Source organism: Chryseobacterium sp. Leaf405, assembly GCF_001425355.1.
Lineage (GTDB): Bacteria > Bacteroidota > Bacteroidia > Flavobacteriales > Weeksellaceae > Chryseobacterium.
On sequence record NZ_LMQN01000012.1, the window covers coordinates 115,343 to 173,013 of the forward strand.

51 protein-coding genes and 4 tRNA genes (1 of these 55 cut by a window edge) are annotated in these 57,671 nt (G+C 35.0%); 36 read left to right on the top strand and 19 right to left on the bottom strand.

All coding sequences use genetic code 11. From position 1 onward, the window contains the following. The 8 genes from ASG22_RS06675 to ASG22_RS06710 all read right to left on the bottom strand — a co-directional run. Window positions 1-115: the 5' portion of a glycoside hydrolase family 28 protein gene (locus tag ASG22_RS06675; protein WP_055983450.1), read on the bottom strand. Its footprint begins 1,553 nt before the window's first position; the window shows 115 of its 1,668 coding nt (coding positions 1-115); the start codon lies at window positions 113-115; the stop codon falls past the left edge of the window. Window positions 116-137: 22 nt separating this feature from the next. After that, window positions 138-1,793 (bottom strand): glycoside hydrolase 43 family protein, encoded by a 1,656-nt coding sequence (locus tag ASG22_RS06680; RefSeq protein ID WP_055982382.1) that lies wholly within the window; start codon window positions 1,791-1,793, stop codon window positions 138-140. 36 nt (window positions 1,794-1,829) lie between these two features. Further along, window positions 1,830-3,089 carry a glycoside hydrolase family 105 protein gene (locus ASG22_RS06685; RefSeq protein WP_082504963.1) on the bottom strand — a complete coding sequence of 420 codons (1,260 nt, stop codon included), beginning with the start codon at window positions 3,087-3,089 and terminating at the stop codon, window positions 1,830-1,832. Between the two features lie 11 nt (window positions 3,090-3,100). After that, window positions 3,101-4,099 carry a DUF4861 family protein gene (locus tag ASG22_RS06690; protein WP_055982385.1) on the bottom strand — a complete coding sequence of 333 codons (999 nt, stop codon included), beginning with the start codon at window positions 4,097-4,099 and terminating at the stop codon, window positions 3,101-3,103. 58 nt (window positions 4,100-4,157) lie between these two features. Further along, the gene (locus tag ASG22_RS06695) at window positions 4,158-5,570 is read right to left on the bottom strand and encodes a polysaccharide lyase family 1 protein (RefSeq protein WP_055982387.1); all 1,413 of its coding nucleotides are present in this window, start codon (window positions 5,568-5,570) and stop codon (window positions 4,158-4,160) included. 40 nt (window positions 5,571-5,610) lie between these two features. Further along, entirely contained in the window at window positions 5,611-6,633 is a 1,023-nt protein-coding gene (locus tag ASG22_RS06700) for a pectinesterase family protein (RefSeq protein ID WP_055982389.1), read from the bottom strand. Window positions 6,634-6,718: 85 nt separating this feature from the next. Beyond that, entirely contained in the window at window positions 6,719-8,542 is a 1,824-nt protein-coding gene (locus ASG22_RS06705) for a RagB/SusD family nutrient uptake outer membrane protein (RefSeq protein WP_055982391.1), read from the bottom strand. Window positions 8,543-8,556: 14 nt separating this feature from the next. Beyond that, window positions 8,557-11,571, bottom strand: coding sequence for a SusC/RagA family TonB-linked outer membrane protein (locus ASG22_RS06710; protein ID WP_055982393.1), 3,015 nt, complete (start codon window positions 11,569-11,571; stop codon window positions 8,557-8,559). A gap of 865 nt (window positions 11,572-12,436) precedes the next feature. Between ASG22_RS06710 and kduI the strand changes: the two genes are divergently transcribed. From kduI to ASG22_RS06755, 9 genes are all read left to right on the top strand, one after another. Next, window positions 12,437-13,273, top strand: coding sequence for a 5-dehydro-4-deoxy-D-glucuronate isomerase (gene kduI, locus ASG22_RS06715; RefSeq protein WP_055982394.1), 837 nt, complete (start codon window positions 12,437-12,439; stop codon window positions 13,271-13,273). 8 nt (window positions 13,274-13,281) lie between these two features. Next, complete coding sequence (locus ASG22_RS06720; protein WP_055982396.1) at window positions 13,282-14,064, top strand: gluconate 5-dehydrogenase; 783 nt, start codon at window positions 13,282-13,284, stop codon at window positions 14,062-14,064. A 17-nt stretch (window positions 14,065-14,081) separates the two neighbouring features. Then, on the top strand, window positions 14,082-15,479 hold the full coding sequence (gene uxaC, locus ASG22_RS06725) for a glucuronate isomerase (RefSeq protein WP_055982399.1): 1,398 nt from the start codon (window positions 14,082-14,084) through the stop codon (window positions 15,477-15,479). Window positions 15,480-15,682: 203 nt separating this feature from the next. Continuing rightward, window positions 15,683-16,690, top strand: a complete 1,008-nt coding sequence (locus ASG22_RS06730; protein ID WP_055982401.1) for a sugar kinase — start codon at window positions 15,683-15,685, stop codon at window positions 16,688-16,690. A 165-nt stretch (window positions 16,691-16,855) separates the two neighbouring features. Continuing rightward, entirely contained in the window at window positions 16,856-17,515 is a 660-nt protein-coding gene (locus ASG22_RS06735; protein ID WP_055982403.1) for a ketohydroxyglutarate aldolase, read from the top strand. 22 nt (window positions 17,516-17,537) lie between these two features. After that, window positions 17,538-19,067 (top strand): MFS transporter, encoded by a 1,530-nt coding sequence (locus tag ASG22_RS06740; RefSeq protein ID WP_055982405.1) that lies wholly within the window; start codon window positions 17,538-17,540, stop codon window positions 19,065-19,067. 155 nt (window positions 19,068-19,222) lie between these two features. Then, complete coding sequence (locus ASG22_RS06745; RefSeq protein WP_055982407.1) at window positions 19,223-20,686, top strand: tagaturonate reductase; 1,464 nt, start codon at window positions 19,223-19,225, stop codon at window positions 20,684-20,686. A gap of 6 nt (window positions 20,687-20,692) precedes the next feature. Beyond that, on the top strand, window positions 20,693-22,312 hold the full coding sequence (locus tag ASG22_RS06750) for a UxaA family hydrolase (protein WP_055982409.1): 1,620 nt from the start codon (window positions 20,693-20,695) through the stop codon (window positions 22,310-22,312). A 273-nt stretch (window positions 22,313-22,585) separates the two neighbouring features. After that, a complete protein-coding gene (locus tag ASG22_RS06755) occupies window positions 22,586-23,635 on the top strand; it encodes a ParA family protein (protein ID WP_055982411.1) in 1,050 nt (349 codons plus the stop codon). Between the two features lie 683 nt (window positions 23,636-24,318). On the opposite strand, the gene ASG22_RS06765 is transcribed toward ASG22_RS06755, so the two are convergent. From ASG22_RS06765 to ASG22_RS06775, 3 genes are all read right to left on the bottom strand, one after another. Beyond that, on the bottom strand, window positions 24,319-24,804 hold the full coding sequence (locus tag ASG22_RS06765) for a hypothetical protein (RefSeq protein ID WP_055982415.1): 486 nt from the start codon (window positions 24,802-24,804) through the stop codon (window positions 24,319-24,321). A gap of 212 nt (window positions 24,805-25,016) precedes the next feature. Further along, window positions 25,017-25,334 (bottom strand): nuclear transport factor 2 family protein, encoded by a 318-nt coding sequence (locus ASG22_RS06770; protein ID WP_055982417.1) that lies wholly within the window; start codon window positions 25,332-25,334, stop codon window positions 25,017-25,019. A 24-nt stretch (window positions 25,335-25,358) separates the two neighbouring features. Next, window positions 25,359-26,150 (bottom strand): SDR family oxidoreductase, encoded by a 792-nt coding sequence (locus ASG22_RS06775; RefSeq protein ID WP_055982419.1) that lies wholly within the window; start codon window positions 26,148-26,150, stop codon window positions 25,359-25,361. Between the two features lie 127 nt (window positions 26,151-26,277). On the opposite strand from ASG22_RS06775, the gene ASG22_RS06780 reads away from it, so the two are divergent. Beyond that, window positions 26,278-26,652, top strand: a complete 375-nt coding sequence (locus ASG22_RS06780) for a winged helix-turn-helix transcriptional regulator (protein ID WP_055982421.1) — start codon at window positions 26,278-26,280, stop codon at window positions 26,650-26,652. A 12-nt stretch (window positions 26,653-26,664) separates the two neighbouring features. Here ASG22_RS06780 and ASG22_RS20905 read toward each other — a convergent pair whose 3' ends face one another. The 4 genes from ASG22_RS20905 to xylA all read right to left on the bottom strand — a co-directional run bounded on the left by ASG22_RS20905 (window position 26,665) and on the right by xylA (window position 31,277). After that, on the bottom strand, window positions 26,665-26,892 hold the full coding sequence (locus ASG22_RS20905; protein WP_131726163.1) for a hypothetical protein: 228 nt from the start codon (window positions 26,890-26,892) through the stop codon (window positions 26,665-26,667). Window positions 26,893-27,085: 193 nt separating this feature from the next. Continuing rightward, window positions 27,086-28,114, bottom strand: coding sequence for a LacI family DNA-binding transcriptional regulator (locus ASG22_RS06790; RefSeq protein ID WP_055982425.1), 1,029 nt, complete (start codon window positions 28,112-28,114; stop codon window positions 27,086-27,088). Window positions 28,115-28,459: 345 nt separating this feature from the next. After that, window positions 28,460-29,881, bottom strand: a complete 1,422-nt coding sequence (xylE, locus tag ASG22_RS06795) for a D-xylose transporter XylE (protein ID WP_082504964.1) — start codon at window positions 29,879-29,881, stop codon at window positions 28,460-28,462. A gap of 64 nt (window positions 29,882-29,945) precedes the next feature. Next, window positions 29,946-31,277, bottom strand: coding sequence for a xylose isomerase (gene xylA, locus ASG22_RS06800; protein WP_055983457.1), 1,332 nt, complete (start codon window positions 31,275-31,277; stop codon window positions 29,946-29,948). 463 nt (window positions 31,278-31,740) lie between these two features. Between xylA and ASG22_RS06805 the strand changes: the two genes are divergently transcribed. The 4 genes from ASG22_RS06805 to ASG22_RS06820 all read left to right on the top strand — a co-directional run bounded on the left by ASG22_RS06805 (window position 31,741) and on the right by ASG22_RS06820 (window position 34,310). Further along, on the top strand, window positions 31,741-32,454 hold the full coding sequence (locus tag ASG22_RS06805) for a DUF434 domain-containing protein (RefSeq protein WP_055982426.1): 714 nt from the start codon (window positions 31,741-31,743) through the stop codon (window positions 32,452-32,454). Continuing rightward, the gene (locus ASG22_RS06810; RefSeq protein WP_055982428.1) at window positions 32,454-33,104 is read left to right on the top strand and encodes a hypothetical protein; all 651 of its coding nucleotides are present in this window, start codon (window positions 32,454-32,456) and stop codon (window positions 33,102-33,104) included. Before ASG22_RS06805 ends, ASG22_RS06810 begins: the two co-directional genes overlap by 1 nt. 104 nt (window positions 33,105-33,208) lie before the next feature. Continuing rightward, window positions 33,209-33,541: a hypothetical protein gene (locus ASG22_RS06815; RefSeq protein ID WP_055982430.1), complete on the top strand. Its 333-nt coding sequence runs from the start codon at window positions 33,209-33,211 to the stop codon at window positions 33,539-33,541. Then, a complete protein-coding gene (locus ASG22_RS06820; protein WP_055982432.1) occupies window positions 33,525-34,310 on the top strand; it encodes a TatD family hydrolase in 786 nt (261 codons plus the stop codon). The genes ASG22_RS06815 and ASG22_RS06820 overlap by 17 nt, the downstream gene beginning before the upstream one ends. Before the next feature lie 51 nt (window positions 34,311-34,361). On the opposite strand, the gene deoD is transcribed toward ASG22_RS06820, so the two are convergent. Further along, entirely contained in the window at window positions 34,362-35,072 is a 711-nt protein-coding gene (gene deoD / locus ASG22_RS06825) for a purine-nucleoside phosphorylase (protein ID WP_055982434.1), read from the bottom strand. Between the two features lie 148 nt (window positions 35,073-35,220). On the opposite strand from deoD, the gene ASG22_RS06830 reads away from it, so the two are divergent. The 19 genes from ASG22_RS06830 to ASG22_RS06910 all read left to right on the top strand — a co-directional run bounded on the left by ASG22_RS06830 (window position 35,221) and on the right by ASG22_RS06910 (window position 50,604). Then, window positions 35,221-35,856, top strand: a complete 636-nt coding sequence (locus tag ASG22_RS06830) for a hypothetical protein (protein WP_238586868.1) — start codon at window positions 35,221-35,223, stop codon at window positions 35,854-35,856. Window positions 35,857-35,866: 10 nt separating this feature from the next. Then, window positions 35,867-37,000, top strand: coding sequence for an AAA family ATPase (locus ASG22_RS06835; protein ID WP_055982435.1), 1,134 nt, complete (start codon window positions 35,867-35,869; stop codon window positions 36,998-37,000). Next, window positions 36,973-37,716: a hypothetical protein gene (locus ASG22_RS06840; protein ID WP_055982437.1), complete on the top strand. Its 744-nt coding sequence runs from the start codon at window positions 36,973-36,975 to the stop codon at window positions 37,714-37,716. The genes ASG22_RS06835 and ASG22_RS06840 overlap by 28 nt, the downstream gene beginning before the upstream one ends. Further along, window positions 37,707-40,100, top strand: a complete 2,394-nt coding sequence (locus tag ASG22_RS06845) for a hypothetical protein (protein WP_055982439.1) — start codon at window positions 37,707-37,709, stop codon at window positions 40,098-40,100. The genes ASG22_RS06840 and ASG22_RS06845 overlap by 10 nt, the downstream gene beginning before the upstream one ends. After that, entirely contained in the window at window positions 40,084-41,727 is a 1,644-nt protein-coding gene (locus tag ASG22_RS06850) for a tripartite tricarboxylate transporter TctB family protein (RefSeq protein ID WP_055982441.1), read from the top strand. The genes ASG22_RS06845 and ASG22_RS06850 overlap by 17 nt, the downstream gene beginning before the upstream one ends. Then, complete coding sequence (locus tag ASG22_RS06855; RefSeq protein WP_055982443.1) at window positions 41,720-42,736, top strand: hypothetical protein; 1,017 nt, start codon at window positions 41,720-41,722, stop codon at window positions 42,734-42,736. Before ASG22_RS06850 ends, ASG22_RS06855 begins: the two co-directional genes overlap by 8 nt. A gap of 848 nt (window positions 42,737-43,584) precedes the next feature. Then, window positions 43,585-43,657, top strand: a tRNA-His gene (locus tag ASG22_RS06860). A gap of 95 nt (window positions 43,658-43,752) precedes the next feature. Beyond that, window positions 43,753-43,825: transfer RNA gene (locus ASG22_RS06865), tRNA-Ile, on the top strand. Between the two features lie 6 nt (window positions 43,826-43,831). Next, window positions 43,832-43,903: transfer RNA gene (locus tag ASG22_RS20960), tRNA-Asp, on the top strand. Between the two features lie 843 nt (window positions 43,904-44,746). Next, window positions 44,747-44,830, top strand: a tRNA-Tyr gene (locus ASG22_RS20965). Between the two features lie 119 nt (window positions 44,831-44,949). Next, the gene (locus ASG22_RS06870) at window positions 44,950-45,258 is read left to right on the top strand and encodes a hypothetical protein (RefSeq protein ID WP_055982445.1); all 309 of its coding nucleotides are present in this window, start codon (window positions 44,950-44,952) and stop codon (window positions 45,256-45,258) included. A gap of 23 nt (window positions 45,259-45,281) precedes the next feature. After that, entirely contained in the window at window positions 45,282-45,767 is a 486-nt protein-coding gene (locus ASG22_RS06875) for a ribonuclease H-like YkuK family protein (RefSeq protein WP_055982447.1), read from the top strand. Window positions 45,768-45,855: 88 nt separating this feature from the next. Then, window positions 45,856-46,632: an ATP-grasp domain-containing protein gene (locus ASG22_RS06880; RefSeq protein ID WP_055982449.1), complete on the top strand. Its 777-nt coding sequence runs from the start codon at window positions 45,856-45,858 to the stop codon at window positions 46,630-46,632. A 12-nt stretch (window positions 46,633-46,644) separates the two neighbouring features. Continuing rightward, a complete protein-coding gene (locus tag ASG22_RS06885) occupies window positions 46,645-47,016 on the top strand; it encodes a cyclic-phosphate processing receiver domain-containing protein (protein ID WP_055982450.1) in 372 nt (123 codons plus the stop codon). A 3-nt stretch (window positions 47,017-47,019) separates the two neighbouring features. Next, window positions 47,020-47,610: a DUF5565 family protein gene (locus ASG22_RS06890; RefSeq protein ID WP_055982452.1), complete on the top strand. Its 591-nt coding sequence runs from the start codon at window positions 47,020-47,022 to the stop codon at window positions 47,608-47,610. A gap of 139 nt (window positions 47,611-47,749) precedes the next feature. After that, on the top strand, window positions 47,750-48,694 hold the full coding sequence (locus tag ASG22_RS06895; RefSeq protein ID WP_055983461.1) for a peptidase: 945 nt from the start codon (window positions 47,750-47,752) through the stop codon (window positions 48,692-48,694). A gap of 176 nt (window positions 48,695-48,870) precedes the next feature. Continuing rightward, the gene (locus tag ASG22_RS06900; RefSeq protein ID WP_055982455.1) at window positions 48,871-49,434 is read left to right on the top strand and encodes a metallophosphoesterase; all 564 of its coding nucleotides are present in this window, start codon (window positions 48,871-48,873) and stop codon (window positions 49,432-49,434) included. 48 nt (window positions 49,435-49,482) lie between these two features. Next, window positions 49,483-50,028 carry a 3'-5' exonuclease gene (locus ASG22_RS06905; RefSeq protein ID WP_055982456.1) on the top strand — a complete coding sequence of 182 codons (546 nt, stop codon included), beginning with the start codon at window positions 49,483-49,485 and terminating at the stop codon, window positions 50,026-50,028. Between the two features lie 27 nt (window positions 50,029-50,055). Further along, window positions 50,056-50,604 (top strand): 3'-5' exonuclease, encoded by a 549-nt coding sequence (locus tag ASG22_RS06910; RefSeq protein ID WP_055982458.1) that lies wholly within the window; start codon window positions 50,056-50,058, stop codon window positions 50,602-50,604. A gap of 41 nt (window positions 50,605-50,645) precedes the next feature. On the opposite strand, the gene ASG22_RS06915 is transcribed toward ASG22_RS06910, so the two are convergent. Then, the gene (locus ASG22_RS06915; protein ID WP_055982460.1) at window positions 50,646-51,107 is read right to left on the bottom strand and encodes a VOC family protein; all 462 of its coding nucleotides are present in this window, start codon (window positions 51,105-51,107) and stop codon (window positions 50,646-50,648) included. A 528-nt stretch (window positions 51,108-51,635) separates the two neighbouring features. On the opposite strand from ASG22_RS06915, the gene ASG22_RS06920 reads away from it, so the two are divergent. Beyond that, a complete protein-coding gene (locus tag ASG22_RS06920) occupies window positions 51,636-53,153 on the top strand; it encodes a TROVE domain-containing protein (RefSeq protein WP_055982461.1) in 1,518 nt (505 codons plus the stop codon). 151 nt (window positions 53,154-53,304) lie between these two features. Continuing rightward, a complete protein-coding gene (locus tag ASG22_RS06925) occupies window positions 53,305-53,757 on the top strand; it encodes a hypothetical protein (protein WP_055982463.1) in 453 nt (150 codons plus the stop codon). A 1,087-nt stretch (window positions 53,758-54,844) separates the two neighbouring features. Here the strand turns inward: ASG22_RS06925 and ASG22_RS06930 are convergent. Together ASG22_RS06930 and ASG22_RS06935 are read right to left on the bottom strand one after the other, a co-directional pair. Beyond that, window positions 54,845-55,186, bottom strand: coding sequence for a hypothetical protein (locus ASG22_RS06930; RefSeq protein ID WP_055982465.1), 342 nt, complete (start codon window positions 55,184-55,186; stop codon window positions 54,845-54,847). 7 nt (window positions 55,187-55,193) lie between these two features. Next, a complete protein-coding gene (locus tag ASG22_RS06935; RefSeq protein WP_055982467.1) occupies window positions 55,194-55,619 on the bottom strand; it encodes a hypothetical protein in 426 nt (141 codons plus the stop codon). 462 nt (window positions 55,620-56,081) lie between these two features. On the opposite strand from ASG22_RS06935, the gene ASG22_RS06940 reads away from it, so the two are divergent. Further along, the gene (locus ASG22_RS06940; protein ID WP_055982469.1) at window positions 56,082-57,620 is read left to right on the top strand and encodes a SulP family inorganic anion transporter; all 1,539 of its coding nucleotides are present in this window, start codon (window positions 56,082-56,084) and stop codon (window positions 57,618-57,620) included. The last annotated feature ends 51 nt before the right edge of the window (window positions 57,621-57,671 follow it).

Consider the following 57,671-nt stretch of genomic DNA (forward strand, 5'->3'; position numbering starts at 1 on the left):
CAACCTGAGGCATTTTAAACTCAATATTTTTATAAATATCTACATTCTGAGCATAGATCTGCCCTGAAAACATCATTGCTGCTACTAATCCTATAACTTTAAGAGACTTCTTCATTTTATTTTTTTGAGTTTTAAATTTAATTTTTTGTAATTCTGAACCAATCAAAATCGGCATAGCCACCACGGTTTGCTTTTTGTGTGCTTACAGAATATAATCCCACTTTAGCGCCGATCCATTTTCCTGGTTTTGCCTGAAAAATGTCACCCGCTTTTATGAAATTTTTTCCGTTTTCGCTGTAGCTGAACTGGCACAGACCGTTCGGTTCGTTTACATTCACTTTTAAATAGGCTTCGTTTCCTTTTAATTTTGTTTCAAACAAAACCTTTTCCTCACCACCTTTATCTGCTTTTTCGGCTCTTCTTAACTGGATATAAAATCCATCCGGTTTATTGGTAATTACAATCGATTCATGATCTAATCCCATTACTAAAAGTCCCGCAGTTTTTCCTTCTTTAGCATCTTCAGGCGTTAATTTAACTTTTGTTGATGCTGCAAAATTCGGTGCCGGAAATTTCTGCGTTAATAAATTGGGAACATTCCAGAGATTTTTTTCACCTTCAGGAACTTTCATAGAAAATAATCTTAAAAATTTCTGTCCGGGAAGCTTGGATGACCAAACGATATTCTCGTTCGCACTCCATTGCCATTGAATTCCTAATTTTTCACCATCAAATTCATCCGTTTCGGGAGGTGTAACGACAGGATAGGATTTTCCTACGTTTGGTTTTTTATAGGTTAAAACCGGTTCACCGATTCCGTTTTTATTGTTATCGATTCCGATTACTGGCCAGTCTTTTTCCCATTTCATTGGTTGTAAGTGAACAACTCTTCCGCCTGCATCAATATCCTGAAAATGATAGAACCAATCTTCACCCGAAGGCGTATCTACCCAAGCTCCCTGATGTGGTCCGTTGATTTTTGTTGAACCTTGCTCCAACACCACTTTTTCCTCATAAGGACCGTAAATATTTTTTGATCTCAATACCAACTGCCAACCTGTAGCCACGCCACCTGCCGGAGCGAAAATATAGTAATAGCCGTTTCTTTTATACATTTTCGGACCTTCAACGGTTGGATGTGCATCGTGACCGTCGAAAACATGAACGCCTTTATCCAGAACTTTTGTTCCTTCAGGATTCATCTTATTCAGAGATAAAATACTTTTTACTCCTGCTCGGCTTCCTGCCCAACCATGAACTAAATAAGCATTTCCGTCTTCATCCCAGAACGGACAAGAATCAATTAATCCTTTTCCTTCCATGACCAAAACAGGTTTTTCCCAAGTGCCAAGAGGATCTTTGGTTTTCACCATATAAATTCCAAAATCAGGATCTCCCCAATAAATATAGAATTCCCCTTTATGAAATCTGATACTGGGAGCCCAAACTCCGTCTCCTCTTTTTGGTGTAGAGAAATGTTCATTCGGAAGAACATCCGGAAGTGCATAATTCACCAATTTCCAGTTTACCATGTCTTTTGAATGAAGAATGGGTAATCCGGGAGCTTCATTGAAACTTGAAGCTGTCATATAATAATCGTCACCGACACGAATCGCATCCGGATCGGAATAATCTGCGTATAAGATAGGGTTTTTGTAATTTTTTCCCTGATCGGCAGTCCAGACTTCGGAAACGTAATTTTTTTCCTGTGCGTTAAGATATGTTGAAGCAACTGAAAATAATGTAATTGCTGCGATATTTAAAATTTTTGTCCTTATAAAATCCAGATTCATTGTTTAGGTAATAGGAGTTATATTGCAGTGCTTAGTTTATTTTTCAAACTCTAAACTTGCCAAGATGAAAGGTCCTGTTCCTTTTCCGTCATTTGAACGGATCTCTTCGTTTACGTAATATTCATAAGAACCGTCTCTGTAAGGTTTTCCTCCTAATCCGGCAACTGCACAACATTTATTTAGATTAACGACTCCATTTTCATCAACAGTAATTAAGTTTTTGATAATTCCGTCGTAGCCTTTTTTTGCTGCTGTTTTGTATGATTTTGGAAGATAGCCCTCATTAACCGATTTGATAATGGTATAAACGAACATTGATGATGCTGTTGCTTCTTCATAATTACCGTTTGCCAATGGCTTATCCAGTACCTGATACCAAAGACCGGAGTTTTTATCCTGAACTTTAATAACCGCATCAGCATAAGATTTTATATAAGAAATTAATCTAGCTCTTCCCGGATGGTCTTTCGGTAAATAATCCAATACATCTACCATTGCCATTCCGTACCAGCCCATTGCTCTTCCCCAGAAATTTTGAGAAAGTCCTGTTTCTTTGTTTGCCCAGGCTTCTTTTTTACTTTCATCCCAAGCGTGATATAGCAATCCTGTTTTTTTGTCTAAAAGGTTTTTCTGAACAGAATCAAACTGGAAAACAATATCATCATACGCTTTTTGAGCATCAGCTCCTTTAGTAAAATCTTTCGTATAGTGCGTGTAGAAAGGCATTCCCATATACAAACCATCTAACCAAACCTGATTAGGATAGATTTTTTTATGCCAGAAAGATCCTTCATTGGTTCTCGGCTGTCCGTCGATTTGTAAGCGAAGCGTTTGTAGTGCTTTCAGGTATTTCTCTTTTTTCTCTTTTTCATAAAGATATAGAAGAACATTTCCGCTGTTAAGCATATCAATATTATACTTGTCAAGATCGTAGGTGAGAATGGTACCGTCGTCTTTAATCAAGTCTTTACCGAAATTACTGATATAGTTGTAATATTCTTTTTTGCCTGTTTTGGCATATACTTTTTCTGCACCGTCTAAAACAATCGCAGAAGGGTAAGTCCATTTCGGACTTTTACTGAAATCAAGCATCCAGGCTTCCGGGAAACGGTGCATTTCGGAAAGCAGCATTCTTTCAGACCATTTCAGGTTGACAGGAACTACTTTTCCTGATTTTGAAGTTTCAGTTGTTGGTTTTGCCGCAGTTGCGCTTTTGGTCTGCGCACATGCCAGGAACATTCCTGAGCCTAGAATGGCAACAGCGTATAGTTTTATTTTGTGATTGATGAAATTCATTATATATAGTTTTAAAGTTGATTATTCTGATCTAAAGTTTCCAGTTTTTTATCTAAATCCTTGTAAAATTCTTCTTCAGTTTTTAAACCGTTCGACTCCTGTGACCAAGCTCCTAAAAAGTAGTAAGATACATTTTTTGTTTTCTTAAAAACTACTGTATGAGTAGACTTTGTCTTTACATATTTATCAAAACTTTCGAGAGGGTAGAAGACTGCCATTCCCAGATTATCTTCTTTTTTGGCTAAAGTCTGCTTTCCGTAAGTCGCAATATAACCCCATTTTTTATTTTTACTGATTCCCTGTTTCGTCGGGATATCTTTGAAAGCAACAATTCCAGTGCATAAACCTGAAATGGTATTACTTAATTTCAAATCTACTTTTACAAAACGGTCTTTGTTAAAGATAGTCAATTTAGAAGTTAAATCGATTGCATCGCCCCAGGTTTTCCATCCTATGTAATCGATTGCAGCATACGATTGATCTTTTTCATTTACTACTTTTACAGCAGTATTTTTTACGATTTTAAAAGTTTCAACAAAATCATTCTGTTCGTCATACCTTCCGTAAGAACCGACACCAATGGTACGACCGGATTTCAAAATATCCTGTCCCCAAGCTGCATCGTGATGATACGATTCAAAACCGTCCTGTCCGACTTCGGGCAAAACCAATGTGTTGACTTTTTTACCGAAAATATCTGTCGCATTTCTCCAATCTAAATATAACCTGTATCCGATCTGATTGTTTTCCAGACCAATACCTTCATATTTGATGTATGTGGAATGATCAGTGTGAGATTCCGGAATCGCTAATTGCTGAATATTTTTGAAATTTCCGCCAATGTATTTATCACCTTCCCATTTTCCGCCTTCTTTTACAGCAAGTTCTGCATAAGAAAAAGGTGCCTTAGGATTTTTCTTAATTTTTTCGATGACAGAAGTCTGAGCCAACGTAAATGCTGAACTCAAAAATGCTCCTGCACATGCTATTTTAAGTAAACTGAATTTCATAATATTTTTTTATTAGATAACCGATTTAATTAAAAGTTTTCATGGTTACTCAAATTTTTTATTGTTGATCGGTTATTTTTTTAACAATATCATTGAAATATACTTCAATATTGTCGTAGTTTTTATCTAAATCTCTTCCATTGGCATTAGCAATTTTTGGATTTAATTGATGCTTAATTTCCCACTCATCGGGCATTCCGTCGTTGTCTGAATCGATGATAGGTTTTCCCTGTTTCAAATCCGGAAATCCACCGACATCATTTTGAGAATCGATGATTCCGTTTGTGCTTCCTTTAGAACCTTTATAAGTGAAGCTTCCGTTTTTTACATCTTTCAACACATGTAAATCTACTGCATCCCTTACCAAACTTGCTCCTCCAATCTGCAAAATTTTCTCGTAAGCTGCCTTCGGAGAATCTGTTTTTACATTATTCTGAATATCGTGAGGTTTGCTGATTTTGATTTCGTTTTTATCTTTATCCGTAAGATTGTAGGAGGGTTTCATCTGACTGAAAACGCCTTCCGTCCAATTGTCTTTTGTCACTTCCTGATTTCCTTCAACTACATTTCCGTTGATGTAATATTTCCCCCAAATATTGTAGACTTCAGTTCCCTGTTTTTCATTTTTATCGATGGCAACAATTCGTTGCTTGATCATTGTTGCAGGTCCGGGTTTGTAGTAATTATTAACAATATTTACATTCATTCCTTCACCACCATATACATTGTTGTGCCCCCAATTATAAATGACATTATTTCTGAAATCGGTAAGATCGGTCAACGCAAATTTACTTCCTGCATATTCTCCCAATCTCGGGTTTCTGCTGTCGTGATGGGCGTAAATATTATGATGAAAAGAGGCAAATTTTCCTCCTGCAATTCCGCCATATCCGTGAGCCCCTTTTTGGTGGGCAGAATTTCTTAAACTTTCTGCAATTACACACCATTGAAGTGTTGTATTTTCGTTAACGTAAATGGAAACCGTTTCATCTGTAGACCAGCTCATCGAGCAATGGTCCACAATCAAATTTTTGATGAATCTTGCGCCCAATGCATCGCCTTCAAACTTTTTCTGATCACCCATTCTGAAACGCATGTAACGTATAACCACATTATCTGCACCAACAAAAGTTTCGTAGTTGGCAACTGTAATTCCGTCTCCTGGAGCAGTCTGCCCGGCAATGGTGACATCGCCTTCTTTTATTTTTAAAGGTGATTCTAAATAAATGGTTCCGGCAGTTTTAAAAACAATATATCTCGGACCTTTTTGGTCTAAGGCATATCTCAATGTTCCTTCTGATCCGTCATCAGCCAATTTATTAACAGTATAAACTTTTCCGCCACGTCCTCCGGTTGTATATCTTCCAAACCCTTCTGCACCGGGAAAAATTAACACGTTCTGAGCATTTGCTAATGTGGAAATACCGCAAACAATTCCTACCGTTAATAGTTTTGTGAAGTGTTTTTTCATAATTGAAAATTCTTTGGTGTCTTGATGATTTGGGTTTAAATTATTTTAAACTTTTTTTCGGATTCCAGTTATCTTTTCCTTTAAGAATGTTATTTGTTGAGTATTTTTTTCTTTCTTCTTTGGCTAATTGATGTGACCATGAAACTCTTTTTGTTGCATTTGCCCCAACCCCTTGCGAATTAAATTCTCCGTAAAAAGTTGTCTTTTCTGCATCAGGCTTGCTCCAGTTGTGCCATCCTTCAGGTTTTATGGTTGAGTTCATTTCGCAATCGATGTAAACTGTCTTTGCAAATGGTCTCCACGGTCTTCCTAAATAAACTGAGTTTTCTTTGGCATTTCCGATAATTTTTGAATTGATGAAAACAAATCCGAATTCATTTTCTTGTGGAGTGGAAGCGGCTGTCACATAGTTTGCCGTTTCTTTAGAATAAATAGTACAGTTTTCAAAAACGGCTGTTCCGGCTCCGAAAATGTAATCGGTTGTACCTTCGATATAGCAGTTTTTAAAATAATTTCTTGAAGGTTTTGTTTTATCAGGTGAATCCTGAACACCTTTTAAATAAAGAGTATCCTGATTTCCTAAGAATCTGCAGTTTTCGAAAGCAATTCTGTCACCAGAAGTCAAAACGGCAACCGCTTGTCCGACTCTGCCTGAACTGTTGTCAAATGAAATATTTTTAGCTGTAAAGTCATTTGAATAAATAAAAATCGTAGAGGAATTTGTTGTTCCTATATCTTTTCCTTCCGAATTCTTTTTTGAAGCGAAATCATCATAGGTAATGATGGTGTTTTCAGGATTTTCTCCTTCTAATAAAATCGCTCCTTTGGTTTCCGGAATGATAATTTTCTCTTTGTAAATTCCGGATTTAATTAAAATTTTCGTTCTTGTAGATGAACTGTTTTCAACGGCATCGATAGCTTGTTGTACTGTAGTAAAGTTGCCTTTTCCGTCTTTCGAAACCACGATTATTTTATCATTAGTTTTGAAAGAAAGAAGACTGATTAATATGATCGATAATACTGAAAAAACTTTAAAATTTTTAAGAAAAGTGGAAGCTTTCATTGAAAGATTTTTTAGTTAAAATACAGACTTATCCTTTTAAAAAGGAAAAGCCTGTATTTTCTTAAATATGAATGTGAAATTTTATCTAATAACCGTAATCCTGTGTAAGATTATAGTTAGAATTAACAACGTCTAATGCTAATGGAAGCAATTCTTTTCTGTTAGGCTGGAAATAATATGCATAACTCTTAACCGGATCACCACTGATGTACGGCTGAGTCATTGCTAATCTCCAGTTTACTTTCGTATATCCTGAAGGTGTTGCCACACTTTGGTTTGGGCTATAGAAAATATCTGCCTTCGCAACCCCTGTAGTTGTATAAAAATCGATATCTGAAACGTTTTGCTGAGCCGTTTTTGTTGGAGTATAAGCTACTTTTTTATAGAAAATATATTCCGGAACATTGGCGTAAGCTCCTGTACCGTTCATGAACTGGGTAAGCTTAGCTTTTGTTTCGTTAATTTTAGTTTCCAATAAATTCCAACGGATAAGATCGTACTTTCTAAGTCCTTCTCCACCGAATTCCAATTGTCTTTCTTTAACAATATAATTGAAGAATCCTGTTTTATCTGTAGGAATAGTTCCCACTTGACCTAAATTACCTGCATATGCTCTTTCTCTTACTGATGTAACAGCGTTTATTGCTAAAGTTGAAGGTCCGTCATTTAATTCATTGTCTGCTTCAGCAAACATCAATAGAACATCAGAGTATCTTAACAATGGCCAGTCGATTCCAAGGTTCTGAGAAGTTCCTGTAATAGTTGTCCAAGATTTTCTGAATTTACCATCGTTCCAGTTGATGGATGTTTGAAGTTCTTCCTGTTTTGAAGTGTTAACTCGGAAAATAGCAATGTTTACGTCTCTTCTTACATCATATTTTGTAAACTCATAGAAATATACAGGAATAGCATTTATTCCTCCGGAAGATTTCCAGTCTGTATCATCGTGTCTCAATCCATTATAATAACCGATTTTACTGTCTGTTCTTGAATTTCCTCCGAATGCTCCGATTGCATAGATAACTTCATTCGTTGCATCCTGAGTATTAGTATGCAATGACCTGAATAATCCTTCATAACTTGGATTCAGTTGGTGTTGTCCCGAGTTGATGATGTCTTTACACTCATCATACGCAATCTGATAATATTTTTGAGGATTTGAGCCCTGTAGCATCTGTTGGGGAGCTCTTCTTAGTGAATAACCCGCTCTTGCCAATGCGATTCTTGCTCTTAATCCTTTAACGGCTCCTTTTGAAATTCTTTGAGCAGTAGTAGCACCTTCAGATCTCCAAGGAACAAGACTTTCCGCTTTTAATAAATCATCAAGAATTTTGTCATAGATAATATCCCTGTCTGTTTTTGGAAGATACAAATCAGTAAGATCAGAAGATGGTACATCTTGAAAAGGTACATCTCCCCAGTTTTTGATAAGATCGTAATAAAACTGAGCTCTTAATGTTAAAGCTTCACCCAAATATCTGTTCATTAAAACCTTATCTGCTGCTGAACCAGTTTGCATAACCGGTGAAAGCGGGATATTTTTAATAATAAGGTTTGCTCTCTCGATTCCTGCATAGGTATCTAAGAAAGGTTTTATAAGTTCTGTATTTGTTGGAATAGCTCCAAAACAGCTGATTCCTCTTCTATCATTAGCATTAAAATCACCAGAAGTTCTTAAATCATCACCAGATTGAGTAAGGATAAGATTCATTCTTTGCCCATAGGTATTGTCACCCATAGTAGCGTTATAGACTCCAACTAATGCAGAGAATGTATCTGAAGCTGAGTCGAATTGTTGCTTTTCTGCAGTATTGGATAAACTTTCCACATCCAGATATTGTTCACATGAATTTAATGAAATCAATCCTGCAATGGAAAAAATTATAGCTAAAAATTTATTTTTCTTCATAATATTAGGTAGGTTTAAAAAGTGATGTCAACTCCTGATAAGATAAATCTGCTACGTGGGTAAGCTGCATAATCTACACCAGGTGTTAAAGGGTTTCTTCTTGTATTAGCTTCCGGATCATATCCAGAGTATCCTGTGATTGTAAATACATTGTTCATGGTAAAGTACAATCTGAAATTGGAAAGACCTAACTGTTTAGTAAACTCTTTACCAAGTGAATATCCTAAAGTTACGTTGTTTAATCTTAAGAAAGAGCCATCTTCAATAGCGTAAGAATGTAAGAAGTATGCACCTGCGGGAGGAGTCCAGCCTGTCGTATTGGCATTTAATGCTGCCAATGCAGTTGGATCATTTACTTTTACCCCTGCATCATCAAACCATCTCCATCTGTCAGCTACTTCAGCCAACATATTATTGTCTCTGTATTGATATTGTGTGGTATACTCAAGTTTATTGGCATTATAAACTTTACTTCCAACTGAAAAGTTAAATAGTAAGCTCATATCCCAGTTCTTATAGCGGAACGTTTGGTTAAATCCACCATAGAATTTTGGTTGAGCGCTTCCTAAATCTGTCATATCTTTGTTGTCGATAATGCCGTCACCATTTAGGTCTGCAAGCTTAAGATCTCCCGGTTGAATTGCTTTTGCACCGTTTGCGGCAGCAGAGGCGTTTGGAACGCCAGCTTTCAATGTATACACCTGCGTTGTAGAATTGTAATCAAAATCACTGATTTCATATCTTCCTGCTGTTACATATCCATAATAAGTACCTACGGGCTTATCAACCTGTACTAAGAAATCATTCAAACTATTTTGCCATCCTGAAGGGTAAGTATATGAAAAAGCGCTTGGAGACGCATTATTTCCTAAGCTTTTAATAGTATTTTTATTAGCTGAGATATTGGCATCAGCTTTCCATGTAAAATTATTTTTGTTGATAATCGTAGTTCCTATTGAGAATTCAATCCCTTTATTGGTAGTACTACCAGAGTTTTGATATTGATACTCATATCCTCTGTCTTTAGGAATTTGTGCTAAAAGTAGCAAGTCTTTTGTGTCGGTCTGGTATACATCTAAACTACCATATACTTTTCCTTTAAATAAACCAAAATCTAAACCGATATTCTTAGAAGTAGCCGTTTCCCATTTTACATTTTTATTTGCAAGGATATTTCCCGTAGTAGCACCAGGTGTTACGTTGGTACCGAATGCATATCCATAGTCCGATGATGTTGTAAAGAAGGTATCATATAAGAAAGCTCCGATTCTGTTGTTTCCGGAAAGACCATATCCTAAACGTAATTTCAAATCACTAATGGTTTTGCTGTCTTTTAAGAAATTTTCTTCAGCAATTTTCCATGCAAAAGATCCCGATGGGAAATATCCCCATCTGTTGCCAGGTCCAAAAACACTGGAACCATCGGCTCTTATAGATGCAGTGAAAATATACTTGTTGTTATAAATATAGTTGGCTCTACCAAAGAAAGATGCCAATCGATCTGGATTTCTTCCTGATCTTGGTGCATCCTGTACCAATCCTGCAGGGGGAGAAGCTGATTGAATGTTAGCAAATGCCTCTTCAGCACCAATAGATTTTGGGAACCATTTGATAGTCATTGCTAATGTTTCACCATCTGTCTTCACCATCTCTTGGCCTGCCAACAAATCTAATTTATGGTTTCCAAATGTTTTTTTGAAGTTTAATGTATTGGTATTGGTAATTCTTCTTGTTTGTGATTTACTTAGAAATACTACAGGCTGATCGTTATTTTGTCTTGCTACACTAGTGATTGTACCTGAAAACTGATTGATAAATTCATCTCTCTGTACATACCCGATCACACTTCTGAACGTAAAGTCTTTATTGATTCTATATTCCAACGTTCCATTAAGCATTAAATCATTCCTGCCATTTTCTTTAATTTCATTATTAGCTAAAAGAACAGGATTTACAAGGTTGGTTTCATTGGCAAATAAAGGATCGAAATCGTCTACATTTACAGTAGATCCTCCTTCGAATGGCTGATATCTTACAGCATTTCTTAATCTGTTTGTACCCTGAGATCCTGTAGAAGATGTTCCTGCTCCGTATATTGTTTGTCTGCTGTATCTGGCATTCAAAGTCATGCTTACTTTCTTAGAAAGATCGTAATCATATTTGAAATTAGCCATGTTTCTTTTGAAACCGGAACCAATCATAATACCATCTTCTTTTACATTGTTTAATGATAATGAGAAAGATGAGTTTTCAGAACCACCTGTAACGGAAAGATTGTGAGTAAAGTTGAAAGCTTCTCTTCCGAAAACTTCATCCTGCCAGTCTCTTTTCTTTACAGTTTTGTATTTTTCAAGGTCGGCATAGGTTCCGTATCTGTTTTTAAAAGTTTCGATATCAGTAAGAACACCTCCTTTGTTGTATAACTCATACTGATAAAGAACGTATTGATACGGATCTAATACATCAATCGTATTCTGAATTTTTCTTACTCCTAAGAATCCATTATAATTAATCGTTGTTTTAGCTCTTTTACGACCTCCTTTTGTTGTAATTAAAACAACTCCGTTAGCCCCTCTTGCTCCATAAATGTTAGTAGAAGAAGCATCTTTCAAAACCTCTATAGATTCAATCTCTTTTGGTGATAAGATAGATAGTGCATTATCCATCTGAACTCCATCTACGATGTAAAGTGGGGCATTGCTCCCTGTAATAGAAGTTCCGCCTCTGATGACGATATCTACATCAGCACCGGGAGAACCTTCACTTAATGACACCTGTACGCCGGCCATTCTTCCCTGAATAGCTTCCGCGGCGTTTGTGGATGGCATATCTTTGATTGCTTCTGCTTTCACAGAAGAAACGGCATTGGTAACATCTTTTTTAGATACCTTGGTATAGCCTACCAAAACCACTTCGTCAATCTGGGTTTCTTTTTCTTTTTTTGTTCCTTTTTCTTGAGCCATTGCAAGGACAGGAAGTAGAAAAACAGTTAGATATAACCACTTTATTGAGTGTACTTTTTTATCCATTTTGTATCCTTATAGTTTTAATTTTGGTTGAAGTCTTTTTTCAATCTTTTTTTGGTGGATAAGTATTCTATTAATTTTGTTAGTGGTAAATATTTTTAAAATTTCACGCAATTAGAAGTGCAATCGATTGCGTAATTTTTTTTGATAAAATATCTTGGCTCCTAAACTAATATTATTTTTTAATACGCAAAGAAAAAAATGTTATTTTTTTATTAATTTGATTGTTTAAAACTGTGTTTTTGATATAACATACGTTAGTTAGTTTTATTTAGTTTTTTGACAATCAGTATTTTATATAATGTTGAGTTATTTAATTATAATGTTAATAAGTTTTTAATTTTCAAGCTGTTTGAACAATTAAAACTTAAAATTTCCTTAAAAATATTAGTTCTTTTTCGTAAAAAAAATCCCCAAAATAATGGTCTAGAATAAAATTTTAATTACTTTCCTGATTTTTATCATCTTTTTGAAAAGTATTTTCAATCAATTTTTTTGATTAATAACAAATAATCTTATTATATATAGTATATAGAAAGATTTTAAGATATTGGTAGAAGATTGATAGTAGAGTTTTGTGAGTATTATTTGGCACGATTTTATATCTTATTATGAGTTAAGTATTAATTTTGGTTAATTTGTTATCATAATATTTTCTTAATTTTTTTTCTTTTTTTGCCTGAATTTATTTTTATTTTATTGTTTATCAGTGTTTTGAAAATTTAAATTAATTTTTTGTTAACTAATTGAAGAATAATTATATATTTATCGCACAAGTATTCTATCATTTTTTAGTGTAATTTTATGCAATCGATTACGCAATGTTTAACAGGTTTTGATAAAACCGCAAAGAAAAAGTAAAAGAAGTATGTCACAATCAGAATTTCGTTACGCCCATCATCCTGAAGATGTAAAAAAATATACAACTGAAGACCTGAGAAGGGAGTTTCTAATAAATGATTTATTCAATGAAGATAAGATAAAATTAGTCTATTCTATGTACGACAGGCTTATTGTAGGAGGTATTATGCCTTCAGCACAAGCTTTAAAACTTGAACCTACAGACGATTTGAAAGCCGAACATTTTCTTGACAGAAGAGAATTGGGAATTATCAACGTCGGTGGTGCAGGAAAAGTAACGGTAGATGGCGAAGTGTATGAACTTGGAAACAAGGAAGCATTATACATCGGTAAAGGTGCTAAAGATGTAATTTTTGAAAAATCGGGTGATGAACAACCTTATTTTTACATCAACTCAGCTCCGGCGCATCACACGTATCCGAATAAGAAGATCACGAAAAAAGAAGCCGAAATTGTAGAATTAGGTGAAGAGAAATATGCCAACAAGCGTACGATCAACAAACTGATTGTTAATTCTGTGTTGGAAACTTGTCAACTTCAAATGGGTATGACAGAGCTTCAACCGGGAAGTGTTTGGAATACAATGCCAGCACATACTCACACAAGAAGAATGGAAGCTTATTTCTATTTCGATTTGGAAGAAGGGCAGACGGTAAGTCACTTCATGGGACAAACTCACGAAACGCGTCATATCTTTATGACCAACAGACAGGCTGTTTTATCTCCGGAATGGTCTATTCACTCAGGGGTTGGAACTTCTAATTATACTTTTATCTGGGGTATGGCCGGTGAAAACATGGATTACGGCGATATGGACGGTATCAAAACTAACGAACTAAAGTAATTTTTCTAATGAATTTATTTGATTTATCCGGCAAAGTAGCGGTCGTTACGGGCGGTACTCACGGATTGGGAATGGCAATGGCTGAAGGTCTTGCCTCTGCAGGTGCTGAACTGGCAATTACAAGTACAACTCCTTCAAAATTAGAAGAAGCCTTAGAATATTATCACAGTAAAGGATATAATGCTACAGGTTACCTTTTTGATGTGACAGACGAACTGGAAGCCGCTCAGAAAGTAGCATTAATGCTTGCTACACATGGAAAAATAGACATCCTTGTCAATAATGCAGGAATCATCAAACGTGTTCCGGCTTTAGAGATGGATGTTGCAGACTTTAGAAAAGTAATCGATGTAGATCTTACCGGTCCTTTCATCATGTCTCAGCTTGTTGGGAAGCACATGATTAAAAGAAAATCTGGTAAAATCATTAATATCTGCTCAATGATGAGTGAGCTGGGTCGTGATAATGTAGTGGCGTATGCTTCTGCAAAAGGCGGTCTTAAAATGCTTACCAAAAATCTGGCTACAGAATGGGCAAAACACAATATTCAGGTGAACGGTATCGGTCCGGGATATTTTGCGACTTCTCAGACAGAACCGATCAGAGTAGATGGGCATCCTTTCAACGATTTTATCATCAGCAGAACTCCGGAAGGAAGATGGGGCAATCCTGAAGATCTTGCAGGAACGGCTATTTTCTTAGCGTCAGACGCAAGCAGATTTATCAACGGACAGATTATTTACGTTGATGGAGGAATTTTGGCAACCATCGGGAAGCCTGCTAATGAATAACAATAGAATACACTAGAATGAAACCTTTTATTACAGATAATTTTTTATTACAAAATAAATACGCTGAAGAATTATACTTCAAATACGCAGAAAAACAACCAATTATTGATTATCATAATCATTTGATCCCTAAAGATATTGCCGAAAACACTGTTTTCGAAAATATCTCTAAGGTTTGGATTGCTGGTGATCATTACAAATGGAGAGCAATGCGTACCCTTGGAGTAAATGAAAAATTCATCACAGGTGATTCTTCAGATAAAGAAAAGTTCGAAGCTTGGGCAAAAACAGTTCCTTATACATTAAGAAATCCTTTGTATCACTGGACGCATTTAGAGTTAAAAAGATATTTCGGAATTGATGAATTGTTGAATGAAAACAACGCTTCAGAAATTTACGACAATATCAGCGCTCAGCTTCAGACTCCTGAAAAATCGACAAGAGGTTTATTGGAGATGATGAACGTAGAATCTTTGTGTACAACAGAAGATCCTACAGATATTCTGAATTACCATCAGGATTTGGCAAAAAGTGACTGGAAAGTAAAAGTAAGTACCGCTTTCCGTCCTGATAAAGCGATTTTAATTGAAAATCACAATTTTGCAGATTATATTGCTAAATTAGGCGAGTCAGCAGGAGTTGAGATCAATTCTTACCGGACTTTATGTGATGCTTTAATCAAGAGAATTGAATATTTCCACGAAAACGGATGCAGATTGTGCGATCACGGATTGAACAATATTTCTTTCGAGGAAGCTACAGAAGCGGAAATAAGTGCCATTTTCAATGATAAAATTTCAGGAAAAGTTATTGCTGAAAAGCAGGTTAACCAATTCAAAACTGCGATTTTATTGTTCTTAGGCGAAACGTATCATAAGTTCGGTTGGGTTCAGCAATTCCATTTAGGAGCTTTGAGAAATAACAACGAAAGAATGCACAGAATCTTAGGTCCGGATACGGGTTGGGATTCTATCGGTGACTTCGTGCAGGCTGAAACTTTGTCTAAATTATTGAACACTTTAGACGGAAAAGATAAATTAACAAAAACAATTCTTTATAACTTAAATCCTGCAGATAACGAAATTTTCGCAACAATGATCGGGAATTTCAATGACGGAAGCATTAAAGGAAAAGTACAGTTCGGTTCGGGCTGGTGGTTTTTAGACCAGAAAGACGGAATGATCAAGCAGATGAATGCCCTTTCAAACATGGGATTGATCAGCTGTTTCGTGGGAATGTTAACGGATTCAAGAAGTTTCTTATCTTTCCCAAGACATGAATATTTCAGAAGAGTTCTTTGTAATCTTTTCGGTGAGGAAATGAAAAAAGGCGAATTGCCAGATGATATGGAGCTAATTGGTAAAACAATTTCGGACATTTGCTATCATAACGCTAAAAATTATTTCGATTTTTAATTTCGAATAAATAAAATTTTAAACCATTAAGAGGATTGAAGGTTAAACTTATACTTTTTAATGGTTTAAAAATCTTCAAATAATTAAGATTAATAAAAGTTTCTGCTTATTTGATCTTTTATTTTCAAAATATTAACTTAAAATAGCTTAAATCTCAAAAAAAATCATGTTTTTTGTGATTGAATAAAGAGTTAAGTAAAAATATGGGCAACAAAATTCTTACTTTCGGTGAAGTAATCATGAGACTTTCGCCTCCCGGAAACAAAACAATGAAGCAAAGCCACGAAATGGAATTCTTTTTTGGCGGAACTGAGCTGAATGTAGCTTCATCATTGGCAACAATGGGTTGCGACGTGACGCATATCAGTAATGTTTCTGATGATTTTGTGGGAGAATCGGCACTTTCTTTCATCAAAAGTTTTGGTATTAATACAAGCTTTATCAATAAAAACGAACATCCTTTAGGATTGTATTTCCTGGAAGTTGGTTCATCAGTTCGCGCAAGCAGAATTGCTTATAACAGACTGAACGGTTCATTTGCCAATATCAAACCTGAACAAATTGACTGGAAAAAAGCGTTGGAAGGTTGCCAGTATTTCCACTGGACAGGCATTAGCCCTGGAATTTCGGAAGGTGCTTACGAATCTTTGAAAGAAGGTTTATTAACTGCCCGTGAAATGGGAATCGAGGTTACAACTGATCCAGCTTACCGTTCAAACCTTTGGAAATATGGTAAAAACGGAAATGAGGTTTTAAAAGAACTCGTTTCTCTATCAACAATTTTCATCGGTGGTGTTAATGAAATTAATGAGATTTTAGGAACTCAGTTTCCATCAAATAAAGAAGGTTTCCTGGAAGCTTGTGAAGAGTTGAAAAAGCAATGCCCTTCTATTCATAAAATTTTCGACAAAATAAGAATCGGGGTTACGGCGAGTTCTCAACAAACGAAAGGACGAGCTTTGGTGAACGGAAATTATTTTGAAACGGAATTTTTAGAAATAGATCAGGTCGTTGACAGAATCGGGACAGGTGATGCTTTTGCAGCAGGTTTAATTTATGGTTTATTGAATTTCGATGACGAAAAAGCCTTGAATTTCGCCAACGCGGCTTGTGCCATCAAACATACAATTTTAGGTGACATCAACTATTGCAGCGCAGAAGATATTCTCGAAGTAATGGCGGGAAATTCAGGAGGGCGTATTAAAAGGTAATTGGCTTTGTCTTTTACAAGCGAAGCGACTTCGTGAACCTTAAAGCAGTTAGTAGTAAAAAAATCTTCGTGCACTCTGTGTTCAGAAAAAGATTAAAACAGCACACTAAAGGATGGATTTAATCCTATCAAAGATTATTTTTCTAACAGAATAATTTAAACAAAAATGACAAAAATTCAAACAGTTACAAATGCCATTATCAATCAGGGGATTTTACCTTTGTATTATAATGCTGATGAAACGGTAACTTTAGATATACTAAGATCGCTTTACAAAGCAGGAATCCGGGCAGTAGAATATACCAGCCGTGGGGAAGCTGCGTTGAGTAATTTTACTAAAATGGTAGAAATCCGTAATGCGGAGATGCCGGAAATGCTTTTAGGAATCGGAACTATTAAGAATGTGAAGCAAGCTGAAGAATACTACAAAGTTGGCGCAGATTTCTTTATCAGTCCTGGTTTTGTGGCGGAAGTTGCCGCATTTTTAATTCCAAAAGATGTATTATACAGTCCGGGTTGTATGACACCGACTGAAATTATTGAAGCTGAAAGTTCAGGAGTAACTTTCATCAAATTATTCCCTGGAAATGCTTTAGGTGCAGGATTTATGAGCGCAATCAAAGACGTGTTCCCAAATCTGAAATTCATGCCGACAGGAGGAGTAGATACTACTAAAGAAAGCATCGAGAGCTGGTTTAAAGCCGGAGTTTCTGCGGTAGGAATGGGTAGCAAATTGGTTAGCAAAGAATTAATGCTTGCTAAAGATTATTCAACGATTGAAAATGAAACTAAAAAAGTACTGGATATTATTCAGACTTTAAAATAATAACTAAATTCTTACAACTAACATGAGTTCAGTTAAATCTCTAAAACCGAGTCAGTACAGGTGGACGATCTGTTTGCTTTTATTTCTTGCCACAACGATTAATTATTTAGATCGTCAGGTTTTATCACTAACATGGAAAGATTTTATTGCTCCGGAATTTCACTGGAATAACAATGATTACGGAAACATCACTGCTTTATTCTCAATTTTCTATGCAGTAGGAATGCTTTTCGCAGGAAAATTTGTGGATTGGATGGATACCAAAAAGGGTTTCCTTTGGGCAATCGGAGTTTGGTCTATCGGTGCCGTTTTACACGCATTTTGCGGAGTTGCCACCTCAGGAATCCTTACAGGAAACTGGCTGGCAGGTTTTCACGGATCTAAAGAATTAATTGGTACAGTTTCAAATACTTCAGCAATTATCAGTACAAGTGTAACATTGTTTGTCTTTGCACGTTTTGTATTGGCAATTGGTGAAGCAGGAAATTTCCCGGCAGCGATTAAAACTACAGCAGAATATTTCCCTAAAAAAGACAGAGCATTTTCTACAAGTATCTGGAATGCAGGAGCAACCGTTGGGGCTTTGGCAGCACCGCTTACTATTCCTTTCATTGCAAAATCAATGGGTTGGGAATGGGCATTTATCATCATCGGTGCTTTAGGATTTGTATGGATGGGACTGTGGGTTTTCGTATACAAAAAACCACATTTGCATAAGAGAGTCAATGAGCATGAATTAAAATATATCAATCAGGATCAGGACGATCTTCCTAACGAAGACACTTCGGTTCCGGAGAAAGTATTTACGTTCAGAGAATGTTTCAGCTACAGACAAACCTGGGCTTTTGCCTTTGGAAAGTTCATGACAGACGGTGTTTGGTGGTTCTTTTTATTCTGGACGCCGGCGTATTTAAGTTCAGTTTACGGAATGGATTCTACTCAAAGCGCATTGCCGTTATTTGTACTATATATGATTACATTACTTTCGATTATCGGAGGTTGGCTTCCAAAATATTTTGTGGAGAAGAAAGGAATGAACGCTTATTCAGGAAGAATGAAAGCGATGTTGATTTTCGCATTTTTCCCATTATTGGCATTATTAGCACAGCCTCTTGGCTCAGCAACTTACTGGATTCCGGTTTTAATTATCGGTATTGCAGGAGCAGCACACCAGGCTTGGTCGGCGAACATCTTCTCAACCGTTGGCGATATGTTCCCTAAAAAAGCGATTGCAACGATCACCGGAATTGGTGGAATGGCTGGAGGAATCGGTTCATTTATTATTAATAAATCTTCAGGGGTTCTATTTGATTATGCTCATAAAGCTTGGTCGACCGTAGATGGAGTTCCTTTGTTGGAAAAATATCCTCAATACATCAACGAAAGGTTACCGGACGGATTTTTTGAACAATTAGAAAAATCAGGAGCAATCGTTAAAGACGGAATTGATAAAGGATATATGATTATTTTCTCAATCTGTGCTGTAGCATATTTAATTGCATGGACAGTTATGAAAACATTGGTTCCTAAATATAAGGTAATTAGTAAATAAAAATTCTAAATCTTCAAGGTTTCAAAAACGTTGAAGGTTTGATAAAAGCGATAGCTTTCTCCGTTGTGTAGAACGCCTTTGCGAACGAAAAATATACAGCATAATGTCCAAAAAAAACTTGCGGACTTTGCGTTAAAAATCATCCAATAATAAAGATGGAAAATCAAACAAAACAAAAATTAAACCGCCAAAACAGCGGATTAGATACCAAACTTCCTATTAAGATCGTACAATTTGGCGGTGGGAACTTCATGCGTGGATTCACAGATTATGTGATCGACAAAATGAATAAAGAAGCGGGATTTAATGCAGGAATTGTCAATTTACAGGCAACACCAAACGGTTCTATTCAGAAAATGGAAGATCAGGATAATTTATACACACTTTTCAACAGAGGAATAAAAAAAGGTGAAATTATCGATCAGAAGCAGATTATTTCTGCGATTCAGAAATCTGTAAATCCTTATGCAAATTACGATGAATTCTTAGCATTGGCAAAAGAAGAAGAATTAGAATTTATCTTCTCCAATACTACAGAAACAGGAATTGCTTACGATGAAACTGAAACTTCTTACGAAGGTCCACATAAAAATTTCCCTGCGAAAGTAGCGGTTTTATTGCACGAAAGATTTAAGCATTTTAATGGAGCGGCAGATAAAGGCTTGAGAATTATTCCTTGTGAATTAATTGAAGATAACGCATTTGCTTTAAGGAATATCATCCTAAAATATGCCCAACTTTGGAATTTAGAAGAAGAATTTGTGCAATGGATTGAACAAAGTAATTATTTTCATAATACATTGGTAGACAGAATTGTTCCGGGTTATCCAAAAGATGATGCAGAATCGTATGAAGACCAGTTGGATTATGAAGATCATAATATGGTCGTTTCAGAAACATTCTTGTTATTTGTGATTCAGGATGCAGGAAATTTAAATGAAAGAATTCCTTTCAATAAAATTAACGAACAGATTTTGGTGGTTGATGATATTCAGCCGTACCGTTTAAGAAAAGTGAGAATTCTGAATGGCGGTCACACCTTAATGTTGGCTCCGGCGATTTTAGCAGGTAAAGAGCTTGTAAAAGAAGCGATTGATGATCAGTTTATCGGTAATTTCCTTACTGAATCAATTTTTAATGAAGTTAATCAGACGTTAGGGTTGGATGAAACTGAACTGAAAGATTTTGCTGAAGAGGTTTTTGACCGTTTCAGAAATCCGTTTATCAAACATCATTTGGCAAGCATTGCTTTGTATTTTGTTTCGAAATTTAAGGTAAGAGTTCTTCCAAGTTTGTTACAATATGTTGAAACCAATAACAAGCTTCCATTGAATTTAACATTCTCTTTGGCAAGTTTAATCAGATTCTATCAGGGAAGTTATGGCGAAAAATCTCTTCCATTGAATGATGAAGCACCAATTGTTACTAAATTTAAAGAAATCTGGGCGAATGAAGATTACGAAACCGTAGCTGAATTGGCATTAAGCGAAACCAGTTTCTGGAATACAGACCTTACTAGGGTTGAAGGCTTGAAAGCAGCAGTGGTAAAAGCATTGTACGAAATCGATCACAATGACATGGAAACTGCTTATAAAAATTTTATTCAATTTTATTCTTAAAATATCATGCAAAAGAAAGTACTGAAAGTAAATCCTAAAGACAACGTTATTGTAGCGCTGTTGGATTTACCTGCCGGAGAATCGGTGCATCTAGACGGTACAGATTACACGGTTGTAAAAGATATTAAGGCAAAGCATAAATTTGCTGCCGTAGATTTTGAGGATGGCGACCATATTATCATGTATGGCGTAATCGTTGGAAAAGCAAACCAATCCATCAAAAAAGGCGAGGTGATTACCACCGAAAACGTAAAACATCAAAGTGCAAAAGTCGTAGGTAAAACCGATACGTTGGGCTGGACTCCACCCAATGTTGACAAATGGAAAGACCGTACTTTCATGGGTTACCACCGTGAGGACGGACAGGTGGGAACGGAAAACGTTTGGCTCTTCTTTCCTTTGGTATTCTGTGAGAACAAGAATATCGAAACACTGAAAGATATTTTCGAAAAAGAATTGCTTCACGATAAAGCAAGCAAACATCAATTGTTACTTCGTTCGTTATTAAATGGCGGAGCAGATTCTGATGTTGCGGTGGAAGAAGAAGAACAGGATACAAGAATATTTAAAAATATTGATGTAAGATTCATCACGCACCAAGGTGGTTGTGGCGGAATCCGTCAGGATGCCGAAGCACTGGGAAGACTATTTGCCGGATATGTGAACAACCCGAATGTTGCGGGTGCTACGGTTCTTAGCTTAGGCTGTCAGAATCTTCAGGTGCAGATTTTTATGGATGCCCTTCACGCATTAGCTCCCGATAATAAGAAACCGATTGTTGTTTACGAACAGCAAAAATCTGGTACAATCGATGCGATGTTGACGGGTGTGATTAAAGATTCTTTTGAAGGAATTAAACAGACTAATAATATAGAGAGAAAACCAGCCTCAATCACGAAACTGAATATTGGTTTGGAGTGTGGTGGTTCAGACGGTTTTTCAGGAATTTCTGCCAACCCGGTTTTGGGTGAAGTTTCCGATATTATGGCAGCAGTGGGCGGAACAACGATGCTTGCTGAATTCCCTGAATTGTGTGGAGTAGAGCAGGAGTTGGTCAACCGTTGCATCAATGATGAAGATGGTGTAAAATTCCTGAAGCTGATGAAAGATTTTGAAGCATCTGTCGTTGCGGCAGGATCAGGTTTTGATATGAATCCGTCTCCCGGAAACATCAAAGACGGTTTGATTACCGATGCCATGAAATCTGCAGGAGCCTCAAAAAAAGGTGGTTCTGCACCAATTGTTGAAGTGCTGGATTTTACTGAATATGCTACAAAACCAGGTCTCAATCTTCTGTGTACTCCCGGAAATGATGCCGAATGTACCACCGCTTTGGTGGGTTCAGGAGCAACAGTCGTTCTCTTCACGACAGGTTTGGGAACACCGATGGGAAATCCTATTGCTCCGGTGGTGAAGATTTCTTCGAATACGGTGTTGGCAGAAAAAATGTCAGACATCATCGACTTTAACGCAGGAACAGTAATTAGCGGAGACAAAACAATTCCCGAAGCGGCAGACGAACTGCTGGAACACATCATTAAGATCGCAAGCGGTGAAGAAAAAACTAAAGCTGATCTACTTAATCAAAATGATTTTATCCCTTGGCGACGAGGCGTTAGTTTATAAGAAATTTTATAATTATTGTTTTAATTATATAAATATTAGGGTTGAAAATGCTTCTTGCTTCGGTAGGGAGCATTTTCTTTTTGTAGATAACGCAGAATCGATAGCGCGGATTTGCAATCCGTGCTTAGAATAATGTTTGCAGAAAGTCACGTCACGGATTGTAAATCCGCGACATTGCGATTTTATAATATTTTCCGTGTTTTTTTATGAATTCCCAGTATTATGTCGGTATATTTTCTTTTTTGTATATTTGATTAATTAAAACTAATAATTATGACAAACAAAAGCTACGTAATGTGGAACAATAAAGGGGGTGTAGGTAAAAGCACTATTACTTTTCATATTGCATCTGCTTATGCGGAACAAAACCCTGATAGAGATGTTGTGGTAATAGATATGTGCCCTCAAGCTAATGTATCTTCAATGTTAATGGGGGGAGGAAGAGAAAGCGAAGATGCACTTCAAGATCTAATATCAAAGCCTGAACCACAAACTATAGTTGGTTATATTACTGCAGAAACTTTAACAGGCAATGCTGATATTAACCAATTTATTACTAGGGTTTCATCAATTAATTCAAATTTATCTGAAAACCTATACTTAGTTTCAGGTGATGGTAATCTTGAGTTAATTGCACCTCTACTTTCTCAAAGAGCTGGAGCAACTCCTTTATCTTCTGCTGACAATCCTTGGATTAAAATCCATACTATTATTAAAAATCTTACTGAAAAAAGAGTTATTGAAGAGCGACCATGTACTTATTTTATCGACACAAATCCAAGCTTTGCAATATATACCCAACTTGCAATTGTTGGTGGACAAGAGTTATTAGTACCAGTAAATGCCGATGATTCATCTATTTTTGCTATTACGGGCTTATTTAACTTGATCTGGGGTAGTACTGAAATACATCCAGTATATGGCAAGTACACATTTGCAGAAAAAGCCAAAGACCATGGTCTAAGTTTACCAAAGATATCATATCTATTAGGAAATCGATTTACTCAAAAAATTGGTGCGGCAAATGCCTTCAAAGCTTTATCTGATGAAGCAATTGGCAGAATGTTTACTGAATATGAAGATGATCCTAATAAATTTGAAAATAGAGGTGCGACAATTAGAACAAAAGATGATTTTGAACATGCATATAGTGTTGAGCTTCGTGATTTTAATAGTGCTGGAGTAGTAGCTGCTAATCAAGGCATTCCATTAAGCAAAATGACCAAACATACTTATGAAGTTTATGGTATGAAAATTCAAGTTTCAAAAGAGCAGAGAGAACTTTGTAAAAAAGCTATTGACTACCTTGTTGCAAAATTATAAATAACATACGGGCCTTCTTATCTCTATAAAATAAGAAGGCTTTTACCCTAAACTTGCGCAAGTATTATACTCGTACCTCCAATACTATCTGAACCCTCAGGTATTGTAATTATTTAGTGAGGAGCTGGGATTAGATAGCTACCCCACGCTGGCGCGAGCATCCTGCTCGTGCCCATTCAAAAAAGACACGAGCGAGACGCTCGCGCCAGCAAAACAAAAAACAGGTATTTCCACTTTCTGAACCCCAATCGACACATCCAAAACTTATCCGACACGTTCTGAATAAGTCCCAATACGTTCCACAAAGCTTCCGATACATTGCACAACCTATCCCAACACGTTCATCAGAAGTCCGGCGGGGTTATCAATGCCTTCGATGGGGTAACGTATTTCTCTGAACACGTTACCTAACCTATCCCGACCCGTAAAAGATACTTCCGGATAGGTAAAAGACCACTCCCAACCTATTCCAAACGTATTCCGAATGGTAAGCAACCCCGCCCGACGATTACACAACGTCTCCAGATGATTACACAACGTCTCCAAACCTATGGTGGACGTATCAGGAAGAGTAAATAACCTCATCCGACTATTGCAAAACCTATCCGAAGGCGTGAACGAGATAGAAGAAGCATAAAAATACCCCTCCGTATCAGTGGGAGGGGTAAATGATAATTTGTGTGTTACTTTTTTGCTTCGGGTGGAGCAGTGGTCGTTGCGTTTTTCAGGAAGAACTGCTTGAGGTCTTTATACTTGTCCTCAAATCCCGGTGACGCTGTTCCTGCTTTGTACGTTGTGTAAGAATAATCTACCAATGCCGACTGATAATTGTCGTAATCGTGGAGCGTTTTGGCATTGTTCAGTCTTGTGATGATGCTTTCGAGCCTGCTGATCATCGTTTCCATATTGTTTCGGGAACTGTGATCCTTATTGAATTCATCCCAGTCAACTTCGGGAGAGCTCAGGTTGGGCTGGCTGCTGTTGTAGTCTGATACTTTGTTTACGAAGAGCTTGTTTTGCTCGTTGATGCTTCCGTAGCGTTTACGGTCTTCTGCAGAAAGATTGATTGTGATTTCAGCAAGTGCTGTTTCCAATGCTGCGATAGCATCCTGTGCCGCAGTGATTTTTGCAGTGCTCAAATGGGTGGAGTTTAGATTTGTTAATCCCATCATTTTTGATTTTAAAGGTTATTATTGTATGACTAAAATCGTGTGTTTTTAAATAATGGAAACTAAGGTAGAGAAAATTTCAATACATCAGGAAGAATTTTTTGGATAGATCGACAATCATTACATGATACATTTTGATAAAAATACAGAAAGGGCTGAAATGAAAATTTCAGCCCTGAATATATAAATATTGGGTTTTCAGGTAATTATTTTTACTCTGTTACTTTTAAGTTCTGAATTTTTCCGTCGGCAATTGTAAAGTGAAATTGTAATACAATTGGGCTTCCCGGAAATGTCCCTGCAATTTTCGCCGATAAGATATCTTCTTTTTCATCAAACGCTACAGGTTCCATCGTGGCTCTGTAATCTTTGTTGGATTTATCAATCCACTGTTCTATTGCTGCTTTTCCGTTATGAGTCTTGCCTTCATCAAGTACTTGTGCATCTTCAGCGAAGCAGTTGGCATAGGCAGCACTGTCAAATTCATTTTGGGTCTTTACTAATTCCTGAATTACTGTAGGTAAGTTCATCGTATTTTTATTTTTTTAAGATTATTAAATTGTCGGTACGGTTCCGCCGTCGATTACATATTCGGTTCCGGTTAAGTAGCTGGCTCTTGGGGAGACAAGAAAACCAACAAATTCAGCAACCTCTCTCGGTTCGGAAGGTCTGCCAAAAGGGATTCCGCCCAAAGCATCCATCGCGCCCTGCTGTGCTTCTTCTACGGTACTGTTGGCATTTCTTGCAATTTCACCCAACCATGCTTTTGATGCTGATGTATTGATCCACCCCGGTGAAACTGTAAGAACACGAACTCCTTTTGGAGTTACTTCATTCGAGAGACTTTTGCTGTAATTTCTCAATGCTGCTTTGGAAGCGGCGTAAGGCAAAGTAGAATCATATAAAGGAAGCTTGCCCTGAATAGAAGCAATGTGGATGATTACGCCACTTTTTCTTTCGATCATTTGGGGTAAAAATCCTCTGTCTAATCGTACGGGAGCAAGTAAATTAGCTCTTAGTGTAGATTCCCAGTCTTCATCCGTTAAAGCGTTAAAGCCACCGGCAGGAGTTGTAGAAGAACCAAGGTTATTGATCAGAATATCCAGTCGCCCATATTTTGATAGTACTTCACCGATTAATTTCTCTGATCCTTCTGTTGTGCTTAAATCAGCAGCGATGAAATGCAGATTGCTGTTTTCTTCTTCCGGCGTATTTCTTGCCGAAATAATCACGGTTGCGCCGGCTTGCAATAGTCTTTCTGCGATGGCTTTTCCCGTTCCTTTTGTACCACCTGTTACCAATGCTATTTTGCCTGATAATTCATTGTTAAAATTAAACTGTTCCATTTTTAAATTTGTTTATAGGACAAAATTGGGGTATAAAAACAGTTTGTACAAGTACGGAATTACGATTCAGATAGGGATAAATTATTCCCCTATTGTACAAATCGGAACATAGGTTTACATTTGCTTTATGTATGAGAGAAAAATAATTCCGAATTTAAATTGCGGTCTTGATCTGATCGGTGAAGTGCTTTACGGCAAATGGAAAATACGTCTGCTCTGGTTTATTGATCAGGGACATCAGCGACCGAGTGAATTGCAGCGTAAAATCCCTGATGCTACAAGACGGGTTTTAAATATTCAGCTGAAAGAGCTGGAAGATCATGAATTGATTACCAAGAAAATTTATCCTGTAGTACCGCCAAAAGTAGAGTACAGCCTTACCGAATTGGGTAAAAGCGTTATTCCTATAATTTTGCAGTTGGGAATCTGGGGCGACGAAAACGAAACGCATTTACGAACCGTTATTTTGAAGCGTTTAAATGCAGAAAGTGAATCGCTTTGATACGGCTATGATTCAAAAAAGTAACGTTGTTAAAAAAGGTAAAAATAAAGTCAATACTGTGAAAGCGGCATCTCCTGTATGTAATCTTCTGTACTCACCTTGTTCCCAGCTTGATTGCATATAGCCCGTCATCAGTGGCTCGTTTCCGAATAGTATAAGAAACAAGTTTCTGAATATCCAATGATAAATCATAAAGAATAGCGGCAAAAATGTCCATGTTGCAGCATTTCCGTTTACCATCTTTAATGATTCACGGTTAATATTAAGATAACCAAATAAAGCAATTAAGATGGTGAATATTAATAGTATGAAAAATGTTTTTTTGTTCTTAAGTATTTTATAGAATAACCACAAAATCATTTGACCAATAACGCCAAGCGAAATATAAATAGATTGATGATCCAAATCCATCTTTGTATATACTAAAATAACATTATCTCCTTTTCGAAGATTTTCTGATGTAAAGCTGCGGTGCTAATACAACTTTTTTCTCAGTAGAAACCCCTGAACCATTTTCTTTGATACTTTCCATAAATACCTGTCCTGCCATTTTTCCCATCGTAACGGGAGTTTGGTCTACCGAACTCATCGGAAGCTCCATGAATTGGGTAAAAGGTTCATTTGAAAACCCGATCACCGCTACTTCTTCCGGGATTTTAATTTTACGTTTTTTCAGTTCCTGACAAGCGCCCAAGGCTGCAAAATCACTGGAAGAGAAAATAGCATCAGGAACAGATTTTCTTTCCCAAAGCGTTTTAATAGCCTCAATTCCGGCATCAATCGAACTGCCGGTGATAATGATATTTTCGTCTTTTAAAGATAACTGATGATCAATAATAGCCTGTTTATACCCGTTTAAACGATTCTGATAAATTTCAAGGTTAAGATCCCCTGCAAAATGACAGATGTTTTTATATCCTTCTTTGATTAAATGTTCCGTCGCCGAATATCCGCCACGGTAGTCATCAATCGTCACCGTGCTGATGCCGGCGATGTCTTTTTTACGGTCGAAAAAGATAATTGGTGTATTGGTGGTATCTAAAATACTCTGGATATGTTCCGTATCAACAGTCGTTTTGGAAACAGACATGAAAATGCCGTCTACCTGAGCATTCAGTAACGTATTCATGTGTTTTTTTTCTATGTTTACGTCTTCATGACTCTGGCAGATAATTACATGATAACCAAACGGAGACAATTCTTCCTCAATTCCCCTGATAACGGATGAAAAGAAATTGGTATTCACGAAGGGAACGATAATTCCGACGTTTTTTGTTTCCCCGCTTTTTAAGGCTTTGGCAAGATTATTCTGCTTATAGTTCATTTCTTTGGCAGTCGCCTTTACCAGATCTTTGGTTGCCTGACTGATCCTCGGATGGTCGTTTAATGCCCTGGAAACAGTTGCCACACTTACATTAAGCTTTCTCGATATGTCGTATATGGTGGCACTTTTTTTATTCATAGAAGTTTTTTCTAACTGTTTGTGTATATCAGATTACTATACATTATTGGAGTAAATTTAATCAAATTATGTATATCCAAATGGAAATAAGATGTATTTTATAGAAGTTTAAGTTTAATTAAAATTCAATAAAGTGCAAAATATATTTAAATGCTTAATTCTCTTTATATTAAAATAGGCCTCACTTAATATAAAACCAAGAATTTGTTAAAAATAAGTTGTTTTTATATTCAAAAATGATGGCTTATATGAATTAAAATTACCTAAAACGGATAATTATTTTAACCAAAAGAGACACCGAAAACCGATGTCTCTTAATAACTAACTATTGATGTAAAAAATATTCTACTTTTTCCAAAGTTTTTCAATTTCTTCCAGAGATTTTCCTTTAGTTTCCGGAACCATCTTCCAGACAAAAAACAGTGAAAGAATGCTCATTACTCCATAGAAACCGTACGTAAAAGCCCCACTGAATTCCATCATAAACGGATAGGTGGAAGAAATTAAATAATTCGCAGCCCATTGTGCCGCAACCGCAATAGCAATTGCCGACCCTCTGATTTTATTTGGGAAAAGTTCTGAGATTAAAACCCAGCAGATGGGTCCCCAAGACATCATAAAAGATGCGGTGTAAATGATGATGAAAACCAACGTAGCAATCCCGATAATCTGCATGTATGAGAAAATAGCAATGGCAAACATTCCAATCGCCATACCAATAGAACCGACGATCAATAAAGGTTTTCTTCCCCATTTATCAACCGTGAAAATTGCTACAACCGTGAAAACAACATTTACAAGTCCCATCACAACGGTTTGAAACATTGAAGCATCTTTATGTACGCCCATGCTTTCAAAAATTCTCGGAGCATAGTATAATGCCACATTAATTCCTACAAATTGTTGAAATATAGAAAGCAATATTCCGATCACAATTACTGTTTTACCGAAAGCGAAAATTTCACTTTTGTTTTCTGCAACCGTTCCTTTGATTTCATTAAAAATCTCCTTGCCTTGGTTTTCACCATTAATTTTAGTTAAAATTTTGAGCGCTTCTGCATCTTTTTTAATGAAAGTTAAATATCTCGGCGTTTCAGGAACAAAGAATAATAAAATCCCAAACAATGCCGCAGGAATCGTTAATGATAAAAACATATAACGCCACCCGATATCATTGATCCATTCGATAGATTTTCCGTCTGCAATTCCCCAGTTCACAAAATAAACCACCAACATTCCGAAGATAATCGCAAACTGATTTAAAGAAACCAATCTTCCACGAACTTCTGCAGGTGCGATTTCACCAATATACATCGGACAAACGGCAGAAGCCAGTCCAACTCCGATTCCCCCGATAATTCTGTAAAAATTGAAAGCAAGCAAAACTCCCATTGAATGTTCACCCTGTTTAAAGAATAAAAATTCCGGATAAGCTGCTCCCAAAGCACTGATGAAAAATAAGAATGCAGCAAGCATCAATGATTTTTTTCTTCCCAATTTAGTCGAAAAATATCCTGATACCGCTCCTCCGATGATACAGCCGATCAATGCGCTGGAGATTGTTGCTCCATGCGCAAGAGAACTTAATCCCAAGGGAATGATCAGATATTCCTGGATCGATTTTTCTGCTCCGGAAATTACCGCAGTATCATACCCAAACAAAAGTCCGCCTAACGTTGCCACCAAAGTCAGTACGGTGACGTAGGTCATGTTGATTTCCGCTTTTGTCCCAGAGGAATATTTTGGTCCGGAATCTATTATTTGCATAGTTTCATCTAGTTTTAATTATGGTTAAAATTTGAACATTTCAATGTAAAATATTCAAAATATTTTATAAATATTGGTTAATCAGGCTTTCTAAATATTCCTGCTTACCGCTTTCTCTTCCAACTTCTCCCAGAAGACTTTCAGCGTGAAAAGCAAGATCAGTTAAAGAAAGTTTTCCTTCTTCGAAATCTTTTCCTTTTCCACCATCGAAAGAAGAATATCTGTTGGTTCTGATTTCAGAATATTTTGATTTTTCTAATATTTTGTCGGCAGCTAGGAAAGCTCTTGCAAAATTGTCCATCCCGCTGATGTGTGCTACGAAAATATCCTCAAGATCTGTAGAGTTTCTTCTGATTTTAGCATCGAAATTCACCCCTCCGCCTTGAAAACCTCCAGCCTGGATGATTACCAACATTGCTTGCGTCATTTCATATAAATCAACTGGGAACTGGTCTGTATCCCAACCATTTTGGTAATCTCCACGGTTTGCATCAATACTTCCCAATACATTATTATCTGCCGCAACCTGAAGTTCGTGCTCGAACGTATGCTGTGCTAATGTTGCGTGATTTACTTCAAGATTTAGTTTAAAATCATTTAATAAATCGTACTGACGAAGAAAATTAAGACACGTTGCAGCATCAAAATCATACTGATGTTTTGTAGGTTCCATTGGTTTTGGCTCAATGAAGAAAGTTCCTGTGAAACCTTGTGCACGTGCATAATCTTTAGCTAAGTGTAAAAATTTTGCCATGTGTTCCTGCTCACGCTTCATATTGGTATTAAGCAAAGACATATAACCTTCACGACCACCCCAGAAAACGTAATTTTCTCCACTTAATTTGATCGTTGCATCTAATGCGTTCTTTACCTGTCCACCAGCGTAAGCTAAAACATCAAAAGAAGGATTGGTGGCAGCACCATTCATGAATCTTGGGTTCGAGAAACAGTTTGAAGTTCCCCAAAGCAGTTTAACTCCAGAAGCAGTTTGTTTTTCTTTCGCATAATCTGTGATGAATTCTAATCTTTTTGTTGATTCTTTGAAATTATCAGCTTCATCAATCAAATCGTAATCATGGAAACAATAGTAAGGAACGCCTAATTTTGTGAAAAATTCGAAAGCAGCATCCATTTTTTCTGTAGCTCTTTGTTTGGCATCAGAAGCTGTTAACCAATCAAACTGCTGTGTTCCTGCTCCGAAAGGATCTCCTCCTGTTGCGCAGAATGTATGCCAGTACGCTGTAGCAAATTTGAAATATTCTTTCATCGTTTTACCACGAACTACCAAATTCTCGTCGTAAAATTTAAATGCTAGCGGATTATCAGACTCTCTACCTTCAAATTGAATTTTTTCAATCCCTTTAAAATATTCTTTGTTACCAAATGTAATTGCCATTATATGTTTGTTTAAAATATTAAGTTCTTTAATGTAATCGATTGCACTTCTCAATTGGATTCCCAAAAAATATAACCTTTACATAAAATGCTATTGGGAATTTTTAATATAAAATCAAATTTTCAATGGTATTTATTGATGAAAATTGATGTTTTATTAATAATTGAATGTCTTTAAAAGTAATAATTTTATATTATATGCAACAGAATTTTATTAATATCTTATTTTGTATGATAAGGTGTGGTTTATCTATTTGTTTTCTAATATATTGTTGATTGTTTTTTGATTAAAAATTTAAGATAAAATCGTCGGAAAACTAAATTTTAGATTATATTTTTTTTACCAAAAAGTAATCTTATGAGCAATTTTTCTCTATTTCTGAATTTTTTATAAAAAGTATTTTGAGCGGATGACTTTTAAAAATCCCATGAATTATATTCACTAAAAACTTTTACATTTGAGGATGAATAACAGAAATCGTGGTAAAAACACTGGCGACGATACATTATTTGGTTCAGAGAAGCAGATTGGAAAACTCAAATCGGCGATTACGGATATGCAGTATTTGTTGAGTCGGAATTATGCAGAAAAAGCTTCCTCCGATTTGGTTGGAAATCATTACCGCTTGAAAAGTCGACAAATCCAGGCTTTGCGTGGCGCTTCAGCTTCGGAAATTCAGATTCAGAACAGAAAATCAAAGCAGCTTACAATTTCAGATTTAAAAGGTCAAACGATTTATCTCGATGGTTTTAATGTTTTAATTTTATTGGAAAGTTTGCTTTCTGATGCTTATATTTTTGAAGGAGCTGATGGATGTTTCCGGGATCTTTCCGGTGTTCATGGAACGTACAAAAGAGTGAATCAAACTCAAAAAACGATTGAATTAGTCGCTGAATTTTTTAAAAAATCACAGTCAGATAAATTAATTTGGATTTTCGATAAACCTGTTTCCAACAGCGGAAGAATTAAACATATTATTTTGGAATTTGCTCAGGAAAATAATCTCAACTGGAATGTTGAATTAGAATTTAATCCGGATAAATTTTTAGCTGAGCATGCTGAAATTTCCGTTTCTTCCGATGCATGGATTTTGGATCACTGCAAAAATTGGTTTAATCTTATTGGATATTTGATTGCAGAAGAAAAGCTTTCCGTTAATCTTATGAAAATGTTGTAATGATGAATTTTGAAGAATTAATTCCCTTATTTTCTGATAAATGGAAAGCAAAATATCAGAAGATTTTATTTGAAGAACATCTATTAAGTTTAAGTGAAAATATTCAGAGATTTAAAGAACAAACATTCGATTGGGATTTCCCTTTCTTTAATGAAGAAGTTAAAATTGATCGTGCTGAAAGTTTCAATAAATTCATTAATATTTTTGAATCTGAAGATTCTGACGAAATTAAAGCAAAGCAATTGGAAGAGATTCCTTTTGAATATTGGCTGAACATTTTAGGTCAAAGAATAACGTCTGCAAGTCTTCGTGATGAAAATGCAATTCCACCTTTGAAATGCTTACTTATTGAATCCTGCGAAAAACCTTTCAACAACGAAATTACCATTGCCCAAAGAGCCTGGGAAAAACACGTTGGAAGATTGGACGATCCGTTTTGGGGTGAAGTAAAAGGAAATAATCAGCAGAAACAGCAAATCGTAATGGAAAAAATTAATTATATTTTAGATCATAAAACCTGGTGGAATGTCTTCTTTCATTATAAGCATGAATTGGTTTTTGAGGTCAGAGAAAAAGACGGTCACGGAATTCGTTGGAGCCACGGTGGGAAACATTTAATCGGGTTCCTTGAGTTTTTTATTAATGATTAGTCTGATGGAATTTTTAAAATATTTCTTTTTCTGCGTAAAAAGATTGCGCATTGTAATGATAATTTTGTCAACGTAAAATGTTTCTCCTTTAACTCTCAAATAATATGAAAAATCTATATAATAAAGGAACTTTCAGAAGCTTTGAATGGGGTGAAATCGGGCCTTATTTAAAGAAACATGGAAATAAGAAATGGAGGAGAACAGAAAAATCTGCAATAGAAGATCAGCTTAGAGAAACAACTAAATTTTTTAAACAGAGGAAAAAAAGACGAAAATTAATCTGGGTTAAAATCACTAGAGAAATCAACGGCAGAACAGATTCAGAATACAGAAGTTTTTATTCCGAGAAATCATTTAAAAGCTCAATAAGCCGAGCGCATATAACAAGATATTTTTTAATTAATAATAACAAAAATAAAAATGAACACCTATTTTGATATTGGTATCAATTTAACCAATAAACAATTTCATAATGAACATGAAGAAATCATCAATCGAGCTCTCGACAATGGAGTAGATCAGATGATTCTTACAGGAACAAGTATAAAAATAAGCAAAGAATCGGCTGAAATAGCAGAAAATTATCAGGATATTCTCTTCTCAACAGCGGGCATTCATCCTCACGATGCAAAATCTTTCAATAATGAAAGTATCAATGAATTAAGAAAACTTTTAAAACAAGATCACGTGGTTTCTGTTGGAGAATGCGGATTAGATTTCGATAGAGATTTTTCGCCCAGACCTATTCAGGAAAAATGTTACCGTGCTCAACTCGAATTGGCAATTGAAGTGAATAAACCACTTTTTCTTCATGAAAGATCGGCTTTTAAAAGGTTTAACGAAATTACAGATGAATATATTTCAAAACTTCTGAAAGCCGTTGTTCACTGTTTTACCGGAACTTTAGACGAAGCGAAAAATTATCTTGATAAAGGATTTTATTTAGGATTTACAGGCGCAATAAGTGATCAGAACAGATTCAAACATTTGGAAGAAGTCATTAAATATTTTCCGCTTGACAGAATAATGATCGAAACTGATGCACCTTTCATGCTTCCGAAAAATATGCCCCGAATGCAAAACCGCAGAAACGAGCCTTCATTTTTACCTTATGTTGCGCGAACAATTGCTGATATGAAGAAGATCACTATTTCTGAAGTAGCCGATAAAACCACAGCAGTCGCTATAAATTTTTTCATAATATAAAAAGAGCTCTACTGATAAAGTAAAGCTCTTTTTAGTTATAATATTTTATGATTACAAACTCTTAATCGCCGCTTCCAGTGCCAATTCCATCATTGGTTTCAATGCTGTTTCTCTTTGGTCGGCAGAAATTTTTTCGTGCGTAGGAATAATATCCGTTACCGTAAGAATAGTCGCTGCATTTTTTCCTAAATGTTTTGCATTGGCAAATAATCCGAATGCTTCCATTTCTACAGCGGGACAGTTATATTTAGTGGCAATTGTAGGAATAGCCGGATCTTTTCTGTAAAAAATATCACTACTGTGAACGTTGATTGCTTTAGTTTTTAAAGATAAATCTTCTGCAGTGGTATTGATTGTATCAAAAATATTTCCTTGGTGCGAAAGAATTTCATCTTCAATTTCCCATGCATATTTTGCGTACGTACTTTCACTCGCTGCCTGCTCAACATTCAGAATGTCAAAAGTTTTTAAATCTGTTGTGTAAGCACCACACGTTCCGATTCTGATGATCGTTTCAACTTCATATTCGGTGTACAATTCAAAAGAATAAATTCCGATACTCGGAAAGCCCATTCCGCTGGCGCCCACCGTGATTTCTTTACCTTTATATAGACCTGTATAATAGAAAATTCCTCTTGTTTTGCTTACCAGTTTTGCATTTCCAAGATAATTTTCAGCAATATACTGTGCACGAAGCGGATCTCCCGGCTGCAATACTACTTTGGCAATTTCTCCTTTTTCTGCACTAATGTGAATACTCATAATTTTATTTTCAATATGCAAAGATAACAATTATGTGAAAATGAGGAATCAATCCATTGTACTTATGAATTTTTTCATCATTTTTAATTAACGATTAACTTGTGACTCAAAATTGAAAATTCACAAATAATATTTCTATTTTTGTTAGATGATGGAAAGTAAATCCCCATTTTTAGACACGCTTTTTCTGCTTAGGAAGGATGAATGCATCACGATTTTCTCGGATTTAAAAGAAATTTCAAAAGGAGAAGAAAAAGATGCGGCAGATTATTTTGAATCCGAATTCGAAAAAGAGCGGCTGGAGTTTCTGTCAGATCAAATTATCTGTGATAAAGAAACAGCGGTTTGGGCAGCAAAAGTGATGTATCACAGTGTACAGTTATACTTAATACGGGAAAATACGGCGAAAAATTTAAGTACTTTAATTCCTGATTTTAAGGGCGAAAGAAATGTTTCATCTTTATTGTCAGCAGATTTATCATTACGGTTTTTACCACAAATCATCATGGCTTTACAGAGTGTTGATCCTGAGGATTCTTTAATTAAAATGCTGGAACAAATTTTAACACAGTTTCATTATTCAGGAATCGGATTTGATCTGAATTTGGATACAATTAATTGGGAAGAAGAATTAAAAGATAAAACATACAGAAAATTATACCTTGAAAGAATTGTAGAAAAGAAGGCGTATAAACTGGCAGAAATTCCTTACATCAATCATCTGTTGATGGCTGAGTTTAGAATGTATAAAGACCATTTCTGGAGAGAATTGAAAAAAATATAAAATAAAATTAATGACTCAAAATATCAATAAATTAAACACCGTCCTTAATTATGTAAAAGATACCTTCGTTGGTAAAAACGATGTCGTCGATTTATTGGGAATCTGTCTTTTGGCAAGGGAAAATGCATTTTTGTACGGACCTCCCGGAACTGCAAAATCGGCGATCGTAAGAACATTGGCAAAAACGGTGAGAGACGGGAAAAACTTCGAATATCTTTTAACCCGTTTTACCGAACCGAACGAGATATTCGGACCTTTTGATATCAGAAAATTAAAGGAAGGCGAATTGTTGACCAACACAGAAGGAATGATGCCGGAAGCATCGATGGTATTTCTTGACGAGATTTTCAATGCTAATTCTGCGATTCTGAATTCGCTTTTGATGGCTTTAAATGAAAAGATTTTCAAAAGAGGAAAAGAAACAAAAAATCTTCCTGCATTGATGTTCGTGGGAGCGAGTAACGTCCTTCCCGAAGATGAAGCTTTGAATGCATTGTTCGATCGTTTTTTAGTGAGAATTAATGTAGATTATGTACATCCGGATCTGCTTCAGCAGGTACTTTTGGCCGGAAGAAAAATGGAAAGTAATGTAGATACAGAGGTTCCTGAAATTCTTTCAAGTGAAATCAAAGAGCTTCAGAATTTGTGCAGAACAATTGATCTGAAATCGATTTATGAAGTATATTTAAATACAATTATCAGTCTCAGAAATACAGGAATTGCGATTTCCGACCGCCGAGCCGTAAAACTGCAGAATCTGATTGCTGCAAGTGCTTTAATTTGTGGGAGAAATGAAGCTATTCTTTCGGATCTTTGGGTATTAAAACATATTTGGGACACTGAAGAACAGATTGAAATTCTGGAAGGAATTATCAACAGAACAATTGAAAAAGACGACAGCAATCAGTCTCATCCACAGGCTTTACAGAACAAAACGCCGAATCCGGAGGAAGTAATGAAAGATGTGAAAATTTTGATTGATAAATGGGAAACAGGAAGTTTAAGTTTTGAAGAACAAAATGTGATCAAAGATAAATTACGATACCTGCAGACCCGTTGCGACTGGATTAGAAATCCTGAACAAAAACAATATATTCAACAGGAAATTGAAAGTTTATGGCAGAAAATCCTTCAGACCGTATAAAAGAATTCTGGGCAGAACTTCCACGAGCTGATGAAGATTTTCTGGGTGCAATTCGTGACTGGAAAAATGTTCAGATAGCAATAGATGATGGGGTTATATGGCTTAAAAATTTTACTGAAGAACAGTCTGTTTCCGCAGAAATTCAGCAGTTGCCTAATTTTTTGTTGTATGAATTGAGAGACGGATTGCTGTTTCAAAAAAATGCCTTGGTTCCGAGTAAAAAAGTGAGAACGGCTTTGCTGTGGACTCCGATTGATAAAGCATTAAAACTAACTTTTCCTGTTTCAAATAATAATTTCTTCAGAATTGATGAAAAAGTAAGAATTCAATTAAAACCAAGCGAAGACGAGCAGCCCGCAACCGCTTTGCTAAGTTCAATTTCTGAAATTAAAGATCAAATTATTGAGCTTCCGAAATTTAAACTTGAAAAAATCGACTGGATAGTCATTGATAATAATGCTTTGTTTTTGGGAACGCCTTTATTAAGCTTTCCTGGAAAAACATATTGGCTGAAAGACGCACATCTTTTGCCGACAGGTTTTGATTTTGAGTTTAAAAATGTAAGTATTTTGCTTCAAAAAACACACAATCAAGAACTTGATAAATGGCTTATATGGAATGAAGACGGAAGTTTTTTAAGTATTAATAAAGATAATTTCCGAAAACTGTCTTTAAGTTCATTTCGTCTGACTGAAAAATCGCAAGAATGGATGTAAAAGATTATTTTCAATCATACGAAGATTATTTCTGGGAATGGAAAACAGATGAAGATGTTCCCGATTCCTCCGGTTATAATGAAAACAACCTTATTTCGTTTCCGAATATTGGGGCTGTTGTTTATAGACCTTATTTGATTGAGATTTTAAAGGAACTTCAACTGATTGGGTTGCCAATTTTGAGTCCTCTTTTATTAGTTTTATATTCTACTAATGAAGGATATTTAGACCTTAGATGCGTCAAAAGAGGAATGAAACAAAATCCTCTGACATTGCAGAAATATGTTGGAGATTTGATAAATCCTGCATTTCAATTTTTAGAAAAATTACAATATTTACCAGATAATTATAAAAAGGGTAGAAATAGAATTCTTCTTTTGCAGACAATATTTACTCATACATTTGATAATGTTTCTATAAAACAATCGGAATATATCTTAAATGGGTATTTAAGAAATCCATACAAAATTGCTGATTCAGCACGAAAAGTGAAAATTAGTGTTGGTACTTTTTCTAAAGATGTAAGAATCCTGGCTAATCTGAATAGTGAATTCCCAACCACAGAATCCATCATTGAGACAATGAAAGGAATCGTCGATATTCCCGAATTGAAAGACGAAGTTGTACAGGAAGAAACTACCATTGAAACCGACAAAGATTTTGTTCAGCAATTAATTGAAGAACCAAAAACTTTTCAGGTCGGAAGTTTAATTAAACGAATCTGGAGTGGTCTAAAAATCCCGATGCGCCATCTTTCTCCCGGTGAACAGCCGATTGGCGGAGTTTCTGATATGACCAACAAAGGCGATTTGCACCGAATGCTTTTGTCGGAATTTGCCAATGAAGATGAGGTTTTCATGAACCGTGTTGCGAATAATGAAGCATTGTATATTCAGCGTGAAATTCCGCCGGAGGAAAATATTTTTGAGAGAATTATTTTAATTGATACATCTTTAAAAAACTGGGGAACTCCGAAAGTTTTGTCATTTGCATCGGCGATTGCAGTCATTAAACATCCAAAAGCACATTCCGAATGTAAAGTTTTTGCGTTGGGACAAACCAATGTTCCAATTTCTTTGAGCAAGATGGAAGAAGTGGTTGAAAATTTAAACCAGGTAAGTTCGGTGTTGGAAGTTTCGCAAGCGCTCAAAAAGTTTTTCAATGAAAAACACACGGAAAAAGATCTGGAAGTTTTTTTCATCACCAATCAGGAAAATTTAGAAAATCAGAATGTTCAGAAAATCATTCATGAAAACAGAGACCGCCTGAAATTTTTGGTCACTACTTCTGCAACTGGTGAACTTAATTTTTACAAACATCATAATGGAACGAGAAAGCACATTCAGAAAATTGTACTTCCTTTAAAAGAATTGTGGGCAAACCCGCCTCAAAAGAAACAAGAAAAGCAAGATAACTCCGCTAATAGTAAAAAAGCTGATCTTCCGCTTAATTATCCATTGTTATTTCCTACGCCCTTACATCGTATTGCAACCTTTTTGTATGAAGGTGAATTTTTTATTTTAAGCAATAAAAAACAGTTACTCAAGACCTATTTATCATCAAACTATTATGACAGAAATCACTACGACCACTTTAAAATTCATCGTGGATGCGAAGTTTTATTTGAAGATATTTCTATAAAGCCAAAAGGAAAATTTGCATTAGCGAGAAACAGGCAACAGCACTATATTCTTTGTCAATTTGATGGGGATAAGCATATCATTTCAAAACTGAATCTGAATACAAAAGAATATTCTGAACTGAATCTGACAGGGAAAAATATTCCTTATAAATCTGAATTAATTTATTTTAATAAATATTTTTATCTTTTAAATGATGATGAAAAGATTTATTCATTTAACATCGAGGGAAATATTTCTTCGGAATATGTAATTAATGAAAACATAATTTCAAAACATCATTCAAAAGTTAAGATAGAATTAGATAAACTCAATAAAAGTGGAATTACTATTTTAAGCAATTTCAATAAAATAGGAATCAACACACAGAATAATCTGGTAATTTCGGGGAACGAACTTATTACTGGAGAAGATCCTTCACTGAAATTGCATAAAAACAGATATGATATTACGCTTTTTGCTTATCAGAATAAAAACCGTTTTATCTTTTCAGACGGAAGTGAAATCATTACCGACACTCGTGGAATGCTAACTTTTAAAAGCAGTAACAACAGTATTCCGACTTTCTACATTCCGTCAACGGTCTACGGCAATCTTTCGATTTCTAGCAATGCGGAATTTGGCGGCTCAGAATATTATCTGCCTGAAAGTTCTTTATTGAAATTAAAAAAAATAAAAGAAATGTACTCTGAGTATTTAAGAGCATTTATCGATATAATTTTGGAGTATGCAGTTGATAATTAAACCTTTTCCGAAAAATAATTATCCTAAAAAAGGACTTTTAATAAAGGGGTCTTCACCTTTGACGTGGCTTCGGGAGATGGAAATATTGGGAATTGATTTAAGCAGTGTAAAATCTTTCCCGATTCCTTCTAATGAACCGAATGTGTTGTATGGCTGTTTTTTGATTTTTTCGGATCTTGCTCCAAACGAAATTGGAAGAAATGCTTATTTCCAATGTGTTGATGATACATTATTCATTCCTGAAAATACTACTTTTTATCCTAAAATAAATCCCGAAGACTGGCAAAATATCGATGCTGAATTTCTTATTATGCATCCTGATTTTGGTTTGGTGAAATTAAATGAAGAAATAAATTGGCTTTCAATTATTCAAGACCCTGAACAGTCTCAGGAAAAAATTCGGAAACCTTCAAATGGAGTGAAAATTCCTCAGAAAATCGAAAGTTACACCGTAGAAATCGATGAAGAGAAGATTCTTGAAGAACTTCAAAAGCCACAGACAGAAGAGGAATGGATGAAAACTTTGCCTTTCGATATGAAAAAAGTATTGGCAGGCAACAAAAAGGAAATTGAAAAGTATTTAGAATACATAGAAAAATATCCCGAAAGAGCGGTTGAGCAAGGAGTTCCGCTGGATGTAATGGGCACTTCGAGAGGTGATGGTTTTGGAAAATTTAAATTTGGCGTCAGTTGGCTTGATAATTTGTTCGGTAGATTTTCTGGAAACAATGCAGAAAATTCAAAGAAGAGAGATTATCGATGGCTTTTGCTTGCTTTTTTTATCATTGTTGCGATTGCAAGGATAAGTTTTAGTTCAAATAAAATTAATTCTGATTCTAAAAATTTAGCTAATAATAATTCTCCTGCCTCATTGGCTTTTGCGTCAGGAATTACTGAGATCGATATAAAAATTGATTCGATGTATCGAAAGGAAAGAGGAAAGCTGATCAATGATTATGAACTTGCCAATTCAAAATATTCACAAAAGAAATCGATAAATGATGTTGAAAAAGAGGTGGATAGATTTAGGATAAAGGAAAAAAAGTCTAGAGATTCTCTGAAAACAATTTATAAAGATAAAATTTCAAAACAAATTAAAGAAAAATCTAAAACCTATCATAAAAAAATATCAGATTCTCTAAGAAAACGCAATAGGGGTAAACCTGCCGACAGTGCTACTGTGAAAAGTATCTGGAATAGAAAGCAAGTATTAATGATCGATTCTTTAGGCAAATTATATGGAACGTTCGATATACCTACTGATCCTTCGGTAGTTTCCAATAAAAAAATAAATGAGGGCAGTTTTTCTGAAAACTCATATTCTGAAAAAGATGTTTCAATTTCAGAAATTATCTGGCTGTTGATTTTTATGATGGGTTCTGTGGGAATCTATTTATTTTTTTTCAGGAAAAGAGCTCTGAATATCGGAGGAGATAATGTTCCCTCGGGAATCAAGGTTTTTCTGATGATGGTTCTGGTTGGTTTACTGGCTTATATTTTCTATCCTCTCATCACAATGTTCGGCTACAACTGGTTTGTCTGGATGTTGATTATTGGTGTTATATTCCTTCTTTACCGTTTGTTCAGTGAAGATAAAACTATTTTAAAAACTGATAAAGATGAATAAGCAGAAATTTATAGACAAATTCATGGCGGCATTTTTTATTCTGGTGATCATCAAAGTCATCGGAATTTTGGCGCAGCTCTTTCATCAGAGTTTTTGGAGTGTTATCGGGACATTATTCATTTTTGCCATCGTTGCTTTCATCATTTTTGCGGTGATTATCCGTCTGGAGAGTAAAGAAAAAGCAGGAAATTCTCTGGGAAGAAAAAATGGTGGCGGAAATTTCTACGTTGAATCTTCACTTTTCGATAAAATCAGAAATAAGTACGAAGGATTAGCTGAAAAATATATCGCCGAAAAAGATTACAGAAAAGCGGCAAAAGTGTATATGAATCTGCTTCAGGACAATTATCGTGGAGCGAAAACTCTGGAAGATGGTGGTTTGTATAATGAAGCTGCTGCAGTTTATCTTAAAAAATTAAATAATAAATCGGAAGCCGCTAACTGTTTTGAAAAAGCGAAACAATACAAAAAAGCCATCGATCTTTATAAGGAATTGGAACAAAAAGAAAAAGTAGGGGATTTGTACAGACAAATTAATGATGTTAAAAATGCAAATGCCTATTATCAAATGGTTGTAGACGATTTTGTAACCAACAGTCAGATGGTAAAAGCTTCTTTGATTTACCGTAAAAAAATGGAAATTCCAGACGAGGCTCAGAAAATTTTACTGAAAGGCTGGGAAGAAGATAAAGATGCTTTTAATTGTCTGAACAATTATTTTACGAATATTTTTGATGTTAAAAAATTGGAGTTGGAAATTCAGAATCTATATCAGAAAGTTCCTGATTATAAGAAGATCACTTATCTCGAGGCGATGAAGCATGAGTTTAAAAAAGATCCGAAACTTCAGTCAACGACCAGAACTATTGCTTATGAAATTATCTCTGAAAAAATAGCCACCCGTTCCGAAATTGTAAATGAATTAAAACATTTCAATCCTGATGATGAGGTAATTTTGAAGGATATTTCAAGGTATAAGACTGGGAGAAATAGGATGTTTAGGAATTGAATATATTCATAATGTTTGTCATGACGAACTGTAGGTTAAGCAATCTAAATTAAAGTTCTTTTTTAGATGAGATTGCTTCATCACTACGTTTCTCGCAATGACGAAATGTAAAACTTTTAAGAAAAATATTTATCTTTGCTCCAATATAATTATGACAATACAAAGAGCACATATCAGTTTAAATCTATGCGATCGCCCTGTACTAAAGGGATCGTTTGGATATGAATGGATGATATGGAATGAGGCAAAATGTGCTTACTTTGGAAATTATTTACTGTAACTCGTAAAAATTTAATCAAAATACTGCAGAAACGCCTCGATTATCGGGGCGTTTTTTGTGTTTTTAAGGCAGAAATTATTTAGAATGAAAAAAAATAATCATAAAAGTGAAAATTATTTAATCAACAATGAAAAATTAATAAGAAAATAGAACGTGATAAGTAACCCGATGAGAGACAGTCATTTAGTTATTAAAAGTATCTGCAAGGCATTGCGGACAGAAATTCTCTATTCTAAATTTTAAATTTAATTTATTGATTTTCAGTTAGTTGATTGAAAAATAAATTTGTGAGTTTAAAAAATACGTCCTTACTTTGCAACCGAAAATTAAGAACAACACGTTTTTACTCTTTTTCAAAAAAACAATTTTAACATAACAAGAATATAATGAAACATTTACATAACATATCTAATCAGTATTCAAGACAACACGGACAAGAGCCGATGGGATTTGTATGTATTCTTGATAGTGAATTTGTGGATAAAAGGTGCTTATATAAATGGGTCAGCTAATATAGCGACACCTCTAAAAATATAAAGCGCCTCCCGAAAAGAGGCGCTTTTTTTATGGTTTCTTTAGCTTATTTGGTAAAGTGTCGGTCTGTGGAACCGAAGAACAGGGTTCGATCCCCGGAGAAACCCCAAAATACGAATGGTTAATAGTGAATTTTGTTTCACAAGTAATTTTAAAAATTGACAAGCAAAGCGCATTGACAATTGACCATTTACAATAAAACAATCTCATAGCTCAATGGTTGGAGCATCGGTCTGATACGCAGAAGGTTGAAGGTTCGAGTCCTTCTGGGATTACAAAAAGATCTATTGAGGTAATGGCTAACCTGCCTGACTGTCGCTCAGGCACTGCGAGTTCGATTCTCGCATAGACCGCAAAGATTCACGGAAAATCTCCGATCCGACTGTCTCTCGGAAAAGAATTTTGAAGTGAATCTGCAAACTGGAAAGATAACGGTGGTTGTTTACCCGTCTTGGACGCGGGAGGTCGCAAGTTCGAAATGTAAAACATTCATGAATACCTTTATAAGAATAAAAAAGAACAATGAACAATCTTGCTTTCCAGACGAAAAAAGTGAATATTCAAAGGTGAATTTTGTTTCGCAGGTGAAATTTTAAAAAATTGACAAGCGAAGCGAATTGACAATTGAATATTCACACAAAATTAATTGTTTCGAAAGAGAAAAGAAAAGGTTTGTCGAGAGCAGAAGATCTTACAAAACACAATATAGACAGGCTTTTTTTTAACTCAAAAGAAGTAAACATGAAGATGAAAATTAATGAGTAGACATTATGTATAAATTTTAGGTAAAATAAAGCTTGTCAAAGCGCAGAAGTTCTTACATCAATAAAAATTAAGATAGGCTTTATTTTTTAGAATAGAATTTAAAGGTTAGAAATTAGAAGTTAGTTTAAAAATTACTTATTACTAATCGTTTATGACTCATGAAAACGATGGTTCGCCGAAGTGGAAGAGTCGGGGCGGTTTGCAAAACCGTTGTGAAAACTGAGTGGGTTTGAATCCCATAACCATCTCAAATAACTAAAATGAGATTAGTTCCGAAGAAAAAATAAAAGTTTGTCGAGCGTAGAAGTTCTTATATCAAACTAAAAATTAAAGACAGGCTTTGTTTTTCTTCACAAAAATTAAAAGTTAAGAATTGGAAAATTAGTATGAAATATTACTCATTACCAATTACTTATTACTCATGAAAAAAGGGAAGTACGCCGAAGTTGGAGAGTCGGGGCAGACTGTAAATCTGTTGCTTTATTGCTGAGTAGGTTCAAATCCTACTACTTCCACAAACCGCTGATAATGTAATGGCAGCATGCAGGAAATGTACTCTTGTTGTTCGGGTTCGACTCCCGGTCAGATGGTCAAATGACATATTAATCAATTAATAACCTTAAAATTAATAACCATGAAAGATACTCTTAAATTAATAGGATTGGCAGTAGTTTCCATGGGAGCCGTAGCCAGAAGCTGTGTGAAAACAGGCGCAAGAGTTGCGGAATTTTCTGAACCGATGCTTATGGAAACACGTTATATGAAAAACGCAGGGACATTAGAAAGAGAAGGAGTAACGGCAACTGATGCATTGAAAGGTTTGAAAACAACGAAAGATGCAGTTGATATTACGGATGCAGTAGGAAAATTAAATGAAATTAATGAAAAAGACACAATCAAAAATGTTAAACAAAAGAAAGCCAAAAAAAGAATGAAAAGGTAGCTTTCACTAAAACACTTGAAAAAATGGAAACGCAACAACAAAAATGGCAAAACATGACGGGAAAAATTTTCCAACATTCTATCACACAGTTGGTAGAAGAAGCCATCATCCACGAAAAGGCAAATGGACACCGACTGAAAGTATGTGTGGGTTCAGACTCCCACGTTTACGGTGATGCCATCAATTATGCTACGGCAGTTGTCTTTATTCGTGAGGGAAAAGGAGCGTTTACCTTTATTAGAAAAGAAAGAGAAATTCAGAAGATCAGTATCAAAGAGCGAATGCTGAACGAGGTGAACAAATCCGTAGAAATCGCTTATGCAATTTGCTCTATTCTGGAAACGTATGATGTGGAAATGGAGGTACACGCAGATATTAACACCGATCCGGAATTCAAATCCAATGTAGCTTTGAGAGACGCAATGGGATATATTCTGGGAATGGGATATGTGTTTAAAGCAAAACCTTATGCATTTGCGAGTTCAAATTGTGCTGATATGATGGTGTAATAAAGCTGGAACTGGAAGGTTTTTAGCATTATGAATATTAACTTCCAGCTTCAATCCAAAAAATAGAAACCTTAAAAAACAAGTAACCATGTATTTTTTAATTCAAGCTAATGTGTATTTAGATCCCGATCATTACAAAATTTTTGATGCTTTGGAAGAATTAAGTATTGATTACAGCGTAATTAATATTTCTCCAACTGCTGAAAAAATCGACTTCGAAACAGAGCGAAAAGATGTTTTCGTCTATGGTTCAGTGACGATTGCAAGATTGGCAAAACAAAATATCGATTGGTCTCCCGGTTCTTTTTACGGAGGTAATCATTTGTATGAAGTGTATTCCAAATATTATGTTGAAAACCTTTTGAATCATAAAGTTTCCATACACAAAATTTCAGATGAATTGATTTGGAAGAAGGATGAATTAAAATTCATTAAACCTTACAATGAAGCGAAAATTTTTACAGGAAAAGTTTTCAATGAAACAGAATGGAAAGATTTTGTTTTTGAAGCCTTGGAAAATCAGGTTAACAGAATTAATGAAGATTCTTTAGTTCAGATTTCAGAAGCAAAGCGAACAGTAAAAGAAGCTAGAATATGGATTGTTGGCGGACAAATTATCGATGCAGGATATTATAAATTTAATGATAATGCTCCTTTCGAAGAAAATGTTTCACAAGACGGATTGAATTTTGCCAATGAAATGATTCAACTTTTTAATCTTGAAGAAGCTTTTGTAATGGATATTTGTTTAACCGATGAAGGCTGGAAAATTGTTGAAATCAACTGTATCAACAGTTCAGGATTTTATCCAAATACAAACGTGAAAAGTATTATCAAAGCTTTGAATATTTACTTTTCCAATTAAAAAATTAAAGCAATGGAACTTACAAAAAGGTTATTGTTTCTGGATGATATTAGATATCCGATTGAAGTATATCATTATATCAAACAGGAGATTTTCCTCAGAAAAGACTGGCATATCGTTCGGAATTACGAGCAGTTTGTCAACAGAATTTTGGAAAAAGGATTTCCCGAAATGATCTCTTTTGACCACGACCTTGCCGATGAACATTATTTAGAACCGAATTCTCAGGAATTTGTCGAAAAGACAGGCTACGATTGTGCGAAATGGCTGGTAAAATATTGTATGAATAACTATTTAGACTTACCAAAATTCTATTGTCATTCAATGAATCCGGTTGGAAAGCAAAATATTGAAAGCCTTTTAAGGAATTTTAAAAACTACTAAAAAATGAAAAAAATAAGTACATTATTCAAAAAAGATATAAATAATTTAGGAAGAGTTATTAACGAAATTAATCCTGAAAACAACTGGGTTTTTGATGGGAAAGCGATTGCTACACAAAAGTTTGATGGTTCTGCATGTGCAGTGATCAACGGTAAATTATTCAAAAGATACGATGCGAAGAAAGGAAAAACAGCTCCTGTAGGTGCAATTCCATGTCAGGAAGCAGATCTTATGACCGGTCATCATCCGCATTGGGTAGCGTGTAATATTGATAAAAAAGAAGATCAATACTTTTGGGAAGGCTTCAACGCTTTGGCTGAATTGGGTAAGGTGGAAGATGGAACGTACGAGCTCATTGGTGAGAAAATACAAGGAAATCCTGAAAATATCAAAGGTCATTTATTGGTAAAACATGGAAATAATATTCTTAGTTTAGAGAGTTTGGATTTTGAATGGATCAAAAACTTTTTGAGCAATCCTGAGAATAATATGGAAGGTATCGTTTTCCATCATATTGCTGACAACCGTATGTGTAAGATCAGAAAATCTGACTTTGGTGTACGTAGAAAATCAGCAAAAGAAGGTATTGTTTAAAATAAAGATTAAGTTTCGGTAATTTATTATCGAAACTTTTTACGTGTTAAATTGAACCACATAATTTTATATTGAGTTTGTCATTCGGTAAGAATCTTAGTATCAAAAATAGAAAGTGGTTAATAAAAAATTAGAAAAAATGTTACAAGCAGAAATAAAAAGTCTTTTGAAAGAAGACATCAGTATATTAATAAAAGTACCCAACTCGGCAAAGCATTATCTGTGTGATTGCGGGGAAGCGAGTTTGTTGACGGTGAAAGAAGTTCAAGCTGTTTCGGCGGTATTCATCAGTCATACTCATATTGATCATTTTTCAAATTTTGATGGAATTTTCAGACATCAGATCGGAAGCGGAGATAAAATTGTGATTTGTGGACCGAAAAATATTTATCAACAAGTTGAAGCAAGATTAAAATCTTACACTTGGAATTTAATTGATGAGAATGCGATTGAATACGAAATCAGAGAAATTGTTTCAAAAGAAGAAATCAATGTGTATAAACTTCTTCCGCCATATTGGAATATTGAATTCATTAAAACTCAAAATTTTCTTTTTGAAGACGAATATGTGAATGTTGACTTTGCGATTTTGGATCATAAAACAGATTCTATCGCTTATTTATTCAAAGAAAAAGATACAGTAACTTTCAATGAAAACGGTTCGGAATTCAAAAAAGGAAAATGGATCAGCGAGTTGAAAACAGCTTTTGAAAATAATGATTCCGACAAAGAAATTGAGGTTGAAGGAACGATTTACAAAGCTGCAGATTTATTTCATTTATTGACAAAAAATGCAGGCTATAAATTAGGAATCATTATGGATCATGCCGTTTGTGAAGACAATTATGAAAAGATAAAAACAGTTTTCAAAAAAGCGGATATGATGTATATCGAGACGTTTTATAAAGATGAAGATCAGGAATTTGCAAAAATAAATTATCACAGTTATGCCTCTGCATCGGGGAAAATAATGAATGAATGTAATGTGAAAGAGGCAATACCGATTCACTTTTCAAGAAGATATGTGGAAAGTGATAAACTGGAAATTGAAACGGCTTTTTATAAAGCATTTCAGGGAAATTAAATTAAAAATCAACAGTGAAAGTTACCTGAGATTTTAACACTTAAGTTTTTGAAAATCTTTGATTTTCTTCTGATGTGAACTAAATGTTTTCAAACTATTAAACTTTAAAAACTAATATGTTCTTAAGTGTTAAAAAAATCTTTTGCGATTAAATAACAATTATTAAAACAAAAAAAATGAAGCCAAACATATTTTTTACAGCAGACCACCATTTTGGTCATGAAAATATTATAAAATTCTCCGAAAGACCTTTTGAGTCTTTGGAACAGATGAATGAAGAACTCATCAAAAGATGGAATGAAAGAATCGGCAAGGACGATACTGTTTACTATTTGGGCGATATGAGTTTAGGCAAACCTGATTTCACGAAAGAAATTTTAGATCGATTAAACGGAAATATCCATTTAATAAAAGGAAATCATGAAGGTGCGGCATTGACTTATCCTAAACGATTTGCTTCGATCAGAGATTATCATGAATTGAGAATCGATGAACATGAAAATAGTAATGGCAAACAAAAAATCATTCTTTTTCATTACGCCATGAGAACCTGGAACGGTTCGCATCGAGGAGTTTGGCAGCTCTACGGACATTCGCACGGTACTTTGTCCGATGACGAAATGGCTCTAAGCATCGATGTCGGAGTAGATTGTCACAATTTTTATCCGGTTTCTTACGAAGAAGTGAAGGATTTGATGAAAAAGAAAAAATGGACGCCGCCGTTTGCGCCAAGAAATTAATTGAGTGATATATTTTGAAAATCATTCATCAATTAATGTAAACAAATTATGAAAACAACAAACAAGATATTAGTCGTCGATATAGAAGCCACCTGTTGGGAAAATGACAGAATTCCTATCGGTCAAAAAGTCGACATTATAGAAATAGGAATTTGCGAACTGGATAGGGCAACCAACGAAATATCCAATAAACAAAGCATCTATGTAATCCCTGAAAGATCGAAAATAAGCAGATTCTGTACAGATCTTACAGGAATTACGCCGCGACTGATTAAAGAAAAAGGAATTCATTTTGAAGAAGCCTGTGAAAAAATTAGAGATGAATATGACTCGTCTTCTCTTATTTGGGCCGGTTTTGGGGAATTCGATAAAGAACAGATCATGCAGCAGTGTGATTATTTCGGAATCGAAAATCCTTTCTCGGAAAATTACCTGAATATTATGAATCAATTCAAACATTATAATGGACTTCATAAAATGATGGGTTTAAAAAGAGCGTTGAAATTCCTGAATATGGATTTTGAAGGAAATCATCACAGCGGAGCAGACGATGCTTACAATGCCGCCAAAATTTTAAGGGAGATTTTGCGGTAAATTACTAACAATAAACAATTTAAAGAAGTGAAAACAACAGACAATATATTAATTATAGACCTCGAAGCTACGTGTTGGGATGACCACCCGCCAAGAGGTCAGGAAAGTGAAATCATAGAAATCGGAGTTTGTATTATGGATGCAAAAACCGGTAAGATTTCCAAAAATGAAGGAATTTTGGTGAAACCTCAATACTCGAAAGTGAGTCCGTTTTGTACGGAGCTGACCTCCATTACGCAACAAATGCTTGATGAAGAAGGGATTTTGCTGGAAGATGCATTAGATATTCTCAGAGCGGAATATGATTCTGAAGACCTGACTTGGGCGAGTTACGGAAACTACGATCTAAATATGCTTCAAAATCAGGCGAGAAGATTTAATATCGATTATCCTTTGAGTGATGATCATATTAATGTGAAAACGTTATTCGGGCAAATGCATCCGACTGTTCGTAAAAGTGTTGGCATGGCAAGAGCTTTAGGCGAACTGAATTTTACGCTTGAAGGCACGCATCACAGAGGTGTAGATGATGCTAAAAATATTGCAAAAATTTTGCATTGGTGCTTACAACAATAATGTAACGATTTAGTAATCTGAAATATGACAATGACTCCCTTTCAATAAGGGAGTTTTTTATTTTTCTTCAGCCATTCTTCATAGGAAAGTACACCCAATTCAGGTTTTCCTTCGCCTTCTAAAATTGAGATGAATTCCAGTTGATTTCCATCAGGATCATTAAAATAAATCGCCAAGGCAGGCATCCATGCAAAAACCATGGGCTGAACTGATTCATTTTTAAGAAAATTGTAAGGCTTTAAGTTTTTATTTTTCAGAAAATCAACAGAATAATTCAGAATATCTTCTTTATCTGCTGTAAAGGCAAAATGTCTCGTCTGCAAATTTTCTTTCTGTTCCCACAAACCTAACATGGATTCTTTATTTTTTCCGATCCATAGAAAAGCAATCGGGCGAGTTTCATCTTTATGAGCGAATTCCAATCCTAAAATTTCAGTGTAAAATTGAATTGCATTTTCCAAGTTGCCTACCTGAACGTGAGTTTCATATAATCCTTTAATCATCGTTTAAAATTTTAATGAAACAAAACTATATAAAGGATTTTCAAAAACTCCCAATTCCCAATTCCTTTATATAAAATGAGTAATAGATAGATTTTATAGTTTGTTTAGAATCTATTTTTTATTAATAAGGCTGTTTAAACTTTCCCTGTTTCCTGTTTTAATTAAAACAGCTTGTTTAAACTAAAATGATTTTCTGATTTTGCTTAAACAGGTTGTTTCTACTTTCCCGGTTTTCTGTTTTAATTAAAACAGACTGTTCAGACTAAAATAGTTTTCTGATTTTGTTTAAATAGCTTGTTTCTACTTTCCCGGTTTTCTATTTTAATTAAAACAGACTGTTTAAACTAAAATGATTTTCTGATTTATTTATTTTACAGTATCATCTACTCCTTGAAATGACAAAAAAATAAAACTTTTTCATAAAAAATTCTGCTACGCAAAAACATTGCGTAAAAGCACACTTACTTTGTATAAGAAATGAGAGAGGAAGTGATAATCTTCCAAAATGTTTAACAAAAAACAGTAACCATGAAATTTAATTTTTTAAGAAAAGAAAATAAAGTAGTAATGAACTACGAAGGGGCAAAAGCATATACAATGACACCTGCAGAAGAACTATACAGTGCTGTTGTTACAACAGGATTATCAAACACTTCTTATGAAAAGGGAAATGACAGATTGAGGAGAATTCAAGCTCTTATTCAGAAAAACGATCCTGAGTTCGTTGCAAAATTGGCAGTTTATGCAAGAAAAGATATGTATTTACGCTCAATTCCGTTGGTTTTGACGACTGAATTGGCAAAGCAAACTTCAGGTACAGACTTGGTAAGCAGAACCGTTGACGGAGTTATTCAAAGAGCAGACGAAATCACAGAATTGTTGGCATATTACCAATTGGCAAACGAAAGAACAGATTTGAAAAAATTGAATAAACTTTCAAAACAAATCCAAAAAGGTCTGGTAAAATCTTTCAATAAATTTGATGAATACCAATTCGCAAAATACAACAGAAAAGCAGAAGTGACATTGAAAGATGCTTTGTTTTTGGTTCACCCGAAAGCAAAAGATGAAAATCAACAGGCTATTTTTAACAAAATCGTCAACGATTCATTGGAAGCTCCATATACTTGGGAAGTTGAGCTTTCAGTGTTGGGTCAGACAAAATTTGCCGACGATACAGAAAGAAAATCAGCTTTCAAAAGCAAATGGGAAGAATTGATTTTCAGCAACAAATTGGGTTATATGGCAACTTTACGAAACCTTAGAAATATTTTGGAAGCCAACGTTTCTTCAGATGCGATGTACAAAGTATGCAAGTATTTGGCGGATGAAAAAGCGGTAAGAAATTCAAAACAATTGCCATTCAGATTTTTGGCAGCGTATAGAGAATTGAAAAATATCGATTCAAAATATACTTCATCTATCTTGGAAGCGTTGGAAGATGCGGTGATGGTGAGTGCAAAAAATATCAAAGGTTTTGGTTTCGAAACTTCTGTGGTTATAGCGGCAGACGTTTCTGGTTCGATGCAGCAACCGGTTTCTCCGAAATCTAAAGTATTGTTGTATGATATTGGTTTGCTGATGTCGATGATGTTGCAGTCAAAATGTAAAAACGTGATTACAGGTATGTTCGGTGACACTTGGAAAAGAGTTCCGATGCCTAAAAACGGTATTTTGAGAAATGTAGATGCATTTTACAAAAGAGAAGGCGAGGTGGGTTATGCTACAAACGGTCATCTGGTGATTGAAGATTTGATCAATAAAAAAGAAAAAGTAGATAAAATTATGTTGTTTACCGATACCCAAATGTGGGATACTGGCGGATTTTCAAATGCTTTCGGAAACTCATGGAACCGATATAAAAAGATTAATCCAAATGCAAAATTGTATATTTTTGATTTGGCTGGTTACGGAAAACAACCTTTGGATGTCAGAAAAAATGATGTATATCTAATTGCAGGTTGGTCCGACAAAATCTTCGACGTACTGAATGCTTTGGAAGACCGAAAATCTGCTGTAGAAATGATTAAAAAAGTAGTGCTTTAAAAGGCACTGCTTTTAAAATAAAACTAATAACCATTAATTTTTTTAGGAGCTATTTCCCGCTTTCCACTATATCTTTTTCGCCAACGCTTTTTCCAAGCCATTGCAGAAAAAGGATGTCGTTGCAATCGGGGCTAATTTAAAATAACTAATTATGAAAAATATAACTTTAGATTTTATAAAAGGAATTTTATATACATATGCAGACTTAAATACTCCAGATAGTAATTTATCTTATAAATATGAAATAATCGAAATGGAATTAGAAAAAGATGAATCTATTTTTTTAGAAAATCAATTTCAACTTCCAGAAGAATGCTTATTTACTATTGAAGATATTAACTTTGAAGAATTTCAAAAGTCTCTAAATAATTGGTTCTTTAAAAATGGTGAAATTTCTAATTTACAAATCGATGAAAGAAGAGAAGATAATTATATCGAATTATTTTTCAATAACTTAAATGATTTGATATATATTAAAAATATTAAAACAGTGGAATTTAGCTATGCCAATGAAGCGTATTATGAATTAGGAATTTATTATGAATATTTTTTCATAGAAGGAGATAAGAATAAATATCTTGTCTATTTTAAATATGAAGATTAATAAAACAAGCCGATGCCGTGAAAAGAAATCCTTCGAAATCTAATTGAATATGAGTCTTTTCGTCAGATTGCTCGGTTTTAACAATGTCGTATGTAAGAATTCCATCGTCAAACTTAAAATTTGAATATCAACAAACTCTTACAATTTATTACTTGGTTTTTAAAATAAATTTCAACTGCGTAAAAAGAATGCGCATTAAAGCAATAATTTTGCTTTAACAAAAAACAATAACCATAAAAACTTAAAAAAGTAAGTGTCGTAAAACAGAATTTCTTCGTTAAGGGACAGCAATACAGGTTCGAATCCTGTTTCCGGACATTCGGAATGGCGTAAATGGTATCGCTCTGTGAGTAAGTCTCTGTTTGATTTTTACCTTACTTTAAAACAATCGATGCCGTAAGAAAGAGTTACTTCGACTCCAAATTGTAAAGCCTCTTTCAAATTTTTTGCTCGGTTTTAAAAAAATATAAAATAATCAAGTGTCGTTTTAGAATCATACTTCGATATTTAATCTTTGGGTCACAGGTTCGAATCCTGTCTTTTCTTCGGGAAAAGTAGCTCAGCTGGTAGAGCAAAAGCACTGAAAAGTATTCTATATTTTTACCTTGATTTTATAATAAAGAGTGTCGTAGTAAAGACTTACTTCTTGGTGTAATTTTGGTTCGAGTCCAAACAATCTTGCAAAAGATTGGGAAGTCTTTCAATGAGTTACCTCTTTTTTAATTTAAATAAAAACAAGTGCCGTAGAAAAGTGTTACTTCGCTCATTACGACGGGGTCACGGGTTCGAGTCCCGTCTCTTCCACAAAGAAAACACAAATATATAGGAAGAGTAGCTCAGTTGGTTAGAGCACGACTAACTTTTGATTGTTGCCTTGTTTTACCATAAAAAGTGTCGTAGAGAAAAGATACTTCGTCACCATTTTAAGGGGAGGAATAATGAAGCAGGTAAATCTCTGCAAGATTATTCGGTTCGACTCCGGCAAGACGCTGCCCCGCTTTTCTTTTCTCGTTTTTACCTTTTTCAAATAAGAAGCCGATGAAATTATGTTCATCGGCTTTTATATTGTTGTCAATTAAGGAAATGATTATTTAACTTTTATGTCTTCTAATTCTTTTTCGAATAATTTTCTCCATTTAGCAATCGTCGTTCTGCTTATTTTATATTGTCGGGACATATAACTTGTAGAAAAATCATGCTTTTTTTGATATTGCAAAAGTTTAAGGATCGTTTTTTTATCGTACGTCTTCAACTGCTGATTGTTTCTGATACTTTCTTTTGATTGTTCAAAGATCAGATCATTAAAATTCAGAATTTCTTCCGTAGTTTTTAAACCATTCAGAAGTTTTTGGATTTTAGGATTTTCTAGCTTCTCAGGATGATCGTCTTTCAACATATCCTGATAGATTTTCTTATAATTAGGGCGCATTTCGATTTTAATTTGGTTCGTTTTTTTGCAGCCAACGGTGAAGAGTACTCTTCGGAATAGAATATTCTTTGATGATTTCACTTTGCGTCATTTCACCCGAGTAAATCTTTTTCATAATAAAGTCCTTAATTTCCTGAGTATAAATGTTTTTTCTGAAATAAGGTATTTTATCAGATTTCGGCTGTGTGCTTTTGTTCACGGCAGAAGGCGGAGAATACAAAATTAGGTGTGAGCTGAAAAGTCTGAAAAAATCATATTCCAGTAATTTAGACCATCTTAGAAGAAGGTCAGTTTCTATAGATCTGCTTTTATAGGTGTTTTCAACAAATTCTTCATCTTTTTTAAGGAAATTGCAGATTCTCTCCATTGGAATTCCTAATTCCTCAACTTTTTCTTTTATGAAATTTCCTATATGAATTTCTTTATATAACATTGTATTTAAATCTTAATGTCTGTTGTAACAATTTACGCACCGCAAAGTAATAATAAAACTAATTAGATTTAAAAATGCGTATTGCGTACAATAATTTTCAGTTCGTAATAATCAACTTTTATAAATAAAATGAGATCATTATCTCAGACTTATTTATGAACTTTTATTGAGTATAATAAAAATACCGTCTTTCAATTTTTCTCACAGAATATTTTTATATTTTCTGGCTTGTAAATAAGTTATGCGATACCTTATTTCTCTGAATTCAAATATAGAAAAAAATACATACGATTAATTATTATTGTAATATAAAATTTTAAAAATAATGTTTTGTGGCTTACAAAATACTTTGTATAAAGGTTTTTGTATTAAAATAAAAATATAATAACTCCTTTTTTTATTGTTAAATTACAGAATAGAAAAAATCTGTAAAGAATTTCAAAGTCCATATCTTTGCCGTTCATGAAAAATACTATTGCACTATTCGATTTTTCGAAAAAAATCGATTATAAAAACGAAATTTTAGCCGGATTCACCGTTGCAATGACGATGATTCCGGAATCGCTTTCATTTGCAATTCTGGCGGGGCTTTCTCCGTTAACGGGTTTGTATGCTGCTTTTATGATGGGATTGGTAACCGCAATTTTAGGCGGTCGTCCCGGAATGGTTTCTGGTGGAGCAGGAGCAACTATTGTGGTTTTAATAGCTTTAATTAAAACTCATGGTGTAGAATATCTTTTCGCAACAGTTGTTCTTGCTGGGATTTTTCAATTATTGGTCGGAGTTTTCAAGTTGGGAAAATTTGTAAGATTAATTCCGCAACCTGTTATGTATGGATTTTTAAATGGCTTGGCTGTGATTATTTTTATGGCTCAGGTCGAACAGTTTAAAATTACAGATGCAAATGGAGTAGTCAGTTGGCTGCAAGGTTCTTCTTTATATATCATGTTAGGATTAACAGCTTTAACGATCGCCATTGTTTATTTTTTTCCTAAAATAACTAAAGTAGTTCCCGCTTCTTTGGTTGCCATTTTAATTGTATTTGCCCTTGTTTTAGGATTTAATATTAATACAAAAACGGTTTCAGACATTGCCAGTATAAGCGGAAACCTTCCGAGTTTTCATATTCCTGCCATTCCTTTTTCACTGGAAACGTTACAGATTATTTTTCCTTACGCAATGATTATGGCAGGAGTTGGATTGATTGAATCATTATTAACGTTATCAATGGTTGATGAAATTACTAATTCCAAAGGAAATACAAATAAAGAATCTGTTGCACAAGGTTTAGCGAATATCACTAATGGTTTCTTCGGCGGGATGGGAGGTTGTGCAATGGTTGCCCAGACTTTGGTGAATTTAAATGCAGGTTCAAGAGCCAGACTTTCGGGGATAATTGCTTCTATTACGATTTTAATTATCATATTAGTTGGCGCTCCTTTTATTGAAAAAATTCCGATGGCTGCTTTGGTTGGAGTAATGATGATGGTAGCGATCAGTACTTTTCAGTGGGTTTCGATCAGAATTGTCAATAAAATGCCGAAATCCGATATTTTTGTGGGAATTACCGTTGCTTTAATTACGATTGTTCTTCACAATTTAGCGTTAGCCGTTTTGGTTGGAGTAATTATTTCGGCATTGGTTTTTGCCTGGGATAATGCGAAAAGAATTCGTGCAAAAAGGTATACCGACGAAAATGGAGTTAAATATTACGAAATTTCCGGACCCTTATTTTTCGGGTCTGCCACAACATTTACAGATAAATTTGATCCTGTAAACGATCCCGAACAAGTGGTTATCGATTTTAAGGAAAGTCGTATTGTCGATATGAGCGCGATTGATGCTGTGGATAAGCTTTCAAAGAAATATGCAGAACAGGGAAAGAAATTACATTTGAAACACTTAAGCAAAGATTCTGTTAAGATGTTGAAAAATGCCGAAGCCGTAATTGAGGTAAACATTCAGGAAGATCCAACGTATAAGGTAATGCCGGAGAAATAAAATCTGTAAAAAAGTAATTCACAATTCACCTCTGTAACCCAAACAAGGACT

What these genes read in the sequence shown, in the direction of transcription:
- ASG22_RS06880 (WP_055982449.1), top strand. Translation starts at nt 45,856, where the DNA reads ATGTATTTTTTAATTCAAGCTAATGTGTATTTAGATCCCGATCATTAC.
- ASG22_RS06730 (WP_055982401.1), top strand. Translation starts at nt 15,683, where the DNA reads ATGGGCAACAAAATTCTTACTTTCGGTGAAGTAATCATGAGACTTTCG.
- ASG22_RS06890 (WP_055982452.1), top strand. Translation starts at nt 47,020, where the DNA reads ATGAAAAAAATAAGTACATTATTCAAAAAAGATATAAATAATTTAGGA.
- ASG22_RS06855 (WP_055982443.1), top strand. Translation starts at nt 41,720, where the DNA reads ATGAATAAGCAGAAATTTATAGACAAATTCATGGCGGCATTTTTTATT.
- ASG22_RS06835 (WP_055982435.1), top strand. Translation starts at nt 35,867, where the DNA reads ATGACTCAAAATATCAATAAATTAAACACCGTCCTTAATTATGTAAAA.
- ASG22_RS06770 (WP_055982417.1), bottom strand. Translation starts at nt 25,334, where the DNA reads ATGAACTTACCTACAGTAATTCAGGAATTAGTAAAGACCCAAAATGAA.
- ASG22_RS06695 (WP_055982387.1), bottom strand. Translation starts at nt 5,570, where the DNA reads ATGAAAAAACACTTCACAAAACTATTAACGGTAGGAATTGTTTGCGGT.
- uxaC (WP_055982399.1), top strand. Translation starts at nt 14,082, where the DNA reads ATGAAACCTTTTATTACAGATAATTTTTTATTACAAAATAAATACGCT.
- ASG22_RS06680 (WP_055982382.1), bottom strand. Translation starts at nt 1,793, where the DNA reads ATGAATCTGGATTTTATAAGGACAAAAATTTTAAATATCGCAGCAATT.
- ASG22_RS06750 (WP_055982409.1), top strand. Translation starts at nt 20,693, where the DNA reads ATGCAAAAGAAAGTACTGAAAGTAAATCCTAAAGACAACGTTATTGTA.
- ASG22_RS06805 (WP_055982426.1), top strand. Translation starts at nt 31,741, where the DNA reads ATGAATAACAGAAATCGTGGTAAAAACACTGGCGACGATACATTATTT.
- ASG22_RS06685 (WP_082504963.1), bottom strand. Translation starts at nt 3,089, where the DNA reads ATGAATTTCATCAATCACAAAATAAAACTATACGCTGTTGCCATTCTA.
- ASG22_RS06900 (WP_055982455.1), top strand. Translation starts at nt 48,871, where the DNA reads ATGAAGCCAAACATATTTTTTACAGCAGACCACCATTTTGGTCATGAA.
- ASG22_RS06895 (WP_055983461.1), top strand. Translation starts at nt 47,750, where the DNA reads ATGTTACAAGCAGAAATAAAAAGTCTTTTGAAAGAAGACATCAGTATA.
- deoD (WP_055982434.1), bottom strand. Translation starts at nt 35,072, where the DNA reads ATGAGTATTCACATTAGTGCAGAAAAAGGAGAAATTGCCAAAGTAGTA.
- ASG22_RS06935 (WP_055982467.1), bottom strand. Translation starts at nt 55,619, where the DNA reads ATGTTATATAAAGAAATTCATATAGGAAATTTCATAAAAGAAAAAGTT.
- ASG22_RS06765 (WP_055982415.1), bottom strand. Translation starts at nt 24,804, where the DNA reads ATGGGATTAACAAATCTAAACTCCACCCATTTGAGCACTGCAAAAATC.
- ASG22_RS06720 (WP_055982396.1), top strand. Translation starts at nt 13,282, where the DNA reads ATGAATTTATTTGATTTATCCGGCAAAGTAGCGGTCGTTACGGGCGGT.
- ASG22_RS06925 (WP_055982463.1), top strand. Translation starts at nt 53,305, where the DNA reads ATGAAAAATATAACTTTAGATTTTATAAAAGGAATTTTATATACATAT.
- ASG22_RS06840 (WP_055982437.1), top strand. Translation starts at nt 36,973, where the DNA reads ATGGCAGAAAATCCTTCAGACCGTATAAAAGAATTCTGGGCAGAACTT.
- ASG22_RS06690 (WP_055982385.1), bottom strand. Translation starts at nt 4,099, where the DNA reads ATGAAATTCAGTTTACTTAAAATAGCATGTGCAGGAGCATTTTTGAGT.
- ASG22_RS06875 (WP_055982447.1), top strand. Translation starts at nt 45,282, where the DNA reads ATGGAAACGCAACAACAAAAATGGCAAAACATGACGGGAAAAATTTTC.
- ASG22_RS06920 (WP_055982461.1), top strand. Translation starts at nt 51,636, where the DNA reads ATGAAATTTAATTTTTTAAGAAAAGAAAATAAAGTAGTAATGAACTAC.
- ASG22_RS06790 (WP_055982425.1), bottom strand. Translation starts at nt 28,114, where the DNA reads ATGAATAAAAAAAGTGCCACCATATACGACATATCGAGAAAGCTTAAT.
- ASG22_RS06745 (WP_055982407.1), top strand. Translation starts at nt 19,223, where the DNA reads ATGGAAAATCAAACAAAACAAAAATTAAACCGCCAAAACAGCGGATTA.
- ASG22_RS06930 (WP_055982465.1), bottom strand. Translation starts at nt 55,186, where the DNA reads ATGCGCCCTAATTATAAGAAAATCTATCAGGATATGTTGAAAGACGAT.
- kduI (WP_055982394.1), top strand. Translation starts at nt 12,437, where the DNA reads ATGTCACAATCAGAATTTCGTTACGCCCATCATCCTGAAGATGTAAAA.
- ASG22_RS06700 (WP_055982389.1), bottom strand. Translation starts at nt 6,633, where the DNA reads ATGAAAGCTTCCACTTTTCTTAAAAATTTTAAAGTTTTTTCAGTATTA.
- ASG22_RS06755 (WP_055982411.1), top strand. Translation starts at nt 22,586, where the DNA reads ATGACAAACAAAAGCTACGTAATGTGGAACAATAAAGGGGGTGTAGGT.
- xylE (WP_082504964.1), bottom strand. Translation starts at nt 29,881, where the DNA reads ATGCAAATAATAGATTCCGGACCAAAATATTCCTCTGGGACAAAAGCG.
- ASG22_RS06815 (WP_055982430.1), top strand. Translation starts at nt 33,209, where the DNA reads ATGAAAAATCTATATAATAAAGGAACTTTCAGAAGCTTTGAATGGGGT.
- ASG22_RS06820 (WP_055982432.1), top strand. Translation starts at nt 33,525, where the DNA reads ATGAACACCTATTTTGATATTGGTATCAATTTAACCAATAAACAATTT.
- ASG22_RS06775 (WP_055982419.1), bottom strand. Translation starts at nt 26,150, where the DNA reads ATGGAACAGTTTAATTTTAACAATGAATTATCAGGCAAAATAGCATTG.
- ASG22_RS06705 (WP_055982391.1), bottom strand. Translation starts at nt 8,542, where the DNA reads ATGAAGAAAAATAAATTTTTAGCTATAATTTTTTCCATTGCAGGATTG.
- ASG22_RS06830 (WP_238586868.1), top strand. Translation starts at nt 35,221, where the DNA reads ATGATGGAAAGTAAATCCCCATTTTTAGACACGCTTTTTCTGCTTAGG.
- ASG22_RS06905 (WP_055982456.1), top strand. Translation starts at nt 49,483, where the DNA reads ATGAAAACAACAAACAAGATATTAGTCGTCGATATAGAAGCCACCTGT.
- ASG22_RS06740 (WP_055982405.1), top strand. Translation starts at nt 17,538, where the DNA reads ATGAGTTCAGTTAAATCTCTAAAACCGAGTCAGTACAGGTGGACGATC.
- ASG22_RS06850 (WP_055982441.1), top strand. Translation starts at nt 40,084, where the DNA reads ATGCAGTTGATAATTAAACCTTTTCCGAAAAATAATTATCCTAAAAAA.
- xylA (WP_055983457.1), bottom strand. Translation starts at nt 31,277, where the DNA reads ATGGCAATTACATTTGGTAACAAAGAATATTTTAAAGGGATTGAAAAA.
- ASG22_RS06710 (WP_055982393.1), bottom strand. Translation starts at nt 11,571, where the DNA reads ATGGATAAAAAAGTACACTCAATAAAGTGGTTATATCTAACTGTTTTT.
- ASG22_RS06885 (WP_055982450.1), top strand. Translation starts at nt 46,645, where the DNA reads ATGGAACTTACAAAAAGGTTATTGTTTCTGGATGATATTAGATATCCG.
- ASG22_RS06780 (WP_055982421.1), top strand. Translation starts at nt 26,278, where the DNA reads ATGTATGAGAGAAAAATAATTCCGAATTTAAATTGCGGTCTTGATCTG.
- ASG22_RS20905 (WP_131726163.1), bottom strand. Translation starts at nt 26,892, where the DNA reads ATGGTAAACGGAAATGCTGCAACATGGACATTTTTGCCGCTATTCTTT.
- ASG22_RS06915 (WP_055982460.1), bottom strand. Translation starts at nt 51,107, where the DNA reads ATGATTAAAGGATTATATGAAACTCACGTTCAGGTAGGCAACTTGGAA.
- ASG22_RS06845 (WP_055982439.1), top strand. Translation starts at nt 37,707, where the DNA reads ATGGATGTAAAAGATTATTTTCAATCATACGAAGATTATTTCTGGGAA.
- ASG22_RS06940 (WP_055982469.1), top strand. Translation starts at nt 56,082, where the DNA reads ATGAAAAATACTATTGCACTATTCGATTTTTCGAAAAAAATCGATTAT.
- ASG22_RS06735 (WP_055982403.1), top strand. Translation starts at nt 16,856, where the DNA reads ATGACAAAAATTCAAACAGTTACAAATGCCATTATCAATCAGGGGATT.
- ASG22_RS06810 (WP_055982428.1), top strand. Translation starts at nt 32,454, where the DNA reads ATGATGAATTTTGAAGAATTAATTCCCTTATTTTCTGATAAATGGAAA.
- ASG22_RS06870 (WP_055982445.1), top strand. Translation starts at nt 44,950, where the DNA reads ATGAAAGATACTCTTAAATTAATAGGATTGGCAGTAGTTTCCATGGGA.